At 67.3% G+C, this 56651-nt stretch carries 50 protein-coding genes (1 of these 50 running past the window's edge); 41 read left to right on the top strand and 9 right to left on the bottom strand.

Annotated features, from left to right (window positions below):
- From AC1DW0_RS05710 to rodA, 5 genes are all read left to right on the top strand, one after another.
- Nucleotides 1–698 carry the 3' portion of a rod shape-determining protein gene (locus tag AC1DW0_RS05710; RefSeq protein WP_056191483.1) on the top strand. The gene continues 346 nt to the left of window position 1, outside the view, so the window shows 698 of its 1044 coding nt (coding positions 347–1044); its start codon lies beyond the left edge, outside the window; it ends in the stop codon at nt 696–698.
- A gap of 149 nt (nt 699–847) precedes the next feature.
- On the top strand, nt 848–1840 hold the full coding sequence (gene mreC / locus AC1DW0_RS05705; protein WP_457321242.1) for a rod shape-determining protein MreC: 993 nt from the start codon (nt 848–850) through the stop codon (nt 1838–1840).
- On the top strand, nt 1837–2358 hold the full coding sequence (gene mreD, locus AC1DW0_RS05700) for a rod shape-determining protein MreD (RefSeq protein WP_056191481.1): 522 nt from the start codon (nt 1837–1839) through the stop codon (nt 2356–2358). Before mreC ends, mreD begins: the two co-directional genes overlap by 4 nt.
- A 6-nt stretch (nt 2359–2364) precedes the next feature.
- The gene (mrdA, locus tag AC1DW0_RS05695) at nt 2365–4389 is read left to right on the top strand and encodes a penicillin-binding protein 2 (RefSeq protein ID WP_457388911.1); all 2025 of its coding nucleotides are present in this window, start codon (nt 2365–2367) and stop codon (nt 4387–4389) included.
- Nucleotides 4386–5540: a rod shape-determining protein RodA gene (gene rodA, locus AC1DW0_RS05690; protein WP_056191477.1), complete on the top strand. Its 1155-nt coding sequence runs from the start codon at nt 4386–4388 to the stop codon at nt 5538–5540. The genes mrdA and rodA overlap by 4 nt, the downstream gene beginning before the upstream one ends.
- Here rodA and AC1DW0_RS05685 read toward each other — a convergent pair.
- Both AC1DW0_RS05685 and AC1DW0_RS05680 read right to left on the bottom strand, forming a co-directional pair.
- Nucleotides 5518–6957 (bottom strand): sensor histidine kinase, encoded by a 1440-nt coding sequence (locus AC1DW0_RS05685; RefSeq protein WP_457354908.1) that lies wholly within the window; start codon nt 6955–6957, stop codon nt 5518–5520. The genes rodA and AC1DW0_RS05685 overlap by 23 nt on opposite strands.
- A gap of 99 nt (nt 6958–7056) precedes the next feature.
- Entirely contained in the window at nt 7057–7728 is a 672-nt protein-coding gene (locus AC1DW0_RS05680) for a response regulator (RefSeq protein ID WP_056191475.1), read from the bottom strand.
- Nucleotides 7729–7904: 176 nt separating this feature from the next.
- On the opposite strand from AC1DW0_RS05680, the gene recA reads away from it, so the two are divergent.
- The 20 genes from recA (at nt 7905) to AC1DW0_RS05580 (ending at nt 28461) form a co-directional block, all read left to right on the top strand.
- Complete coding sequence (recA, locus tag AC1DW0_RS05675) at nt 7905–8942, top strand: recombinase RecA (RefSeq protein ID WP_056191472.1); 1038 nt, start codon at nt 7905–7907, stop codon at nt 8940–8942.
- A gap of 16 nt (nt 8943–8958) precedes the next feature.
- Entirely contained in the window at nt 8959–9489 is a 531-nt protein-coding gene (locus AC1DW0_RS05670) for a regulatory protein RecX (RefSeq protein WP_477945146.1), read from the top strand.
- Between the two features lie 177 nt (nt 9490–9666).
- On the top strand, nt 9667–10320 hold the full coding sequence (locus AC1DW0_RS05665; RefSeq protein ID WP_457321236.1) for a DUF2889 domain-containing protein: 654 nt from the start codon (nt 9667–9669) through the stop codon (nt 10318–10320).
- Between the two features lie 25 nt (nt 10321–10345).
- Nucleotides 10346–11506, top strand: coding sequence for an ADP-forming succinate--CoA ligase subunit beta (gene sucC, locus AC1DW0_RS05660; protein WP_457321234.1), 1161 nt, complete (start codon nt 10346–10348; stop codon nt 11504–11506).
- A gap of 21 nt (nt 11507–11527) precedes the next feature.
- Nucleotides 11528–12421, top strand: a complete 894-nt coding sequence (sucD, locus tag AC1DW0_RS05655; protein ID WP_056191464.1) for a succinate--CoA ligase subunit alpha — start codon at nt 11528–11530, stop codon at nt 12419–12421.
- Between the two features lie 129 nt (nt 12422–12550).
- Nucleotides 12551–13246, top strand: coding sequence for a TerC family protein (locus tag AC1DW0_RS05650; RefSeq protein ID WP_056191462.1), 696 nt, complete (start codon nt 12551–12553; stop codon nt 13244–13246).
- 10 nt (nt 13247–13256) lie between these two features.
- Nucleotides 13257–14396, top strand: a complete 1140-nt coding sequence (locus tag AC1DW0_RS05645; RefSeq protein WP_457321232.1) for a serine/threonine-protein kinase — start codon at nt 13257–13259, stop codon at nt 14394–14396.
- Nucleotides 14393–15190 carry a Stp1/IreP family PP2C-type Ser/Thr phosphatase gene (locus AC1DW0_RS05640; protein WP_056191460.1) on the top strand — a complete coding sequence of 266 codons (798 nt, stop codon included), beginning with the start codon at nt 14393–14395 and terminating at the stop codon, nt 15188–15190. The genes AC1DW0_RS05645 and AC1DW0_RS05640 overlap by 4 nt, the downstream gene beginning before the upstream one ends.
- A 52-nt stretch (nt 15191–15242) precedes the next feature.
- A complete protein-coding gene (locus AC1DW0_RS05635) occupies nt 15243–15893 on the top strand; it encodes an FHA domain-containing protein (protein WP_457354848.1) in 651 nt (216 codons plus the stop codon).
- Between the two features lie 165 nt (nt 15894–16058).
- Nucleotides 16059–16844 (top strand): MBL fold metallo-hydrolase, encoded by a 786-nt coding sequence (locus AC1DW0_RS05630; RefSeq protein ID WP_056191456.1) that lies wholly within the window; start codon nt 16059–16061, stop codon nt 16842–16844.
- Nucleotides 16845–17085: 241 nt separating this feature from the next.
- Nucleotides 17086–17529, top strand: coding sequence for a pilin (locus AC1DW0_RS05625; RefSeq protein ID WP_056191454.1), 444 nt, complete (start codon nt 17086–17088; stop codon nt 17527–17529).
- 244 nt (nt 17530–17773) lie between these two features.
- Nucleotides 17774–19657, top strand: a complete 1884-nt coding sequence (locus AC1DW0_RS05620; protein WP_477945145.1) for a hypothetical protein — start codon at nt 17774–17776, stop codon at nt 19655–19657.
- Between the two features lies 1 nt (nt 19658).
- On the top strand, nt 19659–20069 hold the full coding sequence (locus AC1DW0_RS05615) for a GtrA family protein (protein WP_457354854.1): 411 nt from the start codon (nt 19659–19661) through the stop codon (nt 20067–20069).
- On the top strand, nt 20066–21634 hold the full coding sequence (locus tag AC1DW0_RS05610; RefSeq protein WP_056191448.1) for an NAD(P)/FAD-dependent oxidoreductase: 1569 nt from the start codon (nt 20066–20068) through the stop codon (nt 21632–21634). The genes AC1DW0_RS05615 and AC1DW0_RS05610 overlap by 4 nt, the downstream gene beginning before the upstream one ends.
- Nucleotides 21635–21661: 27 nt before the next feature.
- Entirely contained in the window at nt 21662–23368 is a 1707-nt protein-coding gene (locus tag AC1DW0_RS05605) for a PglL family O-oligosaccharyltransferase (RefSeq protein ID WP_056191446.1), read from the top strand.
- A 14-nt stretch (nt 23369–23382) separates the two neighbouring features.
- Nucleotides 23383–25029: a hypothetical protein gene (locus AC1DW0_RS05600; protein ID WP_157281017.1), complete on the top strand. Its 1647-nt coding sequence runs from the start codon at nt 23383–23385 to the stop codon at nt 25027–25029.
- Nucleotides 25030–25126: 97 nt separating this feature from the next.
- Nucleotides 25127–25759, top strand: a complete 633-nt coding sequence (locus AC1DW0_RS05595; protein WP_162247723.1) for a class I SAM-dependent methyltransferase — start codon at nt 25127–25129, stop codon at nt 25757–25759.
- Nucleotides 25752–26159, top strand: coding sequence for a GtrA family protein (locus AC1DW0_RS05590; RefSeq protein WP_056191441.1), 408 nt, complete (start codon nt 25752–25754; stop codon nt 26157–26159). Before AC1DW0_RS05595 ends, AC1DW0_RS05590 begins: the two co-directional genes overlap by 8 nt.
- Nucleotides 26159–27292 carry a glycosyltransferase family 4 protein gene (locus AC1DW0_RS05585; protein WP_477945144.1) on the top strand — a complete coding sequence of 378 codons (1134 nt, stop codon included), beginning with the start codon at nt 26159–26161 and terminating at the stop codon, nt 27290–27292. Before AC1DW0_RS05590 ends, AC1DW0_RS05585 begins: the two co-directional genes overlap by 1 nt.
- A complete protein-coding gene (locus AC1DW0_RS05580) occupies nt 27289–28461 on the top strand; it encodes a glycosyltransferase family 2 protein (protein WP_056191437.1) in 1173 nt (390 codons plus the stop codon). The genes AC1DW0_RS05585 and AC1DW0_RS05580 overlap by 4 nt, the downstream gene beginning before the upstream one ends.
- Here AC1DW0_RS05580 and moaC read toward each other — a convergent pair.
- Nucleotides 28452–28931 carry a cyclic pyranopterin monophosphate synthase MoaC gene (gene moaC / locus AC1DW0_RS05575; RefSeq protein WP_056191435.1) on the bottom strand — a complete coding sequence of 160 codons (480 nt, stop codon included), beginning with the start codon at nt 28929–28931 and terminating at the stop codon, nt 28452–28454. The genes AC1DW0_RS05580 and moaC overlap by 10 nt on opposite strands.
- 74 nt (nt 28932–29005) lie before the next feature.
- Between moaC and AC1DW0_RS05570 the strand changes: the two genes are divergently transcribed.
- Nucleotides 29006–30598: a M48 family metalloprotease gene (locus AC1DW0_RS05570; RefSeq protein ID WP_457388899.1), complete on the top strand. Its 1593-nt coding sequence runs from the start codon at nt 29006–29008 to the stop codon at nt 30596–30598.
- Here the strand turns inward: AC1DW0_RS05570 and AC1DW0_RS05565 are convergent.
- Nucleotides 30595–31227, bottom strand: coding sequence for a glutathione binding-like protein (locus tag AC1DW0_RS05565; RefSeq protein ID WP_477945143.1), 633 nt, complete (start codon nt 31225–31227; stop codon nt 30595–30597). The two genes, AC1DW0_RS05570 and AC1DW0_RS05565, sit on opposite strands and share 4 nt — an antisense overlap.
- Nucleotides 31228–31296: 69 nt before the next feature.
- On the opposite strand from AC1DW0_RS05565, the gene AC1DW0_RS05560 reads away from it, so the two are divergent.
- Nucleotides 31297–31926: a TetR/AcrR family transcriptional regulator gene (locus AC1DW0_RS05560; RefSeq protein ID WP_477945142.1), complete on the top strand. Its 630-nt coding sequence runs from the start codon at nt 31297–31299 to the stop codon at nt 31924–31926.
- Between the two features lie 235 nt (nt 31927–32161).
- Here the strand turns inward: AC1DW0_RS05560 and AC1DW0_RS05555 are convergent, their stop codons facing one another.
- A complete protein-coding gene (locus AC1DW0_RS05555) occupies nt 32162–32518 on the bottom strand; it encodes a phage holin family protein (protein ID WP_235531772.1) in 357 nt (118 codons plus the stop codon).
- Between the two features lie 127 nt (nt 32519–32645).
- On the opposite strand from AC1DW0_RS05555, the gene AC1DW0_RS05550 reads away from it, so the two are divergent.
- From AC1DW0_RS05550 to AC1DW0_RS05520, 7 genes are all read left to right on the top strand, one after another.
- Nucleotides 32646–33419, top strand: coding sequence for an energy transducer TonB (locus tag AC1DW0_RS05550; RefSeq protein WP_477945141.1), 774 nt, complete (start codon nt 32646–32648; stop codon nt 33417–33419).
- Between the two features lie 97 nt (nt 33420–33516).
- Nucleotides 33517–35826, top strand: a complete 2310-nt coding sequence (locus tag AC1DW0_RS05545) for a TonB-dependent receptor (RefSeq protein ID WP_477945140.1) — start codon at nt 33517–33519, stop codon at nt 35824–35826.
- A 28-nt stretch (nt 35827–35854) separates the two neighbouring features.
- Nucleotides 35855–36550: a Fe2+-dependent dioxygenase gene (locus tag AC1DW0_RS05540; protein WP_457445212.1), complete on the top strand. Its 696-nt coding sequence runs from the start codon at nt 35855–35857 to the stop codon at nt 36548–36550.
- Nucleotides 36547–37665 carry an alpha-hydroxy acid oxidase gene (locus AC1DW0_RS05535; RefSeq protein WP_477945139.1) on the top strand — a complete coding sequence of 373 codons (1119 nt, stop codon included), beginning with the start codon at nt 36547–36549 and terminating at the stop codon, nt 37663–37665. The genes AC1DW0_RS05540 and AC1DW0_RS05535 overlap by 4 nt, the downstream gene beginning before the upstream one ends.
- A 10-nt stretch (nt 37666–37675) precedes the next feature.
- The gene (locus AC1DW0_RS05530) at nt 37676–37960 is read left to right on the top strand and encodes a PepSY domain-containing protein (RefSeq protein ID WP_056191418.1); all 285 of its coding nucleotides are present in this window, start codon (nt 37676–37678) and stop codon (nt 37958–37960) included.
- 6 nt (nt 37961–37966) lie between these two features.
- The gene (locus tag AC1DW0_RS05525; protein WP_477945138.1) at nt 37967–38512 is read left to right on the top strand and encodes a cytochrome b/b6 domain-containing protein; all 546 of its coding nucleotides are present in this window, start codon (nt 37967–37969) and stop codon (nt 38510–38512) included.
- 221 nt (nt 38513–38733) lie between these two features.
- On the top strand, nt 38734–39171 hold the full coding sequence (locus tag AC1DW0_RS05520) for an SWIB/MDM2 domain-containing protein (RefSeq protein WP_056191416.1): 438 nt from the start codon (nt 38734–38736) through the stop codon (nt 39169–39171).
- Nucleotides 39172–39288: 117 nt separating this feature from the next.
- Here AC1DW0_RS05520 and AC1DW0_RS05515 read toward each other — a convergent pair whose 3' ends face one another.
- Nucleotides 39289–39678 carry a response regulator gene (locus AC1DW0_RS05515; protein WP_457354869.1) on the bottom strand — a complete coding sequence of 130 codons (390 nt, stop codon included), beginning with the start codon at nt 39676–39678 and terminating at the stop codon, nt 39289–39291.
- A gap of 221 nt (nt 39679–39899) precedes the next feature.
- On the opposite strand from AC1DW0_RS05515, the gene AC1DW0_RS05510 reads away from it, so the two are divergent.
- On the top strand, nt 39900–40712 hold the full coding sequence (locus AC1DW0_RS05510) for an MHFG family PEP-CTERM protein (RefSeq protein WP_056191411.1): 813 nt from the start codon (nt 39900–39902) through the stop codon (nt 40710–40712).
- Here the strand turns inward: AC1DW0_RS05510 and uvrA are convergent, their stop codons facing one another.
- A complete protein-coding gene (gene uvrA / locus AC1DW0_RS05505) occupies nt 40713–43616 on the bottom strand; it encodes an excinuclease ABC subunit UvrA (RefSeq protein WP_477945137.1) in 2904 nt (967 codons plus the stop codon).
- A 71-nt stretch (nt 43617–43687) separates the two neighbouring features.
- Between uvrA and AC1DW0_RS05500 the strand changes: the two genes are divergently transcribed.
- From AC1DW0_RS05500 to AC1DW0_RS05480, 5 genes are all read left to right on the top strand, one after another.
- Entirely contained in the window at nt 43688–45673 is a 1986-nt protein-coding gene (locus AC1DW0_RS05500) for an alpha/beta hydrolase family protein (protein ID WP_056191407.1), read from the top strand.
- Nucleotides 45674–45810: 137 nt separating this feature from the next.
- Nucleotides 45811–46035 carry a hypothetical protein gene (locus AC1DW0_RS05495; RefSeq protein WP_056191405.1) on the top strand — a complete coding sequence of 75 codons (225 nt, stop codon included), beginning with the start codon at nt 45811–45813 and terminating at the stop codon, nt 46033–46035.
- Nucleotides 46036–46186: 151 nt separating this feature from the next.
- A complete protein-coding gene (locus AC1DW0_RS05490) occupies nt 46187–47437 on the top strand; it encodes a hypothetical protein (RefSeq protein ID WP_056191403.1) in 1251 nt (416 codons plus the stop codon).
- 96 nt (nt 47438–47533) lie between these two features.
- Nucleotides 47534–50494: an ATP-binding protein gene (locus AC1DW0_RS05485; RefSeq protein WP_162247721.1), complete on the top strand. Its 2961-nt coding sequence runs from the start codon at nt 47534–47536 to the stop codon at nt 50492–50494.
- Nucleotides 50495–50775: 281 nt separating this feature from the next.
- A complete protein-coding gene (locus tag AC1DW0_RS05480) occupies nt 50776–52194 on the top strand; it encodes a pectate lyase family protein (protein ID WP_082532331.1) in 1419 nt (472 codons plus the stop codon).
- A 53-nt stretch (nt 52195–52247) separates the two neighbouring features.
- Here AC1DW0_RS05480 and AC1DW0_RS05475 read toward each other — a convergent pair whose 3' ends face one another.
- Together AC1DW0_RS05475 and AC1DW0_RS05470 are read right to left on the bottom strand one after the other, a co-directional pair.
- On the bottom strand, nt 52248–52592 hold the full coding sequence (locus AC1DW0_RS05475) for a hypothetical protein (protein WP_056191399.1): 345 nt from the start codon (nt 52590–52592) through the stop codon (nt 52248–52250).
- Nucleotides 52567–56127 carry a Dyp-type peroxidase gene (locus AC1DW0_RS05470; RefSeq protein ID WP_056191397.1) on the bottom strand — a complete coding sequence of 1187 codons (3561 nt, stop codon included), beginning with the start codon at nt 56125–56127 and terminating at the stop codon, nt 52567–52569. The genes AC1DW0_RS05475 and AC1DW0_RS05470 overlap by 26 nt, the downstream gene beginning before the upstream one ends.
- 206 nt (nt 56128–56333) lie before the next feature.
- On the opposite strand from AC1DW0_RS05470, the gene AC1DW0_RS05465 reads away from it, so the two are divergent.
- The gene (locus AC1DW0_RS05465; protein WP_056191395.1) at nt 56334–56615 is read left to right on the top strand and encodes a hypothetical protein; all 282 of its coding nucleotides are present in this window, start codon (nt 56334–56336) and stop codon (nt 56613–56615) included.
- Nucleotides 56616–56651: the final 36 nt, after the last annotated feature.

Genomic DNA, 56651 nt, shown 5'->3' with positions numbered 1-56651 from the left:
CCTGCGGTTCCACCCAGGTGGAGCGCCGTGCGATCCGCGAGAGCGCCCTGGGCGCCGGCGCCAGCGAGGTCTACCTGATTGAGGAACCCATGGCCGCCGCGATCGGCGCCGGGCTGCCGGTGGCCGAGGCCTCGGGCTCGATGGTCGTCGACATCGGCGGCGGCACCACCGAAGTCGGTGTCATCTCGCTGGGCGGCATGGTCTACAAAGGCAGCGTGCGTGTCGGCGGCGACAAGTTCGACGAGGCCATCATCAACTACATCCGCCGCAATTACGGCATGCTGATCGGCGAGCCCACGGCCGAGGCGATCAAGAAGAACATCGGCAGCGCCTTCCCCGGCTCCGAGGTCAAGGAGATGGAGGTCAAGGGCCGCAACCTCTCCGAGGGCGTGCCGCGCAGCTTCACGATCTCGTCCAACGAGATCCTGGAAGCCCTGACCGACCCGCTGAACCAGATCGTCTCCGCCGTGAAGAACGCGCTGGAACAGACGCCGCCCGAGCTGGGCGCCGACATCGCCGAGCGCGGCATGATGCTGACCGGCGGCGGCGCACTGCTGCGCGACCTGGACCGCCTGCTGGGCGAGGAAACCGGCCTGCCGGTGCTGGTGGCCGAAGACCCGCTGACCTGCGTCGTGCGCGGTTGCGGCATGGCGCTCGAACGCATGGAGCGCCTGGGCTCGATCTTCACGTCGGAGTGAACCGGCCTTCTTCCCACGCTGAAGCAATGCAACCACAGAGGCACAGAGGCACGGAGAACAGACCGGCTCCGCATTTCCTCTGTGCCTCTGTGCCTCGGTCGTTGCGTTTATCGTCGCAACCGCCACTGTCTGCCTGACCTCGCGGCGCCATGCCCCTCGGCACACTAGACCGCACCCCACCGCCGTTCTTCCGCCAGGGTCCGTCGGCGCTGACCAAGCTCGCGCTGTGTTCGGCGCTCGCGCTGCTGCTGATGGTGGCGGACGCGCGTTTCAAGCTCATGCAGCCGGTGCGCGGCGCCTATGCGCTGGTGCTGCACCCGGTGCAGCGCCTGCTGCTGACGCCGGTGGACGCCTGGGAGACGGCTGGCGACTACCTGCGCGGCACCAAGCGCGCCATGGAGGCCGAGGACCAGGCCAGGCGGCAGCTCAGCGCCCAGGCCGAGCGCCTGTCGCGCGCCCAGGCGCTGGAGGCCGAGAACGACCATCTGCGCAAGCTGCTGGGCCTCAAGCCCTCGCTGATTGCGCCCTCGATGCCTGCCGAGGTGCTGTTCGAAGCACCCGACCCCTTTTCACGCCGTGTCGTCATCGACCGGGGTGCCACGCTGGGCGTGGTGGCTGGTTCGCCGGTCATCAATGAGGCCGGCGTGCTGGGGCAGGTAACGCGCGTCTACCCGCTGTCGGCCGAGGTCACGCTGCTGACCGACAAGGAGGCAGCCATCCCGCTGTTGAACGCCCGCACGCAGATGCGCAATGCCGCCGCCGGCCGCGCTGACGGATCGGGCATGGAATTGCGCTTCCTGGCGGCGAACGCCGACATCAAGGTCGGCGACCTGATGACGACCTCCGGCCTGGACGGCGTCTACCCGCCGGGCCTGCCGGTCGCCAAGGTCAGCGTCGTCGAGCGGCGCGGCGATTCCAGCTTCGCCCAGGTGCTGCTGGCACCCATTGCCCAGCCCGACAGCGCCCGCCACGTCCTCATCTTGCTGCCGCAGGACCGTCATCTGCCTGCCAAGAAGGAAGCGGAAGCGGCCGCCGCCGATGAAGCCGCCTCCGCCGCGGCCACCAAGGCCGCCGTGCGCGCCGCCAAGAAGGCCGAGCGTGCTGAAAGAGCCGCCGCCAAGGCTTCGGGAGCCTCCCAATGATCATGCCGCGCGCCGCCGACCAGCTGCTGCTGCCGGCCAACCCCTGGTTCATCGGCTTCACGCTGATCGTCGCGCTGATGATCGACATGGTGCCGGCCGGCCGGCTGGCGGCCTCGCCTGACGTGCTGGCCGTCGTGCTCGTGTTCTGGGGCGTGCACCAGCCCCGGCGCGTCGGCGTGTTGTGGGCCTTCATCTTCGGCCTGGCCATGGACGTGCACGACGGCGCCCTGCTCGGGCAGCATGCGCTGGCCTACAGCGGCCTGAGCTTCGGCGCCATCACGCTGCACCGCCGCCTGACCTGGTTCCCGCTGGGCGCCCAGGCCGTGCAGGTGCTGCCGCTGTTCTTCGGCGCCCATGCGCTGGCCTTGATCGTGCGGATGATCATCGGTGGCATGTGGCCGGGCTGGGGCGTGCTGCTGGCGCCGGTCTTCGAGGCGGCGCTGTGGCCCGTGGCCAGCTTCCTGCTGCTGGCACCGCAGCGCCGTGCGCCGGATCGCGACGCCCACCGGCCGCTGTAGACGTCCGTGGTCGTCCTCAAGAACCTCCACCAGGAGCTGTCGCGCTTCCGGCTGCGCGTGCTGGCCGCGGGCGCCTTCGTGCTGTTCTGCTTCGGCCTGCTGGTCGCGCGCCTGCTGTGGTTGCAGGTGGTGCAGTACGACAGCTTCGCCGAACGCGCCGAGTCCAACCGCATCGCCGTCGTGCCCATCGTGCCCAATCGCGGCCTCATCAAGGACCGCAACGGCGTCGTGCTGGCGAGCAACTACTCGGCCTACACGCTGGAAATCAACCCCGAGAAGGTCGTCGATCTGGACGCCACCATCGAGGCCCTGGGTCAGGTCATCGAGGTTCAGGCCCGCGACAAGCGCCGCTTCAAGCGCTTGCTGGAAGAAACCAAGCACACCGACTCCCTGCCCATCCGCACCAAGCTGACGGACGAAGAGGTCGCCCGCTTCACGGCCCAACGCTTTCGCTTTCCCGGCGTGGAGATCAAGGCGCGGCTGTTCCGCTCCTATCCCCTGGGCGAGGTTGGCGCCCACCTGATCGGCTATATCGGCCGCATCAACCAGGCCGAGAAGAAGGCCATGGACGATTGGGAAGAAGAAGACCTCGCCAACTACCGCGGCACCGAGTACATCGGCAAGCTGGGCCTGGAACAGGCCTATGAAAAGGAGCTGCACGGCGCGACCGGTTTCGAGCAGGTGGAGACGAGCGCAGGCGGCCGCGCCGTGCGGCGCCTTGCCCACAAGCCGCCGACGCCCGGCAACACGCTGAACCTGTCCATCGACATCAAGCTGCAGGCGCTGGTGGAGCGGCTTTTCGGCGAGCGCCGCGGCGCGCTGGTCGCCATCGATCCGCGCAACGGCGAGGTACTGGCCTTCGTCTCCAAGCCGACCTTCGACCCCAACCTCTTCGTCGACGGCATCGACGCCGACTCCTGGCGCGACCTCAACGAGGACATCGACAAGCCACTGCTGAACCGGGCCCTGCGCGGCACCTACCCGCCGGGTTCGACGTTCAAGCCGCTGATGGCCATGGCGGCGCTGAACAGTGGCAAGCGCTCGCCCAGCACGGTCATCATCGACAACCTGACCTACAGCTTCGGCGGCCGCACCTTCGGCAGCCCCGAGACCGATCGCGCCGGCCCCAAGGACATGCGCCTGGCCATCGTCAGCTCGTCCAACGTCTACTTCTACAGCCTGGCCAACGAGATGGGCGTGGACCTGATCCACGACCAACTGGAGCCCTTCGGCCTGGGCCGCAAGACCGAGATCGACGTGCAGGGCGAGGTCACCGGGGTCCTGCCGTCGCAGGAATGGAAGCGCCGCTACTTCGCCAGGAGCCCGGCGAATCAGAAGTGGTTCCCCGGCGAGACCATCTCGCTGGGCATCGGCCAGGGCTACAACAGCTTCACCATGCTGCAGATGGCCACGGCCTACTCGACCATCGCTTCCGGCGGCCAGCGCTACAAGCCGCGCCTGGTGCGCGAGATCGAGGACGTGGTGAAGCACGAGCAGCGCCGCATCGCCAGCGATGCGCTGCCCGCGCTGCCGCTGAAGCCCGCCGACGTCGCCGTCATCCAGAACGCGATGAACGGCGTGACGCTCGAGGGCACGTCGCGCCAGGTTTTCCTGGGCGCGGGCTACCAGAGCGGCGGCAAGACCGGCACGGCCCAGGCCGTCGGGTTGAAGGCCGGCGAGAAGTACAGCAGCATCAAGGCAGACGAGCGCAAGCGCGACCATTCGCTCTACGTCGCCTTCGCGCCGGTGGACAACCCGACGGTGGCCCTGGCCGTCATCGTCGAGAACGCCGGCTGGGGATCTTCTTCCGCTGCGCCGATTGCGCGCCGCGTATTCGACTATCTACTGCTGGGCCAGTACCCCAGCGAGGAAGACATCGCCAAGACGCAGCTGGGCCAGACCTTCGCCCCCACCGGCACACCGCGCAAGGTGGCGGACGTGCCACTGTCAGGCTGGCAGCCGATAGCGCCCTCGGTCTCGGCCTCCGCAGCTTCGGCGCCCCCCGCACCCGCCTCGGGAGCCTCGCGATGACCGTCATCGAACGCCCGCCCCTGTGGCAACGCCTCAAGCCCTGGCTCAGCGGCTTCGACATCCCGCTGCTGCTCGCCGTGCTGTGGATGTGCGGCTGGGGCCTGCTGTGCATGTACTCGGCCGGCTACGACCACGGCACGCGCTTTGCCGACCATGCCCGCAACATGGTGCTGGCACTGGGGCTGATGTTCATCGTCGCCCAGGTGCCGCCGCAAAAGCTGATGGCGCTGGCCATCCCGCTGTACACGATCGGCGTGATGCTGCTGATCGCGACTGCCCTGTTCGGTGTCACGAAGAAGGGGGCCACGCGCTGGCTCAGCATCGGCGTCACGCAGATCCAGCCGTCCGAGCTGCTCAAGCTGGCGACGCCGCTGATGCTGGCCTGGTGGTTCCAGAAACGCGAGGGCCTGCTGCGCTGGCCGGACTTCATCGCCGCGTTCGCGCTGCTGCTCGTGCCCTTTTTGCTGATCGCCAAGCAGCCCGACCTGGGCACCGGCATCCTGGTGCTGGCGGCCGGCCTTTACGTGATCTTCTTCGCCGGCCTGCCGTGGAAGCTCATCGTGCCGGCCCTGGTGCTGGGCGCCGCCGGCGCGACCGCCCTGGTGCTCAGCGAGGACGCCATCTGCCAGCCCGACCTGAAATGGCCGGTGCTCAAGGAGTACCAGAAACACCGCATCTGCACGCTGCTGGACCCGTCAAAGGACCCGCTGGGCAAGGGCTTTCACATCATCCAGGGCGAGATCGCCATCGGCTCCGGCGGCATGACCGGCAAAGGCTTCATGCAGGGCACCCAGACTCACCTGGAATTCATTCCCGAACGCACCACCGACTTCATCTTTGCGGCCTTCGGCGAGGAGTTCGGCCTGATGGGGGCGCTGGCCCTGCTGGCCGGATTCACGGCGCTGATCCTGCGCGGGCTGATGATCGCCTCCGACGCGCCGACCCTGTTCACCCGCCTGATGGCCGGCGCGGTGACGCTGTCCTTCTTCACCTATGTCTTCGTCAACATGGGCATGGTCAGCGGCATCCTGCCGGTCGTGGGCGTGCCCCTGCCTTTCGTCAGCTATGGCGGTACGGCGATGGTGACGCTGGGGCTCAGCCTGGGCCTGCTGCTGTCGATCGCCCGCGTCAAGAAGCTGGTGAAGACGTAGCCGGAAACCTGATCGTGAACCGCGCCCCCGGCCCCTGGCCGTCGGGCGTCTCGCCCCCCACGGCGCGCCGCACGCGCGCGTCATCCAGGGTCAGCTCGGCCTCGTGGTGCTGCACGATCTCCTGCACGATGGCCAGCCCCAGGCCCGAGCCTTCCACACCGCTGCCGAGCGAGCGATAGAAGGGCTGGAACACCTTGTCGCGCTCGGCGGGCGCGATGCCCGGCCCGGTGTCCTCGACCTGCAGCACGACAACTTGGCCAAAGGGGTCCTCCACCACGCGCACCGTCACCAGGCCGCCGGCCGGCGTGTAGAGCAGCGCGTTGTCGACGAGGTTGCGGATCAGCTCCCCGATCAACACTGGCTGGCCATGCACACGCAGCCGGCTTTCATCCGGCACCACGCCGTCGTAGCCCAGGTCAATGCGGCGCTCCAGCGCGCGCGGCACGAAATCGCGCACCGTGTCGATGGCGATCTCGGCCAGGCTGACGGGTTCACGCCGCATGGCCTGTTCGGCGTCTTCTGCGCGAGCCATGGACAGCAGCTGGTTGACCATGTGGGCCGCTCGCTCGCTGGCGCGGGCAATCTGGGCCAGCGAACGTTTCAATTCATCGGGGTTGGAGCGGCCAGCATCGATCTCGCGCTGCATGAACTCGGCCTGGGTACGCAGGCCAGCCAGCGGCGTCTTGAGCTGATGGGCAGCGTCGGCCAGGAAGTGCTTCTGCCGGCTCATCGATGAGTCCAGCCGCGCGAGCAGGTCGTTGATGGCCTGCACCAGCGGCGCGACCTCATCGGGCACGCGCTGCTCGTCAATGGGCGACAGGTCTGAACTCTCGCGCGAACGGATGCGCCGCTGCAATTCATTCAGCGGCGAGATGCCACGCGCCAGCGCCAGCCAGACCAGCAGCACCGCCAGCGGCAGGATGACGAACTGCGGCAGGATGACGCCCTTGATGATCTCGTTGGTCAGCCGGGCGCGCTTGCCCAGCGTCTCGGCGACCTGCACCAGCATGGTCTTGGCCGACCCGGCCTGCCCCTCGGGCGCCACCCAGAGATAGGCCACGCGCACGGCGTCGGTGCCGACCTCGTCGTCGCGGAAATGCAGCTCCCAGGGCACGACGGGGGCATCCTCGGTCGGCACCGCCAACGTCGCATCGCCACTGAGCAGTTCGCCACGCAGGCCCAGCACCTGGTAGAAGACCGTGTCCGACGCGTCCGCCCGTAACAACGCCGCGGCCTCGGGCGCCAGCGCATAACGGTCCTTGCCCTTGACAGGCGCCGCCTCGGCCGCCACCTGCAGCCCGAGGCTGCGCGCCATCTCGCCCAGCTCGCGGTCATAGGGCCGGCTGGCAATGCCCTGCGCCACCAGCCAGGTCAGCGCGACGCTGATCGGCCAGATCAGCAGCAGCGGCGCGAGCATCCAGTCGAGGATCTCGCCGAACAGCGAACCCTGCGCAGCAGGGGCGCCCGCCCGAACCAGCGTGCCCTGTTCGGGGCTGGCGCCGTCCTTGTTGGGCATTTAGGAGTTGATCTTCTCTAGGCAGTAGCCGAGGCCGCGCACCGTCGCGATGCGAATCGGCCCCTGCTCGATCTTCTTGCGCAGCCGGTGGATGTAGACCTCGATGGCGTTGTTCGAAACCTCCTCGCCCCACTCGCACAGGCGCTCGACGAGCTGGTCCTTGCTGACCAGCCGCCCGGCGCGCTGCAACAGCACCTCCAGCAGCGACAGCTCGCGGGCTGACAGCTCCAGCATCTGCTCGTTGATGTAGGCCACGCGGCCCGTCGCATCGAAGGTCAGCGGCCCGTGCTTGATGAGGCTGCTGGCGGTGCCCAGGCCACGGCGGGTCAGCGCGCGCACGCGCGCCTCAAGCTCCTGCAATGAGAAGGGCTTGGCCATGTAGTCATCAGCGCCCAGGTCCAGCCCCTTGACGCGCTGCTCGACGCTGTCCGCCGCCGTCAGGATCAGCACCGGCATCGTCGAGCCCCGTGCGCGCAGCTTGCGCAGCACCTCCAGCCCATGCAGGCGCGGCAGACCAAGGTCGAGGATGACGAGGTCGAACTCATGCGTCGCCAACGCCGAATCGGCCTCGGTGCCAGAACTGACCCTGTCGACAGCGTAGCCAGAGGCCCGCAAGGCCCGCAGCAAGCCATCGGCCAGCACTTGGTCGTCTTCGGCAATCAGGATGCGCATAGGTTTTGTCTCCGCCGCCGATGTTAGGCGGTGGCACGCTGGCTCATGCCATGAGCCACCCCACACCTAGGATGCTCCTCAATCCTGATCCGCTAGCTGCCGTGGATCGGGGGACAAACCACTGTACAAACCCACAGCTTGCCCCATAATTCAGCCCATTCCCCACGGAGATTCGCATGGACGCCCCCGTCAAAGCCCTGAACACCGAAAAAGCCAAGGCCCTGCAGGCCGCCCTCGCCCAGATCGAAAAGCAGTTCGGCAAGGGCTCCATCATGCGGCTCGGTGAAGGCGAGGTCATCGAAGACATCCAGGTCGTCTCCACCGGCTCCCTGGGCCTGGACATCGCACTGGGCGTCGGCGGCCTGCCACGCGGCCGCGTCGTCGAGATCTACGGCCCCGAGTCCTCCGGCAAGACGACGCTGACCCTGCAGGTCATCGCCGAGATGCAAAAGCTCGCCGGCACTTGCGCCTTCATCGACGCCGAGCACGCGCTGGATATCCAGTACGCCCAGAAGCTCGGCGTCAACCTGCAGGAACTGCTGATCAGCCAGCCCGACACCGGCGAACAGGCCCTCGAGATCGTCGATGCGCTGGTGCGCTCCGGCTCGGTGGACCTGATCGTCATCGACTCGGTCGCAGCGCTGACGCCCAAGGCCGAACTCGAAGGCGAGATGGGCGACAGCCTCCCCGGCCTGCAGGCCCGCCTGATGAGCCAGGCCCTGCGCAAGCTGACCGCCACGATCAAGAAGACCAATTGCATGGTCATCTTCATCAACCAGATCCGCATGAAGATCGGCGTCATGTTCGGCTCGCCCGAGACGACCACCGGCGGCAATGCGCTGAAGTTCTACGCCTCCGTGCGCCTGGACATCCGCCGCATCGGCTCGATCAAGAAGGGCGAGGAAGTCATCGGCTCCGAGACCAAGGTCAAGGTCGTCAAGAACAAGGTCAGCCCCCCGTTCAAGACTGCCGAGTTCGACATCCTCTATGGCGAGGGCATCAGCCGCGAGGGCGAGATCGTCGACATGGGCGTGGTCGCCAAGGTCGTCGAGAAGTCCGGCTCCTGGTACGCCTACCAGGGCGAGAAGATCGGCCAGGGCAAGGACAACGCTCGCGAGTTCCTGCGCGAGAACGTCGACGTGGCCCGCGAGATCGAGAACAAGATCCGTGAATCCCTGGGGGTCGCTCCGCTGACCACGGCGGCCGAGGAGTAAGCCGCCAGCCCTCCCCATGGCGACCCGGGCGCCGCTGTCGTTGAAAGCCCGCGCCATCGGCCTGCTGGCCCAGCGCGAGCACAGCCGTGCCGAGTTGCGGCGCAAGCTGTTGCGGATCGAGCAGCAACGGCGGCAGCGTGCGAGCCTGGCCGCGGCGCAGGCCGCCGGCGAGCGCGAACCGTCGGCGGCTGTCGAAGAGGAAGATGGCGCTGAGGACGTTGCGGTCGCGGTCGATGCCTTGCTCGACGCCCTCGCGGCCGCCGGTTACCTGGACGAAACCCGTTTCGTCGAGTCCCGCCTGCATCTGCGCGCCAACCGCTTTGGCGCCCAGCGCATCCAGCAGGAGCTGGCCCAGCACGGGCTCAAGCTGGGTGCCGAACAGCAGGCAGCCCTGCGCGAAACGGAGATGGAACGCGCCCGTGAAGTCTGGCGCAGGCGCTTCGGCGACGATCCTTCGCGCGACGCCGCCGAACGAGCGCGTCAAAGCCGGTTCCTGCTGGCACGCGGTTTTGCCCCCGAAGTGGTGCGCCGCTTGCTGAGGGCCTAAGGGCCGCTTGACCGAGCGCGCAGGGGGAGTTTTCACCCTCCGTGCTACATTGCCGCCTGCCCCAAAAACGAGGGTTCACCCGGTTACAAGCCCCTTTGCCCCTCTGGCAGAGCGGTGCAAAGACCGGGCCGACCCCGTCCCGGCATCGGCCGGGGTGATTCGCCATTCCCCCGTTTCATGCCTGTCGCCCACCCGTCCGTCCCGCGCCGCCCGCTGCATCGCCGCGCCCTCGATGTGCAGGTGTTCGCGCGTGATGACGGCTTGTTCGACGTCGAAGCCAGCCTGACAGACACCAAGACGCATGACGTGCCACTGGCGGGCGTGCCGCGCAAGGCCGGCCAGCCTATCCACGAGATGCACCTGCATCTGACCGTGGACGCGACGCTCACCATCACCGCAGCCCGTTCCGAGACGCTGTGGATGCCGTATCCCGGCGCCTGCGACCACCATGGCAATGCCTATGCCCGCCTCATCGGCCTGAACCTGATGAAGGGCTTCCGGCAGGCCGTCGGTGAACGCCTCGGCGGCACGCGCGGCTGCACCCACGTCACCGAGCTGTGCCAGATCTTGCCGACGGCCGTCATCCAGGCCATGGCTGGCTCCGTCATCGATACACGTGAGAGCCCCCACGCGCCTTCGGCGCTGCCCCCCGAGGGGGCTGAGACGCCTAGGGGCGGCCCGTCGCCGTCTCGCGAAGGCGACGCCGCCGGCAATCCGCCCTTCCAGCTCGACCGTTGCCACGCACTGCGCCGCGACAGCGTGACCGTCGCCAAGTTCTATCCCCGCTGGCATCAACAAACCGCTGCCCAGCCGGCCACTTCCGAATCCTGACTTCCCCGACCCGAGAGACCCAGCCATGAAAATCCACGAATACCAGGGCAAAGAGATCCTGCGCCAGTTCGGCGTGCCGGTGCCGCGCGGCATCCCGGCCTTCACCGTGCAGGAAGCCGTCGAGGCCGCCCAGAAGCTGGGTGGCCCGGTCTGGGTGGTCAAGGCCCAGATCCACGCCGGCGGCCGCGGCAAGGGTGGCGGCGTCAAGGTCGCCAAGACACAGGACGATGTCAAGGCGCTGGCCGAGAAGATCCTCGGCATGCAGCTGATCACGCACCAGACCGGCCCTGAAGGCCAGAAGGTCCGTCGCCTGTATATCGAAGACGGCGCTGACATCAAGAAGGAGCTCTACGTCTCGCTGGTCACCGACCGCGGCACGCAGAAGGTCGCCTTCATCGCGTCGAGCGAAGGCGGCATGGACATCGAGGAAGTGGCCCACTCCACGCCCGAGAAGATCATCACCGAGATGATCGACCCGCTGACGGGCCTGAGCGAAGCGCAGTCGCGCAAGATCGCCGCGGCCATCGGCCTGACTGGCGCCTCCATCGACCAGGCCGTCGACATCTTCGCCAAGCTCTACAAGTGCTACATGGACACGGACGCGTCGCTGGTTGAAATCAACCCGCTGAATTGCGACAGCAAGGGCAACCTGATGGCCCTGGACGCCAAGTTCAATTTCGACGCCAACGCGCTGTTCCGCCACCCTGAGATCGTCGCCTACCGCGACCTGGACGAAGAAGATCCCGCTGAAGTCGAAGCCAGCAAGTTCGACCTGGCCTACATCAGCCTGGACGGCAACATCGGCTGCCTGGTGAACGGCGCCGGCCTGGCCATGGCCACGATGGACACCATCAAGCTGTTCGGCGGCGAGCCCGCCAACTTCCTGGACGTCGGCGGCGGCGCCACGGCCGAGAAGGTGACCGAGGCCTTCAAGATCATGCTCAAGAACAAGAGCGTGAAGGGCATTCTGGTCAACATCTTCGGCGGCATCATGAAGTGCGACACCATCGCCGAGGGCGTCATCACCGCCTGCAAGGCCGTGAACCTGTCCGTGCCGCTGGTTGTGCGCATGAAGGGCACCAACGAAGAACTGGGCAAGAAGATGCTGGCCGAATCCGGCCTGCCCATCATCGCGGCCGACACGATGGCCGAAGCGGCCACCAAAATCGTCGCCGCAGTCGCCTAAGCCCGCCCATAGGAATCAGACATGTCCATCTACATCAACAAAGACACCAAGGTCATCACCCAGGGCATCACCGGCAAGACCGGCCAGTTCCATACCCTGGGCTGCCAGGCCTATGCCAACGGCAAGAACGCCTTCGTCGCGGGCGTGAACCCGAAGAAGGCCGGCGAGAAGTTCAGCGAGATCCCCATCTACGCGACCGTCAAGGAAGCCGCTGGCCAGACTGGCGCGACCGTCTCCGTCATCTACGTGCCGCCCGCCGGTGCCGCCGCCGCGATCTGGGAAGCCGTCGAAGCCGACCTGGACCTGGCGATCTGCATCACCGAAGGCATCCCCGTCCGGGACATGCTGGAAGTGCGCAACAAGATGAAGGCCAAGGAAGCCGCTGGCGGCAAGCGCACGCTGCTGCTGGGCCCCAACTGCCCCGGCCTGATCACGCCGGAAGAAATCAAGATCGGCATCATGCCCGGCCACATCCACCGCAAGGGCCGCATCGGCGTCGTATCACGCTCCGGCACGCTGACCTATGAAGCCGTGGCGCAGCTGACCGAGATCGGCCTGGGCCAGTCGTCGGCCGTCGGCATCGGTGGCGACCCGATCAACGGCCTGAAGCACATCGACGTGATGAAGGCCTTCAACGACGACCCGGACACCGACGCCGTCATCATGATCGGCGAGATCGGCGGCCCGGACGAGGCGGAAGCCGCGCGCTGGTGCAAGGCCAACATGAAGAAGCCCATCGTCGGCTTCATCGCCGGCGTCACGGCGCCCCCCGGCAAGCGCATGGGCCACGCCGGCGCGCTGATCTCCGGCGGCGCCGACACGGCCGATGCCAAGCTCGCCATCATGGAAGAGTGTGGCTTCACGGTCACGCGCAACCCGTCGGAAATGGCCAAGCTGCTCAAGGCCCTGCTCTGAGCCTGCTCCTCGTGAGCAATTCGAGGGCCGTTCACTGAACGGCCCTTTTCCTTTGCTGCCTGCGTAGTTGCACGCAGACGCAGCCCGCCCGGGCGGACCGACACTCGGGCGACCAACACCGAGCCTGCCATGGACCTGCTGAACGCCGCCTTCTTCATCGCGCTGCTGAAGATCATCTGGGTCAATATCCTGCTGTCCGGCGACAACGCCGTCGTCATTGCGCTGGCCTCGCGCAATCTGCCGCACAGCCAGCAGAAGAAGGCCATCGTCTTCGGCAGCGGCGCTGCCATCCTGCTGCGTGTCGTGCTGACGCTGTTCGCCGTGCAGTTGCTGCAGCTGCCCTGGCTGAAGCTGATCGGCGCCGTGCTGCTGCTGTGGATCGGCATCCAGCTGCTGGCCGACAGCGAAGACGACGCCGACGTGCACGCCAGCGGCAATCTGTGGACGGCCGTGCGCACCATCCTGATCGCCGACCTCGTCATGAGCCTGGACAACGTCATCGCCGTCGCGGCCGCCGCCAACAGCGCGCCCGAGGGCGCCCGCCTGATGCTGCTCATCATCGGCCTGGGCCTGTCCATCCCACTCATCATCTTCGGCAGCACGCTGCTGTTGAAGCTGATGGAGCGCTTCCCGGTCATCATCACGCTGGGGGCCGCCCTGCTGGGCTTCGTCGCCGGCGAGATGGCGACGACCGATGCGGCCGTGCACGAGTGGTTCGAGGCGCATATGCATGGCCTGGACTACGCCGTCAGCATCAGCTGCGCGGTCCTGGTCGTCGTCGTTGGCATGGCGCTGGCCCGCCGCAGCAAGCGCGAGGCCGCCTAAGATCGACCGCATGGCAAGCGGCGGCAAATCCGGCAAGGCAGGCAGCTTTTGGCAGCGCCTCATCGGTCGGGTGCCCGATCCTGCTGGCTCACCGTACGGCGATCCGTCGGCCCTGCCGACCGTGCAGCAGACTCAAGGCCCCGGCGCGTCCACGCCGCAGGTCAGGGCCGCACAGCCGCCCCCCGACCTGCGCGATTTCGAACTCGGTGCCGAGATCGGCCGCGGCGCGATGGCCGTGGTCTACAAGGCCACGCAACGCTCAACGGGCCGCCAGGTCGCCATCAAGCGCCTCGCGCTGAGCCGCGAATTCTCGGCCGAAGACCTGGCGGACGTGCGCGAGCGCTTCATGCGCGAGGCGCGTGCAGCCGGCCAGCTGGAACATCCAGACATCCTGCAGGTCGTCGATGCCGGCCAGGACGGTGCTGACGCCTGGATCGCCCTCGAATACGTGCTCGGCCGCGACCTGAGCAGCTTCACCAAGGCCGGCCAGCTGCTGCCCGCTCGCGAAGTCGTGCAGATCGGCGCGCGGCTGGCGCGGGCCCTGGCCTATGCCCACAGCCAAGGCGTGGTGCACCGCGACATCAAGCCTGCCAATGTCATGCTGGACCGCATCAACGGCAGCCTGAAGCTGATGGACTTCGGCATTGCCCGCGTTGGCGACGGCAGCCGCACCCGCACCGGCCTCGTGCTGGGCACGCCGTCCTTCATGTCTCCAGAGCAACTTGCCGGCCTGACGGTGGACGGCCGCAGCGACCTCTATTCCCTGGGCGTGCTGCTCTACCAATTGCTCAGCGGCGCACTGCCCCACCAGAGCGAGTCCATGGCGCGGCTGATGCAACAAATTGCGACCGAGCCTGCACCCGATATCCGCATCCACCGCCCCAGCCTGCCCGAGGCCCTCGCCCTGGTGCTGGCCCTGGCGCTGGAGAAGCGCCCCGAGCTGCGCTACGCCGACGGCGAGCAGATGGCTCGTGATCTCGAAGCCGTGCTCGTGCTCGGCCTTCAGGCCGAACCCGCTGCGCCCGAAACGGCTGCAGCGGCTTCCCCCCAGGATGCGGCCTTCGCACAAACACTGCGCTTGGCGCCTGAGGAAGCAGGGCAGAATCCTTGCTCCTCTGCCGAGCCCCACGAGCCACCGCAAGCCTCATGACCCTGGAGTTCTTCAGCGCCACCGACGTGGGACGTGCGCGTGACAACAATGAGGATTCGGTCGCCCTGGACGAGGCCGCAGGCCTGACCGTGCTGGCCGACGGCATGGGCGGCTACAACGCCGGCGAAGTGGCCAGCCAGATGCTGACCAGCTTCGTCAGTTCCGAGCTGGGCCGCTGGCTCAAGGACGCCGGCCGCGAGGCCCGGGCCGGCGAGGTCAAGCGCGCCATGGACATCTGCGTGGACAACGCCAACCGCGCCATCTTCAACGCCGCCAACACCAACCCGCGCTATGCCGGCATGGGCACGACGCTGGTGCTGGGCGTCTTCCGCCCCGAAGGCCTGCTGCTCGGCCATGTCGGCGACTCGCGCGCCTACCGGCTGCGCGCCGGCCGCCTGACGCAGATCACGCGCGACCACTCGCTGCTGCAGGAGCAGATCGACGCCGGTCTGCTGACCGTCGAAGAAGCCGCGTTTTCCAGCAACAAGAACCTCGTCACGCGCGCTGTCGGCGTCGAGGACACGGTGCTGATGGAGCTGCATCTGCACGAGGTCCAGCCGGGCGACACCTACCTGTTGTGCTCCGACGGCCTGTCCGACATGCTCGACGATGACAGCCTCGCCAACCTGCTCAACGGCAATCCGGCCTTGCCCGAAGCTGCACGCGCACTGATCAACGCAGCCAATGACAGCGGCGGTCGCGATAACATCGCGCTCATCCTGGCCCGCGCAGAAGGACGCCAACGTACCGAAGGACGGGGCTGGTGGCCCTTCGGTCGACGCGGCGGCAACTGACTTGCTACCCCATGCAAAGTCAGGGCACGTACAACAGAACTTGAGGTCATAAATGGGCAAACTGGTGGTTTCGCTCGACGGCGTCGTGATCAAGGAGGTGCAGATCACCAAGGACAAGACCACCCTCGGTCGACGTCCCTACAACGACATCGTCATCGACAATCTCGCGGTCAGCGGCGAACACGCCGTGCTGCAGATGGTCGGCGCCGACGTCTTCATTGAAGACCTCAATTCCACCAACGGCACGTACATCAACGGCAAGGCGATCAAGAAGCAGCTGCTGGCCGACAACGACACCGTCGAAATCGGCAAGTACAAGATCAAGTTCCTGCTGAACGACGGCGGCGACTACGAGAAAACCATGATCCTCAAGCCCGGTTCCGGCGCACCGCCGAACCTGGGCCTGGGCTCCTCCTTCGGCTCACTGGGTGCCGCCGCCATCGGCCCGGCCTCCATCAAGGTGCTGACCGGCGCCGCCGCCGGCCGCGAGGTCGCGCTGACCAAGGTCGTCACCACGCTGGGCAAGCCCGGCGTGCAGGTCGCCTCCATCACCAAGCGCCCCACCGGTTATGTCTTCGCCCACGTCGAAGGTAACCAGCGCCCCAGCGTCAACGGCATCCCGCTGACGGGCGAATCGATTGCACTGCGCACCGGCGACCTGATCGAGCTGGCCGGCACGCAGATGCAGTTCATCCAGGGTTGATCGCCCGAAGTCCAGGCCGGCCGCGGCCTTCGCGGCTGCTGTGACTTCCTCACGATAGCGACACCCCCAACTCGGTAATCCGACCGTCCGACCCGCGGGGCGGGTGCGTACATTCTTGGCTCGGCCTCGCCTGATGCGAGCCACCCATTCCGAGCCACGCACCGCATGAACATCCGCGTCCTGGGCTGCTCCGGCGCCATTGCCGCCGGCTACAAGACCACTGCCTTCCTGCTGGACGACGATGTCCTCATCGACGCCGGCACCGGCGTGGGTGACCTGCCGCTGGATGCCCTGGCCGCGGTCGACCACATCCTGCTCAGCCACTCCCATCTGGATCATGTGCTCGGCATCCCGTTGCTGGCTGATGCGGTGCTGCGCCTGCGCGCCGCGGCGGGCCGTCCGCCCATCCAGGTCCACGGCCTGCCCGAGACGCTGGCCGCCCTGCGCCAGCACATCTTCAATGGCGTGATCTGGCCCGATTTCACCGTCCTGCCCAGCCGCGAGGCGCCGGTGCTGAGCCTGCACCCCTTCCAGATCGGCGACCGCGTCGACCTGGGAGGCCGCCTCATCGAAGTGCTGCCGGCAGCCCACACCGTGCCGGCCGTCGGTTTCGCCGTCGATGCCGGCACCGCGAGCGGCCACGCGCACTGGGTTTTCACCGGCGATACCGGCCCCAACCCGGCCCTGTGGCGGCGCCTGGCCGACCTGCGCCTGTCCCATCTCGTCATCGAGACGGCCTTCAGCGACGACGAGGCCGAGGTGGCCCACGTCAGCCAGCATCTTCATCCGGCGGAGCTGGGCCGCGAATTGACCCATCTGGCCGGCAGCGTCGACGTGCGCATCACCCACATCAAGCCCGGCGAGGTCGAAGCCGTCATGCAAGGCGTGCAGGCCTTGAACAGTCCCCATCGGATCAGCGCGCTGCAGGCCGGCCAGGAAATGGAACTTTGAGCCCGCCTTGCGATCGAGTCTGGCGCCCTGCGGCGCCATTTTTTCGCCTGACGTTTCTCGGCCCGCCACGCTGCAATGACAGAACGCGTCAGCTCGAAGTGACGTTTTTTGCCAGATCTGGCGACTCAACCACCTCAGCCGTGCGCTTTCGCACAGTTTGAGGGCCTGAAAAAGCTGGCACGGCCCCTGCATTCAGGGGGTGTGCCCTCCTCCCACCACTCACACTCGCTGGAGTACTGACATGAACCTGAAAGCACGCGCCCAACAAGGCTTCACCCTGATCGAACTGATGATCGTCGTGGCCATCATCGGCATCCTGGCTGCTGTGGCGATTCCGCAGTACAAGGACTACACGTCCAAGTCCAAAGCAGCGTCTGCCTTGACCAGCCTGGACAGCTACAAGACTGGCGTGGCCCTTTGCGCACAGGAAGCCGGTGGCGTGTTGACCACCTGCGATCTTGGCGCAAACGGCGTTCCTCCGACCATGGCCACTGCGCTGGTTTCCTCCGTCGCTGTCGCGGATGGCGTCATCACCGCCAACGTTCCCGCCAGCGCGATGGGCAACAGTTCGGCAGGCACCATCGTGCTCACGCCGACGGTGAACGAGGCGAACATTTCCTGGGCGATTACGTCCACGAACATGCCCGCCGCCGTGACCGCAGCCCTGATTAAGAACAACAGCTGATTTCCGAACCGCTGATATTGACAGGGGCTGCGGCCCCTGTTTTCGCTTTTACGCCGGATTCGCGATGCGCTTTTGAACAGTTGGCCCGCCACTTCCATTCGACTTTTCGAATGAGTGCGCCACAAGAGACTATTAAGCGTATCTGGCCCTTGAGCACAAACCAGCAGCGCGCATCTCGTGCGTCGCCCAGCCTGCTCTCGCAACCAGGATGCATTCGCACCTATCCTTGCCTTAAGAACTGGTAATGCTCACGCAGAGTCGTCTGTATTTGCTGTCTGCGGTGTTTTCCATTTTCGCCTGGACGCTTCTGGCGCATCCGTATCAAGGCCTGTGGCACGACGGCGTCTTGTATTTTGGGCAGGCGCTTTTGCACTCCCGCGCACCTCAGCTTGGCCACGACGTCTTTTTCGCTGCTGGCTCGCAGGACCAATACTCCATCTACGCCCATGTGATGGCGCCGCTCTATGTGCACCTGGGGCAGGCGGCCTCCCACATCAGCGTGCTGCTCACCAGCTGGCTGCTCATGGCTGGCGCAGTATGGATGCTGTTGAAGCGATTTGACGCCACCAAGGCCTGTCGCCTCTGGGGCCTGCTCGCGTTTTCAGTGATGTCGCCCATCTATGGCGGCGGCTGGGTATTCAGCTACGGCGAGCCATTTGTCACCGCGCGCAGCTTTGCCGAACCCTTGCTGCTCTGGAGTTTGGTGGCATTGCTGGCGAATCAAAAAGGCGCTGCCTTGGCATTGCAAATGTTGGCAGTGGTGTTTCATCCACTGATGACATTGCCCATCCTGGCGTTGAGCTGGTGCTATCTCGCCGCGGCCGACCGCCGCTGGTTGTGGCTTCTCTGTGCGATTCCCATCGTCCCCATACTGAGCGTGGCAGGCGTCTCTCCGTGGAATGGATTGCTGAAGGCTTATGACCCGTACTGGTGGTCGTTGGTAGACACAGGCAACAGTGAGGTGGCTCTCGGCAACTGGACGCTCGCCGATGGTTTTACCGTTGTGCTGGATCTCGGCGTCCTCGTCTCTTCAGCCCGGCTTCGCCCTTCCGATGCCTGGACACGACTGCTTTTTGCAGTCGTCATCACGACTGTGGGATTGCTGAGCCTCGCAGCGTTCGGGGTGGATGCCTGGCATTCGGTGCTTCTTACACAGTTGCAGGTCTGGCGTGCACATTGGATTGCCCACCTGATGGCCATGGCGCTGGCGCCGTGGTTGATTGCCAGACTTTGGCAACTTGGGGGGCTTTGGAAAGCAAGTTCCTGCGCCCTCGCACTTGCATTGCTCAACTCGCATATCGGAACCTCTCACGGTGGCGCAACGCTGCTGCTTTGGGCGCTAACCTCGGCGGCGGCATGGCGCTTGCGCCACGTCTCGCGCACCACGATTGTTCTGTCATGCTCAACCATCCTGCTTTGCACCATAGGCCTGTCCGTCTACCAACTGGACGACTTGCTGCAACAACAGGCTTGGCAGTTTCCCGATGCCGGCTGGGGCGATCGATTCATCAAGTTTGCGGCCTTCCCAACGGTGGTCGCGCCGTGCTTTGCAGCCTTGCTGTTCGTGGCAAGCAGGCGGCAGTCAGGAGCACTGCTCGCGGCAAGCGCCAGCGCTTTGCTGGTACTCGCATCGTTGATGAGCTGGGATCAAAGGCCCGACCTCGTGAGGGCCGTTGAATCACCTCCGACGTCCGTCCATCCCTTCAACGCGCACATCCCCATACAAGCAACCGTCTACTGGCCAAACCAACTGGTTCCGGTGTGGGGACTGCTTGAGCGATCCAGCCATTACTCCCAGCAGCAAGGGGCGGGCGTGCTATTCAACCGAGATACCGCGTTGATATACGGACCTCGCCGGGAGGCATATCGTTTGATCGACGAGGATCGCAAGAAATGCAGGACTGGTGCCGTGCTAGGCAGGGATCGTGTCGCTCTCTCTTACTGCGACATGCCCACGGAACAACGACTGGTGACCCTGTGCCTTCAACCAGACGCACCCGATTTTCTTGTCCTCATGAATCGACTCACGCCGCAGCCTCTTGCCACTTGGCAACCGCCAGCTCAACGGGACCTGCCGCAAACCTACGTGCTCTACACCTGCTCTCAGCTGACTGCTCACCAAGCCTGACATGCCCCCGACATTGCGAGAGCTTCTGATCTATTCAGTGGCCAGTGCTGCGGCGCTGGTGCTGGACACCTCGGTGTTCACATTGAGCTTGCACGCGGGCATCAATGTGCCCATCTCCGCGTGCCTGGGGTTCAGTCTGGGCCTCATGTTGGTCTACACCCTCAGTACACGGCATGCATTTACCCAGCATCGCCTTAGCAACCGCAGCAACGAGTTCTGGTTGTTTGCAATGATCGGCATGGCAGGCCTGCTGCTGACCGAAGTGCTGCTGTGGTTCCTGGTCCAGCGGCTCGGACTTTTTCCGTTGCCGGCGAAGCTCGCCACGGCTTGCGTCGTCTTCTTGTTCAACTTCGTAACGCGCAAGGCATTGTTGTTCACGGCCCGCGGTGCGGCATTCAGCGCGCCGCAATGACACAGCCTCGCACCCTCATCATCGGCGCCGGCCCCGCGGGCCTCACCGCAGGCCTGGAGCTGCTGCGCGCTGGCTACCCCCAGGTCACCATCCTCGAAGCCACCGACGCCATCGGCGGAATTTCCAAGACGGTCAACTACAAGGGCAACCGCATCGACATCGGCGGGCACCGCTTCTTCTCCAAGTCCGACTGGGTGATGGATTGGTGGCGCGACGTGCTGCCGGTGGCCAGGCCTGAAAACGGCGGCGATGCACTGCTGGCCTACCAGGGCCAGCAGCGCCTGCTGGGCAGCCACCAGGCCACGGCTAGCGAAGCGGACGAAACGGTGATGCTGATCCGCAGCCGCCAGTCGCGCATCTATTTCGGCGGCAAGTTCTTCGACTACCCGCTCAAGCCCGGCATGGGGCTGGTGCGCAACATGGGCCTGGCGCGCTGCCTGCAGTTCGCCGGCAGCTACATGGCCGCCGCAGCCCGCCCGATCCGGCCTGAAAAGACGCTGGAAGACTTCTTCATCAACCGCTTCGGGCGTCAGCTCTATCTGCAGTTCTTCAAGGACTACACCGAGAAGGTCTGGGGCGTGCCCTGCCGCGACATCAGCGCCGACTGGGGTGCACAGCGCATCAAGAGCCTGTCCATCGGCAGCGCCGCCAAGCAGGCGCTCAAGAAGATCGTCACCGGCACCACCGACACCCAGCACACCTCGCTGATCGAGAGCTTCCTCTACCCCAAGTACGGCCCCGGCCAGATGTGGGAAACGGCTGCGGCCGAGTTCGAGCGCTGCGGTGGCCGGCTGCTGCGCGGCTGGACGGTCGACGAGATTCACCGCCAGGACAGCAAGGTCGAGCGTGTCGTCGCCCGCGACGCAGCCGGCGAACATCAAAGCTTCGACGCCAGTGCGGTCGTCTCGACCATGCCCATCCGCGAACTCGCCCAGGCCCTGCGCCCTGCGCCCGATGCGCCGGCCCTGGCCATCGCTTCTGGCCTCGAGTACCGCGACTTCATCACCGTCGGCTTGCTCTACCGCCGCATGAGCCCCAAGGTAGCAGGCAAGGCACGCCATGTGAGCGACAACTGGATCTATATCCAAGAGCCTGGCGTCAAGGTCGGCCGCGTGCAGGTCTTCAACAACTGGAGCCCCTATATGGTGGCCGACCCGGAAACCGTCTGGCTCGGCCTGGAGTTCTTCGCCCGCGATGACGATTCGCTGTGGGCCATGAGCGAGGAGGCCCTCAAGGCGCTGGCCGTGCGCGAGATGCAGCTACTGGGCCTGGCCGACGAGGCCGAACTGCTGGACGCCACCGTGCTGCGCCAGCCGAAGGCCTATCCAGGCTATTTCGGCGCCGCCTTCCAGCGCTTCGATGAACTGCGTGGCTGGCTGGACGGGCTGGACAACCTCTACCTGTGCGGCCGCAACGGCATGCACCGCTACAACAACCAGGACCACTCCATGCTGTCCGCGCGCCTGGCCGCGCAGGCCATCCTCAACGGCGGCGCCTGCCGCGATGCGATCTGGGCCGTCAACATCGACGACGACTATCACGAGGAAGCGCCGACGAAGAACTGAGGCTGGCCCATGCCATCATCCGCGCCCATGTCGTCCCAGAGCACCCCCTTCGCTGAGGCCCCCGCCACGCCACTCGGCCTCGTTCTCGCCGCCGCCCTGCCACCGCTGCTGGCCTTCAACCAGACGCCCGCAGCCACGCTTTACAACCAGTTGCTGGCGCTTGCCGGCTGGGGTCTGGTCCTGGTGCTGTGGGCTCCTGCCACGCCAGGCTGGCGCGCCGGGCTGAAAAGCCCCGCTGCCATGGCGCTGGCGCTGCTGCTGGCCGCGCCGATGAGCTCCGTCGTGTGGCGTGCCCTGCCGCTGTCGCTGGGCCTGGGCGCCACGGCCATCATCGGTGCCGGCCTGGCCGTACTGCTGGTGGCGCAAGGGCTGTCGACCCAGTCCCGCCAACTCGCCGCCGAAGCCTTCTGCTGGGGACTGCTGATCACGGGTCTGTTGACGGTCGCAGTCTGCATCGTGCAGGTCTTCCTCCCGGCGGGCGCCGACGGCAACTTCATCGCTCGTTCAGGCGTGGTGGGCAGCGCGGTAGGCAATCTGCGCCAGCCCAACCACCTGGCCAGCCTGATGATGTGGTCGTCCATCGCTGCCGTCTTCATCACGGAAAAGCGCGGCTGGCGGCCGGCGCTGGCGCCACTGCTGTTTGCCTTTGTCTTCACCATCGTGCTCAGCGCCTCTCGCACCGGCTATGTCGGCATCGCGCTGCTGGCCTTATGGGGCGTGGTGGATCGCAGCCTTTCGCGCAGCGCAAGGCTGTGTCTGCTGGCCACGCCGTTGATGCTGGGCGTCAGCTGGTGGGGCATGTCGTTGTGGTCGGCCGAAAGCGGCCATGCCTTCCGCGCCGCTTCGCGGCTGTCGGAGGGTGCCGGCTCGCCGTCGCGGCTGGCCATCCTGCGCGACGCCTGGGCGCTGACAACGGCCAACCCGCTGCTGGGTGTTGGCTGGGGGGAGTTCAACTTCGCATGGAGCCTGACGCCATTCCCGGACCGCCCCATCGCCTTCTTCGACCACACGCACAACATCGCGTCGCAGCTCGCCGTCGAGCTGGGCCTGCCCTGGGCCGGCGCGGTGCTGCTGCTGCTGGCCTGGGCGCTGTGGAAGGCGTGGCGCAGCCCCTCCGAGAAGGCAGAAGACACGCCGCTGCGCCGCATGGCACTGATGATCGTGCTGACCATCGCCTTGCACAGCCTGGTCGAGTACCCGCTCTGGTACGCCTATTTCCTGCTGCCGGCCTGCTTTGCACTTGGCCTCGCTCTCCCTGCCGAAGCGCCGGCCAAGCCGGCGGGCGCCACGCCCTGGCGGATGATCGGCGGCCTGCTGATCGCCGGCAGCGCCTTCGCGGTGTGGGACTACCAGCGCGTCGTCGCCATCTACATGCCCAGCGAGGATGCCATGCCGCTGGGCGCTCGCATCGCCGATGGCCAGCGCTCGCTGTTCTTCAGCCACCAGGCGGACTACGCGGCCGCCACCAGCCAACCCCCCGGGCCGTTCGCGCTGGAGGCTGCACGCCGCACGGCCTTCAACCTCATTGACGCACGACTGCTGATGCACTGGTCGCAGTCGCTGGAAAAGACCGGCGACGTGCAAGGCGCGCGCTTCCTTGCCGACCGCCTGCGTGAGTTCCGCAACCCGACCGGGGACAACTGGTTCGCCGCCTGCGAGAACACGGCCTCGGCACCCGCCATGTCGCAATGCCTGCCGGCTTCAGCCGTCATCGATTGGCGGACACTGCGTTGAGAGACAAGGGGCCCGTGACCTTTGCGTCAGGCGATCGCGCCATCCGTTGCTTGGTTGTCGCGACATTGACGCTGGCATGTGCCGCACCGGTCATTACCCGGCTGTCGCGCATGGAGGGCATGCCGTTCGAGAGCTATCCCATCTACGAGCGGCTGTTTGCCTTCAATGACGTCTGGCAGTCACTGGCGATGCTCGCTGCACTGGCGGTGGCGCTGGCCTCGCAGCCGCTGCGCGAGATGGCATCGCGTTTGGCGGCGTGGATGAGTGAACGCCCGGTGCGGACCTCGCTGCTGTGTTTTCTTGGTCTGGCCTTGGGCGCCCAGTTGGTCTATCGAGCCCATCCGCTGTCGATGGACGAGTACGTGCCCTGGATGCAGGCCCACGCGCTGGCCAAAGGACAGGGTGCGCTGCACTACCCACCAGCGCTGCTTGATGCCATCGTGCCGCTGGAGTTCCAGGGTTCCTTCGTTCTCGTCGACCACGCCAGCGGCGCTGCCACATCGGTCTACTGGCCTGGTTTGGCTTTGCTGTTGACGCCGCTGGTGGCACTTGACCTCGGCTGGTGCCTGAATCCCGCCTTCGGCGCATTGACCCTGCTGCTGCTGCACCATCTCGCCCGTGATGCAGCCGGTGATGCACGAGCCGGTGGCTGGGCAATGTTGACAGCCTTGGCCTCGCCACAGTTCGTCGTGAACGCGATGTCCTGGTATGCGATGCCGGGCGAGCTGGCGCTGAATCTGCTTTTCCTGTGGTTGTTGTTGCAGCCACGACGTCGCGCCGCCTTCGCCGCAGGGTTCGTTGGCGGTTTGTGCCTGGTCATGCACAACCCCGTGCCGCATGCCTTGATGGCTGCACCCTGTCTTGTCTGGCTGGCTATGGACCGCAGCCGCTGGACGCGGCTGCTAGGGGTACTGGTGGGCTATTTGCCGCTGGGGGTAGGCCTGGGCCTGGGTTGGTGGCTGCTGAAGTCAGGCTTCGGCGACATCGTGACACACGCCGCAGCGCCCCACGGGCTGCTGGAAGTTTTCGGCCGCGTCCTCGTCTGGCCCGATTCGACGCTGCTAACAGCACGTTGGCAGGCCATCTGGAAGATGTGGATCTGGGCCAGTCCGGGCCTGCTGTTGCTGCCACTGATGCCACGGGCACGCCCGCTCGCGGAGCGCCTGCTACTCGTTGCCTTCGTGCTGACCTTCGCCTTCTATCTGTTCGTGCGCTTCGATCAGGGCCACGGCTGGGGCTTTCGCTACATGCATCCGGTCTGGGGTGCGCTGCCCGTTGCGGCCGGCCTATGGCTACTCGGCGCGCAGGGCTGGGCCCGGCAATGGGGGACGGCCACGCTCGCTGCCGGCCTTTTGGCGATGCCGGTCTTCCTGTGGCAGACCCAAGCCAGCATCGACCGGGCGCTGTCCTTTCGCATCGCGCCCGAAGGTCCCGGCGACTGGGTGGTGTTTGTTTCACAGACGACGGGCCGATACCGCGGCGACCTGGTGCAGAACGCCGACAGCCCCGCGCCGCGCCTGACGCTGATCAGCCGGGGCGAGCGTGCAGATCGCACGCTGATGGCACGACATTTCCCCGACGCAGTCGAAGTGATGCAAGACTCTCGCGGCTCGGCCTGGCGCCTGCCGGCAGGCCGGCTTTCGGGCGCTAACGCGCCCTAGCCTGTTCAGGGCCGAATGACGACTTCAATCTGTCTCAATCCGACGCTTTGCCACATGAACCCAGCGCAGGTGGTGCGCCATGCTGAGGACGCCATTCATGACTTCCAACTCCACGCATCCTTCTAACGCGAGAGGTCTGATTGACCGGCTCAGCACCAGCGCATACCGCCGCAGCATCCTGGACGGCATCACCGCAGCACTCAAGGATTCTTCACCGGTGAACCAGGCGCTCGACTTCGGGGCGGGCGACGGCTTCTTCGCTGCGAACCTGCCACAGCTGACCGCCATCGAGCAGGTGACGCCGATCGACGTGGTCGAGCGCATCTCCAGCTGGGTGAAGCCAATGCTCTACGACGGCGGCAGGCTGCCATTCGACGATCGCAGCTTCGATCTCTGCTACGCCATCGACGTGTTGCATCACTGCCCGGATCCGCTTGCCGCGCTGGCCGAGATGATGCGTTGCACGCGGCGCTACCTGCTCATCAAGGACCACAACCACAACGGGCCGCTGGGTCGGGTCGTGCTGGCCGTACTCGACGAGTTGGGCAACCGCCGGTTCGGCATCCCCTCTCCGCAGCACTATCAGCAGCGCTGGGCCTGGGTGGACTGGATAGAGTCCCAAGGCTTCGTGCGCCGGCACTGGTCTCACCCAATGGCCTGCCACCGCGGCGTGCTGGCGTCGACAAACTCGCTGCAGTTTCTCGGGCTATGGGCCCGCCAGCATGACTGAGCTCAGGCTGCACCCCAAGCTCGGCCGTCACGCAGTCGTCGGAGCGGGCTGCGCGCTTCTCAGCATTGGCCTCGTTCACATCGGCACTGCCGTGTTGCACTGGCAATACCTCGCGGCGGCGTGGCTGACTTGCTTCACCACGATTCCGATCAGCTACTTCCTGCACCGCCGCTACACCTTCAGCGTGGCCAATCGTGCCGGTTGGGCCGAGTTCGGCCGGTTTCTCGGCCAGCAGTTCCTGCAGTTTTGTGCGGGTCTGGTGCTGCTGGCGATCGGCGTCGAATGGCTCGATCTGAATCCGACACTGGCCATGGTCGCCGCGACTGCTGTCCTTTGGCTGTTTTCATTTCTTGTCCAATCGCGCTGGGTATTCCGCGCTGAGTTGCAGGCCAGACGCTGATGAGTGCCTTGCGCGTATTGCAGATCAGCGCGTTTTTTCCCGCGCATGGCGGTGGTATCGAGATAGTGGCCGGCGCACTCGCGACCAGGCTGCCCAACGCTGGTGTCGAAGTGCACTGGATGGCCGGTGGCCCGCGCGAGGAATGGCCCGACAGGTGGCCGGGTGCGACATTGGATTGCGAGCCGGCATGGGACCCGCTCGGGCGGCGTCTTGGCCTACCCTTCCCCATTTGGGGGGCCGCCAGTTTCGGGCGGCTGTGGCGGCGCGTCGGCCAACATGATGTCGTGCACGTGCACGACTTTCTCTACCTGCCGACGCTGGCCGCGATGCTGTTCGCGGCGCTGCGACGCAGGCCCGTCGTGTTGACCCAGCATATCGGCTCGATTCCCTACCGCTCGCGCTTTGCGCGCGGCCTGCTGACGCTGCTGAACCGCAGCCTTGGCGCCTTCGTGTTGCGCAGGGTGGCGCAAGTCGTGTTCGTTGGACTGCCGGTGCAGCACCACTTTGAGCGCTTCGTACACTTTCGTCGCGCACCACGCTTGATTCCAAACGGCGTGGACCATGCCCTCTTCTACCCTCGCCTGGCCGCGTCGGAAGGGCCGCTGCGCATGCTGTTCGTTGGCCGCTTCGTCGAGAAAAAGGGCCTGCCCTTGTTGCGACAATGCCTCGATCTGCCAGGCGCCTCGTGGACCTTTGTCGGCGATGGCCCACTGGCGCCGCAAGGCGGCCCCCGAGTACAGCTGACCGGCCGCCTGAATGCCGGCCAAGTGGCCCAACAGTTGCGTGAAGCCGACCTGCTGGTGTTGCCGAGCACCGGCGAAGGCTTCCCACTGGTCGTACAGGAGGCGCTGGCCAGCGGAACGCCGGTCCTCGTCAGCACCGAAGTGTTTGAGGCTTTTCCCGGCGTGGATGAAGGCTGCGTCTTCCACGTTGAGCTGCGCAACGGCGCGCCGGAGCGCGCATTGCGCGAGCGCCTGAGCCAACTGCTGGCGCAGCCCGAGCGCCTGAGGAAGGCCCGCGTTGCGGCGGTCGAGCTGTCGCGCCAGTGGGATTGGGACACCACCGTGCAGCGCTATGTCGACCTGTATCACGGCCTCGCCCGGCGCGCTGCGAAACCCACGACGTCTTCATGAGCGCTCCCCTCGAACTGACCATCCTCATGCCTTGCCTGAACGAGGCGCTGACCGTGGGCCAATGCGTACGACAGGCGCGCGCCTTCCTCGCGGCAAGTGGCATTCAGGGTGAGGTCGTGGTGGCAGACAACGGCTCCAGCGACGGCAGTCGCGAGTTGGCCGAGGCCGAGGGTGCGCGGGTCGTTGCCGTGCCTGAGCGCGGCTATGGCGCGGCGCTGCAGAGCGGCATCGCAGCCGCGCAAGGGCGCTTTGTCATCATGGGCGACTCAGACTGCAGCTACGACTTCTCGCGCCTGGACGCCTTCGTCGCCGCGCTGCGCAGTGGTCAGCAGCTGGTCATGGGCAACCGCTTTTCTGGTGGCATCGCGCCAGGCGCCATGCCCAGGCTGCACCGCTACCTTGGCAACCCGGTGCTCAGCTTCATCGGGCGCCTCTTCTTCAGAAGCCCGGTGCGCGATTTCCACTGCGGCCTGCGCGGCTTCGACCGCATTGCGATGTTGCGCCTCGGATTGCAGTCGCCCGGAATGGAATTCGCCAGCGAGATGGTCGTCAAGGCAACATTGCACGGACTGCACATTGCCGAAGTGCCGACAACGCTCTCCCCCGACGGCCGCGATCGGCCGCCTCACCTGCGAAGTTGGCGCGATGGCTGGCGCCATCTGCGTTTTCTGCTACTGCACGCGCCGGCGTGGCTCTTCATGTACCCCGGCCTCGCGCTATTCCTGCTGGGTACTGCGGCAAGCGTCGCACTTGGCATCGGCCCGGTGCCACTTGGCTTCGCAACCCTGGATGTGCACAGCATGCTGTATGCAGCGGCATTTGCGTGCCTCGGCCTGCAAATGCTGCTGTTTGCCGGGACCTGCTCATTGCATGCAGTGCGCATAGGCGTATTGCCCCAGTTGCCAAAGGGCCTCGGCTGGGTTCATCGAGTTCAGCTGGAGTCCGCCCTGCTGCTGGCACTGGCGCTATTTCTCGTCGGGCTCGGGTTTGCGTGCGCGAGCGTTTGGCTGTGGTGGCACCAATCGCGCTTCGGAGCTGCCAACCCGGCGCAGCTGATGCGCGCCGTCATCCCCGGCGCCACTTTCATTCTCGCCGCCGGCCAGATAGCGATGAGCGCCTTCATGTTCGAGTTCATCCGCATGGCGCCGCAGCGCCCGAGTCAAGGCTGAGCCCAGTCGCCGCTCTTGCCGCCCTGCTTCTGCAGCACCCGCACGTTGCCGATGACCATGCCGCGGTCCGCGGCCTTGCACATGTCGTAGATGGTCAGCAGGCCGACCTGCACGGCGCACAGCGCCTCCATCTCGACGCCGGTGCGGCCCAGCGTCTCGACCTGGGCGCGGCACAGCACGCGGCCGCCGGCTTCGTCCAGATCGAAGTCCACCGCAACGCGAGTGATCGGCAGCGGGTGACACAGTGGCACAAGGTCGGCGCAGCGCTTTGCGCCCTGGATCGCCGCGATGCGTGCCACGCCCAGCACATCGCCCTTCTTGGCCGTGCCGCTGGCGATCAATGCAAAGGTCGCCGGCTGCATGCGAATCTCGCCTGCGGCGACGGCGACACGGTGGGTCTCGGCCTTGGCCGACACGTCCACCATATGGGCCTGGCCCTGGGCGTCGAAGTGAGTCAGCGGGGTCGACATACCAAGAAACATTCAGGAAACCGAGTTGCAGGCATCATAGACAGCCGGCTCCCGCCGGCCGGAGTCTCTGTTCGATGAAGAAGTCACCCGCCTCCCGCGCCCTGCTGACCCTGCTTGCGGCCGCCTGCCTCATCACCACCAGCCCGATCCGGGCCCAGGTCAACCTGCCCGCCCTGGGTGACTCGGTCTCGCAGGATCTCGATGTCGTGGCCGAGCGGCAGCTCGGCGAGCGCTACATGCGCATGATCCGCATCGACCCCGCGTGCGTGCAGGACCCCATCCTGCAGGAGTACATGGCCGGCATCTTCGAACCGCTGGTGGCCGCGTCGCGCAAACTCGGCCATATCGGCGAAGACATCCAGACCCGCTTCGCCTGGGAAAGCTTCCTCGTCGAGGACAAGAGCGTCAACGCCTTTGCGCTGCCGGGCGGCTTCGTTGGTACCCACCTGGGGCTCATCGCGATGACGGTGTCACGCGACGAGCTGGCCTCGGTGCTGGCGCACGAGATCTCGCACGTGACGCAGCGCCACATCGCGCGACGCATTGCCGGTGACTCCAAGAACAGCATGGTCGCCATCGCGGGCCTGCTGCTGGGCGTGCTGGCCGCGTCGCGCGGCAACATCGACCTGGCCAATGCCGGCATCGTCGGCGGCCAGGCGGCGGCCACGCAGTTGTCGCTGAACTTCTCGCGCGACATGGAGCGCGAGGCCGACCGCGTCGGCTTCAACGTGCTTGTCGAGGCCGGTTTCGCGGGCAGCGGCATGGTCAGCATGTTCGAGCGCATGGAGCAGGCCTATCACCTGATGGACAACGGCGCCTTCCCGTACCTGCGCTCCCATCCGCTGACGAGTGAGCGCATCGGCGACGCACGCACGCGCCTGGCCCTCGAACCGTTCGCGCGCCCACGGGGCCTCGCCGAGCATGCGCTGATGGCAGCGCGTTCGCGTGTGCTGATGGACCCCCGCGTCGAGGCCTGGAAGGTACTGGAGAACTACGACGCCGGCGCCCGCAACATCCGCGAGAGCGGCGGCTACGAACAGCTCGGGGCGCGCTATGCCGCGGCGCTGGCGTCCATCAAGCTGCGCAACTTCGACCGCGCAGAGGCCACGCTGCGCAGTGCGGAGGTGACGTTGCAGCTCGTCAACCCCAGCCCCGCCGAGACGGTGGCCGCCAGGCGGCAACTGACCTATCTGCGTGCCGAGCTCGCGCAGGCCCGCGGCCGCCCGATGGAGGGCACCGCCGCGCTGGACACGCTGTCAGGCGAGAAATCCCGCCCCATGCTGATGCAGCGCGTGGGCCTGGCGCTGGCGGCCGGCCCGGGGTCGCCGACCCTGCGCGAGGCCGCGGATGCACTGCAGACCCATGTCAGCCTGGAGCCGCGGGACTCCCTGGCCTGGGCCCAGCTCGCACTGATCTGGCAGAAGCTGGGCCAGCCGCTGCGGGCCGTGCGGGCCCAGGCCGAGGTGCATGCCGCCGCCGGCGACTTGAACGGTGCCATCGACCGCATGCGCTCAGGCCTGCGCCAGTCACGCGGGCCGGATGCCGACCAGGTCGAAGCCTCCGTCATCGACGCCCGGCTGCGCGCCCTGGTCTATGAGCGCCAGTCGCTCCTGGGCGAGATGTACCGCGGCCGCTACATCCCGCCGGACGTCGAACTGCCAAATTAAGAGGCCTGCAAACGCTGCTCTTCCTGGTACAGCGCGAACTCCTCGCGCAGCGCCCGTGCCACCGCCTCGCGCTGGCCGATGCGGCGGTGATAGGCCTTGACCGCGGGCCATCCGCCCAAGTCCACGCCGGCATAGGGCGCCCAGTTCAATACGACGGCGAGGTAGATGTCGGCGATGCCATAGCTGCCCTCCAGATATTCGTGCTGCTGCAGATGCGCTTGCAGGACGCCCAGGCGCAGCGCCGCCTTGTCCATCGAATAGGCCTTCACGTCGGCGCTGGCCTTGGGATCGAGCAGCGGCACGAAGACGGCCTTGTGCAGTTCGGTGCCGATGAAGCCCAGCCATTGCCGCACACGGGCGCGCGCATCGGCTTCGGCGGGCAGCAGGCCGGCCGCCGGGAAGGCCTCGGCCAGATATTGCAGCACCGCGGCGTTCTCGTTCAGCAGCCAGCCCTCGGGGGTGCGCAGCGCCGGCACCTGCCCCATCGGGTTGACCTGCCAGTAGTCGCGGCCGTCCAGCGTGCGCTTGGCCTTGCCGTCCACCTGCGTGAAGCGCGCATCGGCACCTACTTCATACAGCACGGTGCGGCTCGCCAGCGAACAGGCCATGGGGGAAAAGAACAGCTCCATCAAGATCTCCAACAGTGTTTTTGTACTGTATTGAATAGAATTCACTGTCGTCAATGAATTTCATGCGCCGTGGTACAAAAATCTGAAGATGAGGCCAAGCCAACCCCGCGCCCTCGCGGGCGGCCACGCAGCTTCGACACCGAGGCCACGCTCGCGCAGGCCACGCTGGCCTTCTGGCAGCGCGGCTATGCAGCGACGTCGTTGGATGACCTGAGCCATGCCACGGGCCTGAACCGGCCCAGCCTGTATGGCGCCTTCGGCGACAAGCACGCCCTCTATCTGCTGGCGCTGCGCCTGTATACCGAGCAATCCAATGCCGCCATCGCCGCGGCGTTGGCGGACCGTTCGCTACGCGATGGCCTGCTGCACGTCTACGAGTTGGCGCTGCAGCTCTACTACCCGCCCGACGAGGCCGCGCGGGGTTGCCTGCTGATTGGCACGGCGGCCACCGAGGCGCCGCGGGACGAAGCCATTCGCCAGCAGCTCGGCGATTCGCTGCGCGGTTTCAACACCGCTTTCGAGGCGCGGCTGCAGCGGGCAGTCAACGAGGGCGAGCTGCCGCGCGGCACCGATGTCGCGATGCGCGCCCAGCTCGCATCGGCGGTGCTGCATTCGATGGCACTGCGCGCCCGCGCTGGCGATGCGCGCGAGGAACTGGCCGCCTTCGCGGCCGCGAGCCTGGACTTCGTCTGCCGCTGAGTTTTCAGTTTGCGGGCCGAGCGCCGGGCCGCTCCCGAGCCGGCCTGCTGTGGCGATGTGCTTGCGGCTCAATGCTGCAAGCATCGCCGTCCCCTAGGGGGCTGAGGCCGGACACATGGCGCCCGGTGGGCGGCATGTGCCTGCCGAAGAGCTGCGGCACTGCCGCGGCGCGGTCTGCAAGACCGATCAGGCCCGCCCGCGTTCAGCGGGGCGTGCCTGGGCGAGGGGCCCCGTCTCAGTCGCCAGGGAAGACGCGCTCGACGACAACGTCGATGACCATGCCGCACAGGCTGTAGATCAGCGAGCCGATGAGCGCGGCGGCAAAGCCCGTCACGGCCAGGCCATCCAGCACCGTGGCGGCCATCCAGAACATCAGCGCGTTGATGATGAAGAGGAAGAGGCCCAGGCTGAGCACCGTCACCGGCAGCGTCAGCAGCACGAGGATGGGCCGCAGCAGCGTGTTCAACAAGCCCAGTACGAAGGCCGCAATCAATGCAGACGTGAAGCTCTTGACGATGACGCCGGGGTAGAGGTGAGCCACCAGCAGCAGGGCGCCAGCGAGCAGCAGCCAACGAACGAGGATCTTGGTCATGGCCGCGAGCATATCGGGCCACCGCCAGAGCGGTGTCGCATGACTGCAGCATCGCGACGCCGCATCAAATAGGAATCGTTCGCATTCGTGTTAAGATTTTTTCATCGAACACGGTCCTGTCTCGCTCGTGAAGCCCGCCCTCGCCTTTGTTGCCTCCAATTCGGCCCTTCCCGCGCCGGTCGCCGTCCCATCGCGACCGGCGGTGGTGCTGCCGTTGCGAGTGCCGGAACTGCGGCTCAGCTTTGCCGAGATGGGGCGCCCGTCGCGCAGCCGGCGCCTGTTGCTGGTGGGCATCGCGGCGCTGCATCTGCTGGGGCTGTGGGGCCTGAGCCAGGTGCAGGATGTGCACCGCACGGTGGCACGCCTGGCACCCGTCGTCGTGCGCCTGGTGGCACCGGCCGAACCGCCCAAGCCGCTGCCACCGCCCCCGGTGGCGATGCCGGAGCTGAAGGCGCCGGCGCTGACGATGGTGGATCCACCGCTGATCGCCGTCGCGGCGGCGCCCGCGCCCTCTCCCGTCGTTGCGGCTCTGCCGCCGCCGCCACCGACGGTCGTTCCGGTGCAGGCGGCGCCGACACCTGTCATTGCGATCACGCCGCCACCCGCACCGCAGATCAAGCAGATCCCCGCCAGTGCGGTGCGCTATCTGAAGGAGCCGCGCATGACGGTGCCGCTGATGTCCAAGCGGCTGCACGAGTCCGGCGTCGTGCACCTGCGCGTCATCGTCGACGTGCGCGGCCAGCCGCGTGAGATCACCCTGGCGAAGTCCTCGGGCTTCGCCCGCCTGGACGAGCAGGCGCTGCAGGACATGCGCAGTGCCCGCTTCGCGCCATACACCGAGAACGGGCAGCCCGTCGAGTGGGAGGTCATCGCGCCGATGTCCTACGAAGTCGACCGCTGACCCCACCTCCTTTCCCTGAGTAGCCATGCCGTGGGCGGCGCCTTGCGCCGCCGTGGGCAAAGCCATGCCCATTCAACACGATCCCTCGGAGAAATCCATGTCCCGCAAGAACAAATCGAACAAGTCGAAGACGCAGGCGCTGCTACCCCTGGGCGCGCTGGCCGCCGGCTTCGGCCTGGCCACGGCCACCCTGGCCCAGACCGCGCCCACACAGAAAGCGCCCGCCAAGGAAGAAAGCGTGCTGCCCACCGTGCGCGCCAAGGCCACTGCCGAGCCGCAAGGCAAGGACGGCTACCAGGCCACCGAGACGCGCATCGGCAAGGGCAAGCAGGACATCCGCGACATCCCGCAGTCCCTGACCATCGTCACCGAGAAGCTCATCGACGACCGCAACCTCGACAACGTCAAGGAAGTGCTGAAGAACACCGCCGGCATCACCTTCCAGGCGGCCGAAGGCGGCGAGGAAGACATCAAGATCCACGGCATCTCGCTGCAGAGCACCGGTGACATCTTCATCGACGGCATGCGCGACCCGGCCTTCTACGACCGCGACACCTTCTTCCTCGACAAGGTCGAGCTGCTGCGCGGCTCCGGTGCGCTGATGTTCGGCCGCGGCTCCAGCGGCGGCGCGGTCAACCAGGTCACCAAGCAGGCTGTGCTGGCCGACCAGAACGAGATCAACGTCGGCGCCTACAGCCACGGCGGCCTGCGCGTCACCGGCGACTTCAACAAGCGCAGCGGCGAGACGACGGCCTGGCGCATCGGCACCATGGTCAACCGCGCCGACAACGACGGCTCGGGCAACATGATCAACAAGGCCGGGCTGGCCGGCTCGGTGCGCACGGGCATTGGCGAAGACGACGAGTTCGCCCTCACGCTGTACGCCCTGGACAACAACAACGGCATGAACTACGGCATGCCGTGGATCAAGCCCACGCCCACCGCTCCGAGCAGCGCCACGACGCTGCTGCCGCTGGCACCGACCGCCTACTTCGGGCTGGCCAGCGACCGCAACAAGGGCACGGCCAACTACGTGATGGGCTCGCACACCCACCGCTTCAGCCCCAACGTCGAGCTGGTCACCAAGGCCCGCTATGCGTCCTACACGCGTGACCAGCGCGCCGGCACGGTGCGCTTCGCAGCTGCAGCCCTGCAGCCGGGCGGCATTGCCGCGTCACTGGCGACCTTCGGCCCCAACACCGTGCTGGCTCGCGGCACCCAGCTGAAGATCCAGGATCTGCAGACCATCACCGTGCAGAGCGACCTGAGCGCCAGGTTCAAGGCCGCCGGCATGGAGCACCATGTCATGACCGGCGTGGACTTCGCGCAGGAGAAGAAGCAGGTCTACAACGACAGCCCCGGCTTGACGGCCGCTCAGCGTGCGGCCTTCTACGCGGCGCTGGGCCTCACCAAGCCGAGCACGCTGGCCGGCACGCCCGACGATGGTGCCGGCATCGACGAGTCGCGCCGCCAGCCTCTGAAGGCGAGCGAGTACACCTCCCGCTCTGCCGGCGCCTACGTGCAGGACATGGTGTCACTCACGCCGCACTGGAAGCTGCTCGCCGGCCTGCGCTACGACAAGCTCAAGGGCGACTACGACAACTTCAACTACAGCTACAACGCCACCGGCACGCCGGGCTACGACAAGATCGTCCGCTCAACGACCGACAGCTACCAGATGAACGTGTCGGAGTGGAGCAAGCGCGCCGCCGTGCTGTTCCAGCCGAGCGCCCAGCTGTCCTTCCACCTGATGGGCGCAACGTCCTTCAACACCTCGGGCGACACCTATTCCCTGAGCGCCGCCAACGCCAACATTCCGCCCGAGAAGTCGGTCAACATCGAGCTGGGCGGCCAGTACGACAGCGCCGACGGCAGGCTGACGACGCGTTTCGGCATCTTCCGCGCCACCAAGCTGCACGAGCGCAATACCGACCCGCTGAGCAATCTGGTCGTGCTGTCCGGCAAGCGCCACGCCCAGGGCATCGACGTCGACATCACCGGCCGCATCACGCCGGAATGGGAAGTCTTCGGCACCTTCACCTGGATGCCGACGGCCATCATCGACATCGGTGCCGAAGGCGCGGAAGGCGAGGGCACGCGTCCGTCGCTGACGCCGCGCTACTCCGGCAGCTTGTGGACGACCTACAAGATCACGCCGCAATGGCGCGTTGGCGGCGGCTTCAACGCTCGCAGCGGCCAGCAGCCCAACCGCAACCCCGGCTTCTACGCGCCCAAGTTCATCATCGGCAACCTGATGGCCGAATACACCGTCATCGAAGACGAGCTGCTGTTCCGCCTCAACGTCGACAATGTGACCAACAAGCGCTACGCCGACACCCTCTACACGGGCCACTACATCCCGGGCAAGGGCCGCGTCGTCGCGCTGACGGGCACCTACAAGTTCTAACCTCCTCCCAAAAGGCCCGCGCCACGCCATGCTGCTGAAGATCCCCCAGATCCTCGACGCTGCCGGCGTGGCCCGGGCCCGCGAACTGCTGGCCATCGCTCCGTGGGCCGATGGCCGCAGCACTGCCGGCCGCCAGGCCGCGCAGGTCAAGAACAACGAGCAGCTGCAGCCCCTGAGCGAGAAAGATCGCGGACAGCACCGCGAGCTGCAGGCGCTGGTACTGCAGGCACTGGAAAAGCACCCGCTGTTCTTCTCCGCCACGCTCCCGAAGCGCGTGCTGCCGCCGCTGTTCAACCGCTATGCCGGTGCCAGCAATGCTTACGGCAGCCATGTCGACCAGGCCGTGCGCTATCTGCCCGGTGGCGCGCAGCGCGTGCGCACCGACATCTCCTGCACCCTGTTCCTGAGCGAGGTCACCGACTACGACGGCGGCGAACTCGTCATCGCCGACACCTTCGGCGAGCAGCGCGTCAAGCTCGCCGCCGGCGACCTCGTCGTCTATCCCGGCAGCAGCGTGCACCGCGTCGAACCCGTCACGCGCGGCGAGCGGCTGGCCAGCTTTTTCTGGATCGAGAGCATGGTGCGCTCGGACGATCAGCGCCGCCTGCTTTACGAGATGGACATGAGCCTGATGAAGCTGCGCGGTGAACTGGGCGAGACGGACGAGCTGGTGCAGCTGACCGGCACTTATCACAACCTCTTACGCATGTGGGCGGACACGTGACAGCGCCCCGCATCGAATCGCTGCCGGATGGCCTGGCCAATCTGGCCGACTTCGAAGCGCCCGCCCAGACCCGCGTCGATGCCAAGGCCTGGGCCTATCTGAACGGCGGCGCGGCCGACGAGATCACGCTGCGCGCCAACCGCGCGGCCTGGGACGCCATCAAGCTGCAGCCCCGCGTGCTGCGCGACCTCTCCGGCGGCCACACGCGCGTGACGCTGCTCGGCCGCGAGCTGCGCCACCCCATCCTGCTGGCGCCCATCGCCTACCAGCGCCTTTTTCATGCCGACGGCGAGCTGGCCATCGCCCATGCCGCCGCCGCCCAGCAGGCCGGCCTCATCCTCAGCGCCCAGGCCAGCGTGACGATGGAAGAGGTCGCCGCACCGATGCTGGCCGACCCGAGTGCCGGCCCGCTGTGGTTCCAGCTCTACTGGCGTGACGACCGCGACTTCATGCGTGCGCTGCTCCAGCGCATCGAAGCCACCGGCTACCAGGCCCTGGTGCTCACCGTTGATGCACCCGTGCACGGCGCGCGCGACCGTGAGCGCCGCATCGGCTTCAAGCTGCCCGATGACATCCGCGCGGTGAACCTCGGCGGCGTCAAGAAGCCGCTGAACCTGCAGCCCGGCCAGAGCGCGCTCTTCGACGGCCTGATGCCGCGCGCCGCCACCTGGCGTGAGATCGACTGGCTGCGCGCCGAGAGCCGGCTGCCGCTGCTGCTCAAGGGCGTCACGCACACCGACGATGCGCGTGAAGCCCTGGCCCGCGGCGTGACCGGCTTCATCGTCTCCAACCACGGCGGCCGCACGCTGGACACGCTGCCGCCCACCGCCGAACTGCTGCCACCGCTGCGGGTCGCCCTCGGGCCCGACGTGCCGCTGCTCGTCGACGGCGGCATCCGCCGCGGCACCGATGTGCTCAAGGCCATGGCCCTGGGTGCCAACGCCGTGCTGCTCGGCCGCCCCTACGTTCATGCCCTCGCCGCCAGCGGTGCGCTGGGCGTGGCGCATGCGCTGCGCCTGCTGCGCGACGAACTCGAGATCGCCATGGCGCTCTCCGGCTGCAAGACTCTCGCCGACGCCGGCCCGGCGCTGCTCTGGCCAGGCAACTCCCGTTGAAAGGCTCACCATGAAATTCCTCGCCTCCCTTCTCCTCGCTTTCACCGCCTCCGCCGCCTTCGCCCACGGCAACGTCTCCTGCCCCGCCGTGCCCAAGGAAGAGAAGAAGCCGCAGATGGAACTCCAGAAAAAACTCGAAGGCGAAGGCTGGAAGGTCCGCAAGGTCCAGAACTACAACGGCTGCTACGAGGTTTACGGCTTCGATGGCGCCGGCAAGAAGGCCGAGGCCTTCTTCAATCCCAAGACCTTCGAGCGCGTCTATCCGGAAGGCGAGCAGCCCGCCGAGAAGAAGTAGATCAGCATGCGCGTGCACGTCTGGGACGGCCTTGTGCGCCTGCTGCACTGGACGCTGGCGGCCGCCGTCGCGACCGCGTGGATCAGCGGGCACTGGCCGCCCAGCCACTTCGACGCCTGGCACCACACTGCCGGCTATGTCGCGGGCGCGGCCGTGATGCTGCGGCTGGTCTGGGGCTTCGTTGGCCATGGCTACGCGCGCCTCGCCCAGTTCGTGCGCCGGCCGCGCACGGTGCTGGCCTATGCCCGCGCGATGCGCGCCGGGCGCGAGCGGCGCTACGTCGGCCATAACCCGCTGGGCGGATGGATGGTGCTGGCGCTGTGGTCCACGGCCGCCTTGCTGACGCTCAGTGGCTGGCTCTACACGACCGACTGGCTGTGGGGCTATGAATGGCTGTCGGACCTGCACGCGGCGCTCGCCTGGCTCGTCGCGACCCTCGTGGTCGGCCATCTCGGCGGCGTCCTTTTGACGAGTTGGCGGCATCGCGAGAACCTCGTTGGCGCCATGTTCAGCGGCATGAAGCGCGCGCCCGGCAGCGACGACATCGCCTGACTGCAAGGCCCGTGAAGGCCCAAGTGATGCGGCCTAGCGACAAGCAGGGCCTCAAAGGCCCGATTTCATGGGCCTTTGCGGGTCATCCCCTCTATGAAAGCCTTCTCTTCCCCTAGGGAGCGCAGTACCATCGCCGCCGCAGGGTGCTAGAGAGTATTGAAGGCTTACGCGGCCTTCACCCGGACCCGGCACATCAACAACCTTTGATGGAGTGAATCGACATGGCAACTGCGAAGAAGGCCGCGCCCGCGAAGAAGGCGGCGGCACCGGCTAAGAAGGCCGCACCGGCGAAGAAGGCAGCAGCGCCCGCAAAGGCGCCTGCAGCAAAGAAGGCAGCTCCGGCCAAAAAAGCCGCGGCACCTGCGAAGAAGGCAGCTCCGGCCAAAAAAGCCGCAGCACCCGCCAAGAAGCGCACGCCCAACGCCGCCTTCATGAAGGCCCTCACCCCCAGCGCCGCTCTTGCGGCCATCGTCGGCGCAGCTCCCCTGCCGCGCACCGATGTGACCAAGAAGGTCTGGGAATACATCAAGAAGAACAAGCTGCAGGATGAGCTGCAGAAGCGTGTCATCAACGCCGACGCCAAGCTGAAGGAAATCTTCGGCAAGGCCAAGGCCGACATGTTCGAGATGACCAAGCTGATCAACAGCCACCTGAAGTGAAGCGGCGCCGCGCAAGCGGCCTCGTCAACACAAGCCCGGTTCTGCCGGGCTTTTTTTCGTCCATATCAGCCGACCGTGGCACAGCGGGTTCACTGCTATTACAGCGGCGGGCCGACCCTAGCCCAGCAGCTTGTGCAAGCCGGCCTGAAGGATCGGCACGTCGATGGGTTTGAGCCAGTAGTCGTCGAAGCCCGCCGCGCGGGCGGCGCGTACGAGGGCACCCGGGTTGTCGGCCGAGAGCGCAACCCAGCGCGCGCTCAAAGCTGTGGCCAGGCTGGCGTCCGCGGCCACGCGTTCGCGCAACTCCAGGCCGGTCATGTCGGGCAGGTTCATGTCGACCAACACCAGCGCCGGCTGGCATTCGGCCAGGGCCGCCAGGGCCTCGGCGCCTGTCTCGACCATGCGCAGCTCCCAGCCCTGCAGCAGCCGGAACACCTCCTCCATCAGGATCAGGTGGATGCGGTCGTCTTCGACGTAGAGCACCAGCGGCGCGGCGCGATCGGGCATGGAGGGTTCGGGGGGACTGCGGGAGGCGGTCGGCACGATAGCAGCAATGGCGGGCCGGACCAGCAAGCGATGACGGGCAATCGTTTTCAGCCTTTTGCGTGATTTATCTCACCCGATGGCCACCCCCTCTTTGCGGGTCTTCAACGCGGATAAACCCTAACCTTCCCTAATACTAGGGACATGCGCCCTGGTTCGGGCGCTTCCCTTTTGCGGGCCTTCCGATGTCCTTGATCGCCACCCTCGCCCTCGCCGTTTCCGCCGGCTCCACGCTGCCCCAGTGCAGTTGGGACCGCCCCGGCGCCAATCCATTCATGGGCGACGTGGTCGCGGCCGTCGATCGCTACCAGGACATCCCCACCGCGACGCGCGAGAAGCTCAAGGCCCGCATGAAGGCGCGCAGCTATGACGACATTGCCGTCATCGGGCGCGATGCCATCACAGGCAAGGCGAGCTACGCACCCGAGATTCGCGACATGCATTTCGGCCCCGGCGCCGTCTGCCGCACGGTGACGCGCAGCAAGTGGACGGCGACGACGCAGGAGCGCGGCCTCGTTTATTGCGAGGACGGCCAGTGCATCCTGGTACCCACCGTCTGCCGCAACGTCAGCCGCATCCGCCGCCTGGACAAGCCCAGCGCCGTGGCACCGGCCCACGCCAGCAACGTCGCCTCGTCGACTCGTGAGGGCGAAGAAACCGCGCCACTGGAATTCGAGGCCCCGGGCGCCGGCCCCGCAGCCGCAGCGCCGGACAGCTTTGCCACCGCATCCGGCGTGTCAGCGCTGTCGAGTTCGCCCGCTCAGGGCGGCAGCCTGCTGGCTGGCGGCGGCGCCAGCGGCCCTGCCAACGCCGGCGGTGGTGGGGCTCCCGGCCTCGTCAACCTCGGCATGCCCGCCCTGCCGCCCGGCACGATTCGCCCGGCCGACGGCCCCATTGATCTGCCCCACACGCCGGCCGTGCCCGAACCCGGCACCTGGGCCATGATTGCCCTGGGCCTGCTCGTCATCATCTTCCGCGCGCGCCAAAGGCGCCGTTGATCAGCGCCTGAGCAGCGGCGCCAGATAGCGCCCGGTGTGGCTGGCCTCACAGGCCGCCACGTCCTCGGGCGTGCCCGCCACCAGGAGCGTGCCGCCGCCGGCGCCGCCTTCCGGCCCCATGTCGATGAGCCAGTCGGCCGTCTTGATGACGTCCAGGTTGTGCTCGATGACGACGATGGTGTTGCCCGCGTCGCGCAGCTGGTGCAGCACCTTCATCAGCAGCGCGATGTCGGCGAAGTGCAGGCCGGTGGTCGGCTCGTCCAGGATGTAGAGAGTGCGCCCCGTGTCGCGCTTGGAGAGCTCCAGCGCCAGCTTGACGCGCTGGGCCTCGCCACCGGACAGCGTCGTCGCACTCTGGCCCAGCTTCACATAGCCCAGGCCCACGTCCAGCAGCGTCTGCAGCTTGCGCGCCAGCGCCGGCACGGCGTTGAACAGCTCGTAGGCGTCCTCCACCGTCATGTTCAGCACCTGGGTGATGTTCTTGCCCTTGTAGAGCACCTCCAGCGTCTCGCGGTTGTAGCGCCGGCCCTGGCAGACGTCGCAGGGCACGTACACATCCGGCAGGAAGTGCATCTCCACCTTCAGCACGCCGTCGCCCTGGCAGGCCTCGCAGCGGCCGCCGGCCACGTTGAAGCTGAAGCGCCCCGGGCCGTAGCCGCGTTCGCGCGCGGTGTTCATCTCGGCGAACAGCTCGCGGATGGGCGTGAACAGGCCGGTGTAGGTGGCGGGGTTGGAGCGCGGCGTGCGGCCGATGGGTGACTGGTCGACGTTGATGACCTTGTCAAAGGCGTCCAGGCCCTCGATCTCGTCATAGGGCGCCGGGTCGGCGTGGCTGCTGTAGAGTTTCTTGGCGACGGCCGCGTACAGCGTGTCGTTGACCAGCGTGCTCTTGCCTGAACCCGACACACCGGTCACACAGGTGAACAGGCCCACCGGGATCTCGACCGTCACGCCCTTGAGGTTGTTGCCACGCGCATTGACGATGCGCAACCGGGACTCCTGCACGGGCTTGTGCCGCTCGGCGGGCACCTCGATGCGTGCCACGCCGCTGAGGTACTGGCCCGTCAAGGAATTCGGGTTGGCCGCCACCTGATCAGGCGTGCCCTGGGCCATGACCTGGCCGCCATGCACGCCGGCGCCGGGGCCGAGGTCCAACACCCAGTCGGCGGCGCGGATGGCGTCCTCGTCGTGCTCCACCACCAGCACCGAATTGCCCAGGTCGCGCAGCCGCCGCAGCGTCGCGATCAGCCTGTCGTTGTCGCGCTGATGCAGGCCGATGCTGGGCTCGTCCAGCACATACATGACGCCGGTCAGGCCCGAGCCGATCTGGCTGGCCAGGCGGATGCGCTGGGCCTCGCCGCCGGACAGCGTCTCGGCGCTGCGGTCCAGGCTCAGGTAGTTCAGGCCGACGTCGTTGAGGAAACGCAGCCGCGACGCGATCTCGCGAATGACCTTGTCGCCGATCTCGGCCTTGTTGCCCTTGAGCTTGAGCGTCTCGAAATAGTCCAGGCACTCGCGCAGCGTCGAATGCTCGACCTCGAAGATTGGCCGGCCGCGCACGCCCGCCGGCGCATCGGCTGGCTGCAGCACGACATGCCGTGCTTCACGGCGCAGCCGCGAACCCTCGCAGGCCGTGCAGGGCTTGGCGGCCATGTAGCGGGCCAGGTCCTCGCGCACGGCGGCTGAATCGGTCTCCTTGTAGCGCCGCTGCAGGTTGGGCAGGATGCCCTCGAAGGGATGCTGGCGCTTGACCGAGCGCTTCTTGCCCGCGGCCGTCTCGGCCTGGTAGACGAAGCTGATGTCCTCGGTACCCGAGCCGCGCAGCAGCACCTCCTGGGCGGTGGCCGGCAGGCTGTCCCACGGGGCCTCGACGTCGAACTTGTAGTGCGCCGCCACCGACTCCAGCAGCGAGAAGGTGTAGGGGTTGCGCCGGTCCCAGCCCTTCACCGCGCCACTGGCCAGCGACAACGTCGGGAAGGCGACGACCCGGTCGGCGTCGAACACCGTCACCTGGCCCAGGCCCTCGCAGCTCGGGCAGGCGCCCACCGGCGAGTTGAAGGAGAACAGGCGCGGCTCCAGCTCGGGCAGCGAATAGGAGCAGACCGGGCAGGCGAACTTGCTGGAGAACAGCGTCGTCTGCTCGCTGTCCATGTTCATCACCAGGGCCCGCCCGTCGGCCAGGCGCAGCGCCGCCTCGAAGCTCTCGGCCAGGCGCTGGCGCAGGCTGTCCGCCGAGTCATGGCGCAGCTTGATGCGGTCGATGACGACGTCGATGTCGTGCTTCTCGGCCTTCTTCAGCGCCGGAATGTCGGGTGCCTCCACCGTGGCGCCGTCGACGCGAAAGCGCACATAACCCTGGGCCTGCAGGTCGGCGAACAGCTCGACGAACTCGCCCTTGCGGTCGCGCACCACCGGCGCCAGCAGCATCAGCTTGGCCTCGTCCGGCATGGCCAGCACGGCGTCCACCATCTGGCTGACCGACTGCGCCTCCAGCGGCAGGTCGTGGTCGGGGCAGAAGGGCGTGCCGGCGCGGGCATAGAGCAGGCGCAGATAGTCGTGGATCTCGGTGACCGTGCCGACGGTCGAGCGCGGGTTGTGCGACGTTGCCTTCTGTTCGATGGAGATCGCGGGGGACAGGCCCTCGATGATGTCCACGTCGGGCTTGTCCATGAGCTGCAGGAACTGCCGCGCGTAGCTGGACAGGCTCTCCACATAACGCCGCTGGCCCTCGGCATACAGGGTGTCGAAGGCGAGCGACGACTTGCCCGACCCGGACAGCCCCGTGATGACCACCAGCGCATGGCGCGGCAGGTCGACGTCGATGTTCTTCAGGTTGTGCGTGCGCGCACCGCGCACGCGGATGAATCGGGATTCAGGAGGCGCGGGCAAATCCGGGAGGGCCATGGCAGTTTTCACAAGCGAACCGGACATGATAGGCCGCCACAATCTGGCGCGTCCAAACCACGCTACCGCACATGAAGTACCGCCTCGCCGCTGCCCTGCTTGCAGCCGCCACCGCGCTGGGTGCCAGCACGGGCGTCAGTGCCGCAGAGCCGCCGCCCGCCGCCGCCTTCTTCAAACGCGCGGCGGTGCGCGCGCCCAAGCTCAGCCCCAGCGGCCGCTTTCTCGCCATCCAGGCCGCCGGCAAGGGTGACCGCATCTGGCTGGCCGTGCTGGACCTGCAGACCATGCAGCCGCCCAAATTCATCGCCGGCTTCAATGACGCTGACATCTCGACCCACCATTGGATCAGCGAGGACAGGCTGGTGTTCGACGTGTCCGACTCTCCGGACGGCACCACGCGCGTCAACGGCCAGGGCCTGTGGGCGGTCGACCGGGAAGGCGCCAACCTCCGCCAGCTGATCAAGACCGACAAGCCCTTCGTCACCACGGCGACGCTGATCAACGATCGGCGGCTGGACTTCAACTGGGTGCTGCACAGCGTGCCGCCGGGGCTGGACGGCGGCGAGGTCATCGTCCTGCGCCGGCCTTGGTCGAACGAACGCGAGGCCACGGGCGTGCAACTGGCGCGGCTGGACACCCGCACCGGGCTCACGCGCACGCTCAGCGCGGGCATGCCCGACCACACCAGGAATTGGCTGCTCGACTGGCGCGGCGAACCCCGCGTCATCGACACCGAGCACCAGGGCCGCAGCCAGCTGTTCAGCCGCGACGATGCGGGCCGCTGGCAGCCCTGGTACGACGACGACCCCCACGCGCGCAAGCACCCGTGGCCGATCTGGGCCGGGCCGGACGGCCTGATGCTGGGCGAACGCGGCTACGGCGGCTATGACGCCGTCTTCCGCGTCGACCCCAAGACCGGCAACGCGGACGGGGAACCGCTGATCTCCACGCCCGGCTACGACTTCGAAGGCCGCCTCGTCACCGAGCCCGGTACCGGCCGGCTGCTGGGCGTGCGCTTTGAAACCGACGCGCCCGGCACCGTGTGGCTGGACAAGACGATGAAGGCCGCCCAAGCCGACATCGACGCTCGCCTGCCTGGCAGCGTCAACCTGATCGAATGCCTGCGCTGCGTGCAAGCCAGCCACTTCATCGTCACCTCGCTGTCCGACGTGCGCCCGCCGCTGTACTACCTGTACGAGACGGCCGAGAAGCAGCTGCAGTCGCTGGCCGGCACCCGCACCGACCTGCCGGCCGCCGCCATGGGACAGCGCGACTACCACCGCATCAAGGCCCGCGACGGCCTGGAGCTGCCGGTGCTGGTCACGCAGCCGGCCGGCGGCGTCAAGGGCGCCACGCCTACCGTCGTGCTGGTGCATGGCGGGCCTTATGTCCGCGGCACCCACTGGTCATGGTCACCCTATGCCCAGTTCCTCGCCAGCCGCGGCTACCTCGTGCTGGAACCGGAATTCCGCGGCAGCACCGGCTACGGCTTCAAGCACTTCAAGGCCGGCTGGAAGCAATGGGGCCTGGCCATGCAGGACGACCTCGCCGACACCCTGGCCTGGGCCGTGAAACAGGGCTGGGCCGACCCCAAGCGCGCCTGCATCATGGGCGCCAGCTATGGCGGCTACGCCGCCATGATGGCCGCCGTCACGCAGCAGGACCTGTTCAAGTGCGCCGTCAACTGGGTGGGCGTGACCGACATCGGCCTGCTGAGCAGCATCAGCTGGAGCGACATGTCCGACGAGTGGAAGGATTACGGCATGAAGCGCCTCGTGGCCGACCCGGACAGCGACGCCGAGCAGATGCGCAAGACCTCGCCGCTGGCGCGCGCCAGCGAGATCCGCATGCCGCTGCTGATGGCCTACGGCGGCGAGGACCGGCGCGTGCCGCTGAAGCACGGCACCGAGATGAAGGCCGCGCTGCGCGCCGACCAGCCGCTGGAATGGGTGGTCTACCCCGACGAAGGCCACGGCTGGTTCAACCTGAAGACCAACGAAGACTTCTGGGGGCGCGTCGAGCGCTTCCTGGCCAAGAACCTGGCGGCGAAGAACTAGCGGTTTGTCGCGGCCGCATGCAGCTCGCGGCCCGCGTCTGGCGATTCATCGCAGCGCCATGGCGGCGCCCGTGTCCAGTGACGAAACTGCTTCCATCGACACAGCAAACCCGCTGAACGAAACCCCAAGGAAGCATCATGAAAGCCACCGTCCTGATCCAAGCCGCCGCCGTCGCCGCCTTCGTGTTCACCGCCTTCGCCGCCAGCGCCGCCCCCCAAGAAGTCACCAAGCTGCCCCGCGTCGTCATCACCGGCAAGGCCACGCAGGAAGTCGCCCAACTGCCGCGCGTCGTCATCACCGGCTACGCCGTGCGTGAAGTCGCCCAGCTGCCGCGCGTGACCATCACCGGACACCGCGTCTGAGTCCCACATGAGGATTCAAATGACCCAGGAACACCGAGCCGAGTCGCCGGTGCAGCAGGCCGGCGGCCCAGGCTGTGCCGACGACTCGGCTTGGCGTGAAAAAATCACGCGTCTGTGAAAGACAATCCAGGCTTCTGATTGGAGCCTGCTTGTGAAAGAAGAGCTGCGCAAACGCCGGTCCTGGCTGGATGGCTTCATGGCTTATCCAGCACCGGCCGGCCTGAGCGAAACCGCACTGCGCGAGAACATCATCCTGCTCGACCAGGCGCTCTACACGCTGTGGGGCCTGGGCGACAACCTGATCTACGCCTGGACACCCGAGCCGCGCGGCCTGCGCGTGCTGGTCGCGCCGCACCAGATGCTGACCGAGTACACGCTGGGTGACGGCACCTCGCCGCTGACCGAGGTGACGCGGCGCACGCGGCTGCTGGACAACCTGCTGTCCAACCAGGAGCACCTCGAAAAGCAGGCCTTCGACAGCGTGGCCGCCGCGCTGAGTGTGGTGCCCAAGCTCATCGAGCTGCCCTTCAACCCCGAGCGGGGCCTGGGCCTGCCGCTGATCGCGGCCATCGCGGCGCGCTACGGCATCCGCCTCGTCGAGGACCGCGCCGTCATCCTGTTCGACGCGGTCGGCTTCTCGCTGCTGACGCCGCTGCAGCAGGTGGTGCAGCTCAACAGCCTGTCCTGCTCGGTCAACGCGGCCTACGCCAAGTTGCTGGACCGCGAGATCAACATCAACTTCGCCCGCACAACGACCGGCGACGGTTTCTACATCTGGAACCGCATGCGTGGCGTCGAGGCCAATGTCGAGCTGTACCAGCTGATGCAGTTCATCCTCGCCGACAACGCGCTGGCGCTCGAGCGCGCGACGCGCCCCGAGTCGGTGCCCAAGCTGCGCGCGTGCTTTCACGTCGGCTCGCACTACGAGTTCTACCAATCCGAAGGCCTCAACCCCACGTCCTTCAGCTATTTGGTCGGCCAGGTCACGATCGAGCTCGCCCGCATGATCGAGCGCGCCGAACCGGGCCAGATCCTGGTCGGCAAATTCAACACGCTGATGCACGACGAGGTCAACGGCGAGGACGTGCACATCGACAGCCTGGACTTCGTCGAGCGCACGCGGGCGCCGCTGCGCAGCCTCAATGGCCTGAAGCTCGCCGGCTCCGAGGTCGACGAGATCGCCTGCTACCTGACCGGCCGGCGCGACTCGACCGGGCTTTGGGGCATCAGCGAATACCACATGGCCGACAAGCACGGCTTGATCCACCGCGTCTACAACGCCAAGATCAACATCCATCGCCGCAACGGCGAGCCCATCTATCTCGGCCTGCGCGAGGAAGACCTGCCTCCCGACGCGCCGCGCACCGTGGCGGACACGGATTTCGTGCCGCTGCAAGGTTGACGACGGTCAACAGGCGACAAGAGCTAGAGCAGAGCCCCCAGAACGGCCTGTTCATGCGGTCAGCTCCGAAGCGCAACGGCTAGGATGACCAGCGCCGTGACCGAGTCCTCCGCGCCCTTCGCTGCCCCCCCTGCGCCTGTCGGCCAGCGCCGACTGCTAACCCTGCTGTTCGCCGACCTCAGCGGCTCCACTGCCATGGCCGAGTGGATGGAGGCCGAGCACTATGCGGCGATGCTCGGGGGCTTGCGCGCGCTGTACGAGCGCATCGTGCCCCACCACGGCGGCGTCATCGCCCGCATCCAGGGCGATGGCATGCTGGCCGTCTTCGGCCACCCCGACGTGCGCGAGGACGACGGCCGCCGCGCCACCGAGGCCGCGCTGGAACTGCACGCCGCCGTGCGCGAGCTGCTGCCGCCCGGCCCCCGCCCCGCCGACTTCCCCGGCCTGGCCCTGCACAGCGGCATCCACGCCGGCATCGTCCTCGTCAACGATGGCGACCAGATGCGTGGCCGCTTCGAGCTGCTCGGCAACGCACCCAATATCGCGGCCCGCCTGTCCGAGGCCGCCAAGCGTGACGAGATCATCGCCAGCGAAGAGAGCCTGGGCCTGCAGAGCCAGTTTTTCGACACCGGCCCGCGCTTCTCGCTGCAGCTGAGGGGCCGTGCGACGCCGCTGGCCGCCTACCGTGTGTTCGGCCGCGCACCGGTGGGCCGGCGCTTCGAGGCCAGCATGCGCCGCGGCCTCGCCCCCTTCGTCGGCCGCGGTGGCGAGCTGGCAACCCTGGAGGCCACGCTCGCTCGCGCGCTGCAGGGCGGCACGCTTTGGCTGGGCATCCGCGCCGGCGCGGGCGTGGGCAAGACCCGGCTCACCGAGGAATTCCTGCGCCACGCCCAGGACCAGGCCGTCCAGATCCACCGCGGCTATTGCGAGAGCTACCTCAGCGCCGAGCCGCTGCAGCCCTTTTTGCAGATGCTGCGCGCCATGGACATGCATGACGGCGGCCTGCACGACGCACCGCCCGAACTCTTCGCCGCCCAGCACAGCCAGCCCGGCCAGCGTGCCGACGCCCTGCTGACCCTGCTGCTCGCGTTGGCGCGGCGCATGCCCCAGCTCGTCTTCATCGACGACCTGCAATGGGCCGACGACGCCTCACTGCGCCTGCTGCATCGGCTGCGCGCCGCTGCCGATCGTGAGCGCCTGCCGCTGCTGCTGCTGACCGCCAGCCGGCCGCAGCCCGCCTTGCCGGGGGCCAACGACGGCGATGCCGACCTCATCGAGTTGCCGCCGCTGACCGAGACCGAGGCCGCCCGCGCCGTGCAGCAGCTGCTGCCGCAGATCGACCCCTTCATCGCCGCCGAGGTGCAGCGCCACGCCGGCGGCAATCCCCTCTTCATCGAGGAGCTCTGCCACGCCGCGGCCGACACGGGTGAAGGCCTGGTCGCCGGGCCGAGCAGCTCGGCCTGGCTGGCCGCCCTCGTCGAATCCCGCGTCGGCCGCCTGCCGCCCGAGCAGGCCCAGCTGGTGCGCGTGGCGGCCGTCATCGGCAATGTCATCCCGTCCTGGCTGCTGCAGGCGTTGTCCGGCTGCGGGGAGCAGCACCCCGCCGTGCAGGCTTTGGCGGCCCAGGACTTCATCTTCCCGGACCAACGCCCCGGCCATCTGCGCTTCAAGCACGGCATCACGCGCGACGTCGTCTACGAGGCCACCGGCCTGCACCAACGCCAGGCCCTGCACCGGCGCATCAGCGTCGAACTGGCAGAACACGGTGGCCAGGACCTGCACGAACAGCTGGCCTATCACGACGCCGCCGCCAACGACTGGCCGGCCGCCGCCCACCACGCCGAAGCGGCCGGTGACCAGGCCCTGGCCGCCTCGGCACTGGACCGGGCCAAGAAGCAGTTCCGCGCCGCCCTGGCCGCGCTGGAGTTCCTTCCCGACGATGCGGAGCGCCGGCGCCGCTGGGTTGGCATCGCCCAGCGCCTGGGCATGGCCTGCGTCTTCGACGCCTCCCAGGACGACCTGCGCGTGCTCCGCCATGCCGCCACCCTGGCCAAGGCCGAAGCCGAGCCCGGCCTCATCGCCCGCACCGAATACTGGCTTTCCTATGTCGGCTACGCCCTGGGTGAGACGCGCGACAGCCTGCGCCATGCGCGCGCTGCCGTCGAGACGGCCCAGGACTGCGGCGACCATGCGCTGCTCGCCCAGCTGCCCGGCACCGTCGGCCAGCTGCAGGCCGCCGCGGCCGACTACGCCAACGCCCTGCCCATGCTGGACCTGGCCATCGCCCGCCAGCGGGCGCGCGCCCGCAAGAGCGCGGTCAACCAGATCGGCCTGTCCTTCTCGCTGTGCTGCCGCGCCTATGTGCTGGCCGACCAGGGCCATTTCGACCAGGCCCACGAGATCTTTGCCGAGGCCCTGACGCCCTTCGATGGCAGCGGCCATGCGGTCGAAGCCAGCATCCAGGGCTGGCGCGCCGCCGTGCTGCTGTGGCAGGGCCGCTGGGCCGAGGCGCGCGAGGCCGCCCTCGTTGCCCACCGCGTCGGCGCCCAGGTGCGCAGCATGTTCACCTGCGCCATGGGCCACGCGGCCGGCGCGTATGGCGCCTGGATGCAGGAGGCCGACCCGACCGCGCGCCAGCACATCCTGGACGCCACCGCCTGGCTGGCGCCGCGCGGCGGCGGCCTGTACAGCAGCTTCCAGCACGGCTGGCTGGCCGACATCCTGGCCACCCAGGGCGACGCCGGCGCGGCCCGCCACCACGTCGCGCTGGCCCTCAAGCGCGGCCGCCAGCATGACTGGATTGGCGGCGCCATGGCCTACCGCGCCGCCGCCCGGCTGGCAGCGCGCATGGGGGACAGCGAGCGCGCCAAACGCTATCTCGGCCTGGCCCGCGGCGCTGGCGAGCAGCGCAACTCGGCGCATGAAGCCGCCGTCACGGCGCTGCTGGAAGCCGAGCTGCGGCTGGACGACCGCTGGCAGACCGCACGGGACCGCGCCGGGCGGGAGTTCGAGCGCCTGGGCATGAGCGGCTTCCTGGAGCGGGCCCTCCAGCTCTGAGCGCAGCAAAGTCGCACTCATCGGCTACGTGAAACCACGTATCCATAAAAACAGAACGCTGTTTCATAGTTGCCTCGCGATGCGCGGCGATGCCGCACCGACCTGACGTCGCCGCGCCCCAGCGCGCGGATCGACCGGTAGTGACCTGACGTCGGCACCGGTTTTCTTCTCCCTTGCCCCGACAGCCTTCGTGGCGGCCGCTCCTCGGCCCCGACGACGGCCCGCTGCGCGCATCCGGACGGAAACCGCGCGCCCACACAACGACCGGAGACAAACAAACCATGATCACGAAGAAGCTCACACCCCCGCCCCTGCCCGTCATCCGCACCGCCGGCACGGCCCTGTCGCTGCTGCTGGCCGCCTCGGCCGCCCACGCGGTGGACTGGCCCTCGGGCTATTCCAAATGCGCCGACGAAGGCGAGACCTGCAAGGTCGGCACCAGCACGCGTGCCGTGTCCTATGGCATCAAGGACAAATGGGTCATCAAGAACCTCAGCGGCAACATCGCCTGCACGACGGCCACCTTCGGCTCCGACCCCAACCCCGGCATCACAAAGAAATGCGCCATCGGCCCGGTGGCGTCGCCGGCGCCAACACCTGCTCCAACCCCCGCACCAACACCGGCGCCTACACCTGCTCCCACGCCGGCCCCTTCACCCGCTCCGACGCCAGCACCCGCTCCGGCCGGCAGCAGTGACGGCTATGCCGGCACCGTGACCGGAGGTGGAACCAAGACGGCGGTGACGGTCAGCACCGCCGCGGCGATGCAGGCCGCCCTCAATGCCTATGACGGCAGCTCCGGCCTGGTGCTGCGCTACACCGGCACGTTCGACTTCGGCGCCATCCCTGACGCCTGCACGCAGTGGCAAAAGCCCGCCGGCGCCATCGTCGAGATCAAGAACAAGAACAACGTGACCATCGAAGGCGCCAACGGCTCGGCCGCCAACTTCGGCCTGGCCATCAAGGCCGCGGCGCAGAACATCATCATCCGCAACATGACCATCGGCCTGCTGCCGGGCTCCATCGACGCCATCGGCATCGAAGGCCAGAGCGGCGGCATCCCGGGCTACATCTGGATCGACCACAACACCCTGTTCAGCAGCCTGAAGGAATGCAGCGGCGCCGGCGACCTGGAGTTCGACGGCCTCGTCGACAACAAGGCCGGCGCCCACCACATCACCTACTCGTACAACCACATCCATGACCACCACAAGGTCGGCCTGATCGGCTCCAGCGACAGCGACGCCAGCGACCGCTTCATCACCTTCCACCACAACTACTACAAGGATGTGGGCTCGCGCCTGCCGCTGCAGCGCGCCGGCTATACCCATCTGTACAACAACCTGTACAGCGGCCTGCTGACCTCGGGCGCCAACATCCGCATGGGCGGCTACTCGCTGATCGAGGGCAACTGGTTCGAGAACTCGCAGAACCCGGTGACCTCGCGCGACAGCCCGTCCATCGGCTACTGGCAGCTGCGCGGCAACAACATCACCAGCCCGGCCGACTTCGCAACCTATGGCATCACCTGGGTGGCCAGCGGCTCGTCACCGTCGCGCGATGCGACGGACTGGGCCAGCACCGCGACCTTCCCGCTCGGCATTCCCTACGGCTACACGCTGCAGGCGCCGTCGTGCGTGAAGCAGAAGCTGCCGGCGGCGGCGGGGGCGGGGACGGGGTTGGCGAAGGTCAGCTGCTGATGGCGTGGCCGGTCGGCGCCCCACAAAGCGAGCCGACCGGCCACCCGCTACCGTCATCCCCAGGTCATGCTCCACTCGACTCGGACATGGGGCCTGAGCTGCAGCTCGCAGAACTTGATGCGCTCATCGTTGAACGCCACGCGCAGAACTTCCCTGCCTCCAGCCGATTCGATGTGCCAGGTATGGGCCATCACCGAACTGAACCGCAGCCGCAGCAAATCGCCCTGCCACCATTCGACAGCGAACTCCATGTCATCCGGTGCAACGGTAGCGACGACCCGGTCGTCCCCGCGCAGCGTCGCGAATCTGGCACCGTAGTACCAACCTTCGGCGTGAGTCCACTCGGGCTCCGTCTCGAAGAACACCACATAGTCAAGAAGCTCGAGCCGATCGGTCATCCATTCTCTCCACCCCCATCGCCACCACCGTCGGCGCTCCCGTAAACCGCAGCACCCCCGCATCCAGCACCGCCGCGATCACCCCCAGCATGACGCCCATGCCCATGCCATAACCCGAGCAGGCATGCGGCGAGCGGCCCTGGGGGTCGGCGCAATCGCCACCGAAGGCGACGTGGTGGCGCAGCGGGTCTTGCTGGGTGGCCGAGCCCAGGCCGACGACGACGACGCGGCCGAGATCAATGTGCACCGTGCCCAGCTGGTGCGCCATCTTTGCCTTGCGCCAGACCTGGAAGGGCGTGGGGCGCCGGGTCAGCGTCGCGACCATCGTCGGGCGCAGCCGGGCCACGGCCTCGGCGTAGGGGCGCATCTGGGTCTGCGGATCGGGCACGACTTCGTGCCACAGCGGCTGCAGCTCCCACAGCTTGCGCGTCTGCACCCAGGCGGCCAGCACGGTGATCAGGTTGGCATGCGTGGTGGGCGGAAAGCCCAGCATGATGCCGGCCAGCGTGCATGCGGGCAGGTCGGGCGTGGCGTCGGGCAGGGCTCTGGCGGCGGCGACGATCTTCTGCGCCAAAGGCGGCAGCACGGTGCCCGGCTCGGCCAGCCAGGCCTCGACGGCGGCCGTGAAGCGGCGGCCGGCGGCGCGGCCCTCGGCCTGCACCGCCTCGGTCGGGTAGGGGCCGAAGACATGGCGCGAGACCTTGAAGAGATCGCGCGGGCAACGCGCGGCCGCTCCTTGAGCCGGCGCCTCGGCATGGAACTCGGTGCCCCAGATGTGGCGCCCGTCGGGCTGGCCGAACCAGAGCTGGCAGAGCTTGGCCAGCACGCCCTCGCTCAAGCGCTCGAAGTCCAGCGGCGTGTCGGTGGGCAGGTCCTTGGGTTTCTGCGAAGCCGGAAAAGCGTTCAGCAGCCCATGGGCCTCTTCCTTCAGCTTCGCCAGGCCGGCCTTGGCGACCTGGTAGGCGGTGGCATAGCAATCAGCCTCGCTGAAGGCCTCGATGGCCGCATTGATGATGGGCGCCAGTGCTCGATGACCGCTGCTTTCGTCCTGACCCAGAAAGCCCAGGCCGATGGAGTCGTGCATGCGCTCGCCGTAGCCGCTGACGGAGTAGCGGTCGGGGGCGTTCCTCAGCACCTCGCAGACGCGCTCGGGCGCGCCCACCAGCACGCCATAGGCCGTGTCGACGACGCCACCAGGCTGGGCGCGCACCCAGGCCCAGGCGGCATCGCGGGTGTTGGTGTCTTCCAGCCAGAGTTGCATGGCCGCCTTGTCCTGCAGGTCGGGCACGCGCTCGGGCACCGGCGTGGGAGGCGGCAGCGGCAGAGGCAGCTCGGTCAGGCAAGGCAGGGATTTCAGCGCGGCGATGGAGGGCACGAAAAAGTACGCGCCCCATTGCAGCGTGACGAAGGGCTCGGGGCCGAGGTCGATCTCGTAGGGCTTGCCGGCGTGCTCGAAGGGGAAGAGGCGCGGGCCGCCGCTGCCGTCGACGACGCCCAGCAGCGGGTCGCTCTGCGCCGCATAGCCGCCGCTCGCGTTGCCGCCGGCCACCCAGCGCTGCACCACTTCAAACTGCTCGGCCAGATGGGCGTTGTAGGCCATGAAGACCAGGCCGCGGTCCTCGTCGTCCGGGGCATCGGCATGCACCGGCGCGCCATAGCTCATGCCGCGGCGCAGGATGCGCGGCATGCGGTTCCTGGAGAAGGCCGTGCCGGCCAGGTCGCGCGGGTTGGTGCGGCGGATGTGGGCGTGGAAGGGGCAGGCCGAGCCTTGCGCGTCCTTGGCGAAGTTGAAGTCGTTGCTGCTGCCGGATGCCTCGGGCGCCGCGAGCGGCCGGCCGTCCTGCCAGCGGCCCATCAGCTTGGCAAGCACCAGCTCGTGGTCCAGGCCGATCTTCCTGGCCTCCTGGTAGGTGCGCTTGGCAAAGCGGCCGGTGTACTGGCGCAGCTTGCGCACGACCAGGAAGCTGCCGCGGTCCAGCAGCGCATCGGGCTGCTCGGGCACGGTGTAGCCCTTGTCGCGCTCGGTGGGGAAGCCTTGCAACACCTCGCCGTACTTGACCTTGTCGTCCCAGGCCAGGCCCGTGGGCGGTGCGTCGTCCGGCGTCGGCACAGGCTGGCTGATGCCGTCCTTGAAGCCGAAGTGCTCCTTGTCGGCGGCGTTGCTGCGCATGGGCTCGATGGCCATCAGCGCCAGGCCCGTGTTGACGGTCAGCGCTTCAGCCAGTTCATGCAGGCGCTTGTCGTCAGCGGCCGTGAAGTTCTCGCCCGGCTCGGCGGCCGCAAAGCGCAGCTGCACGAGGACATGGGCGTTGGCGGGGTCAATGCGGTCGATCTTGTTGACATGAGGCGCCAGCACCCAGTGCGAAGGGTGGTTGTGGCGCACGTCGCCCAGCAGGCCGGCGCGCGCGGCCATGCCTTCCTTGAAGGCCTGCGGGAAGCGTTCCAGGCGCGAAGCCGGGACGCCCAGCGCCCTCAGGCCTGACAGGGTCAGCGCCACCTGGCGCCAGACGGCGAGCTGGGCGCCGTCTTCGTTGTCACGCTGCACCGACGCCGTGCTGAGCCAGGCGACAGCCTGGGCCGGCTGGGCCACGCGCAGCAGCACCAGGCCGCCGCGGTTGCCGGGCGGTTTGCTCAGCAGGCAGCACTGCAGGTCGCCCGGCAGCAGCGACAGCTCGCGCGCCCGGACTGAGGGCTCGGGCAGCGGCTGCTCGAACCAGGCCAGCATCTCGTGATGGCGCTGGCGCAGCTGGCCGCCGGCGGTCTTGCCGCCGTCCTTGGGAAACTGTTCAGCCGTGCCCAGCTCGCGCAGCTCGAACAGCACATCGTGGGTGGCGCGCAGCAGGCAGTCGCGGTCGGGCGCCCCGGCGCCGAAGTAGCGCTGCAGCGTGTACAGGCCCGCCAGCGGCAGCAGGCCGCGCGCCGCCATCGCGAAGCGCTCCTTGTCGCCAGCGGGCAGCGGCGGCGTCTCGCCGGAGGCCGGCGCGCGCAGGCGGTTGAATTCCAGCTCGTTGGCACGGCCGCGCTGGGCGGCCTCCAGCCGGGCGAGGTATTCGCCATCGCCGACGCTGCGGCCGGAGGCGATGAACAGGAAGTCGGCCGAGATCTCGTGCTCGCGCACCCAGCGCGCATAGGTCTCGAAGCTGCAGTCACGCGACAGCGTGTAGGCCTCGGTGTGGCAGAGCATCAGATCCAGCGTGGAGCCGAGCTGGTCCCAGATCACCCGCATATAGGGCTCCCAGCCGCCGTCGAAGCAGACGTTGAGCAGCAGCCGGTCGGGCGCTCCGTCCTTGCCGTCGACGATGCTCCAGCGGAAGGAATGGACGATGCGCCAACGGGCGACGATGTCGGTATAGGGCGAGGCCGGCGCGCTGGACTCGCGCGAGCCCAGGCGCAGGCCGTTGAGCGTCTTCAGCACCCTGCGCAGGCGGTCCACATAGGTGACGACCTCGAGCGCGTCGACAAAGCCGCGCTTGATGTCAGCCAGCAAGTTGAGGTCGGTGATGCCGCCGAGCTGAACGTCGTTGCCCCGTGCCATGACTCTTCTCCCTAGCTTTTAGGGGAGAAGTATCCCGGCACCGCATGACGCCGGGGACAGGGTCGGCCCTCAGGTTTAAGGAGGGATTCCGTTGATCCCTGCCGGACGCATTTCATCCGCGAAAAGCCGCAACCTATCGCAAACCCTTAGATCGGATGACCCCTCAAGAACACACTGGCGGCACACCAGAGAGAAAGAAGTCCGCCATGAACCGCATCAGCACCACCACCGCCGCCGCCCGCACCCGCCTGCAAGCCGTCAGCGCCGCCATCCTCGTCGCCCTGGTCGCCCTGACCGGCGCTACCTGGATGACGCTCACCGTGCCGGCCGAAGCGCCCGAAGTCGTCAAGCTGGACCGCGTGGTCATCAGTGGCGTGAGCACCCCGGAGCCGACGATTGCCCAGCTGCCCCGCGTCGTCATCGAAGGCCGCCGCACGCCGGATGCGACGCAAGTTGCCAGCGCCGAACTGACGGCCGCCGTCCGCTAAGCGGGCCGAGCGCCGGGCCGCTCCCTAGCCGGCCCG

The organism is Roseateles sp. P4_D2 (genome assembly GCF_056401875.1).
The sequence above is the reverse complement of the archived record's forward strand: the minus strand, read 5'-3'. Positions and strand labels throughout refer to the sequence as shown.

Coding starts and splice junctions, on each gene's coding strand:
- mreC (WP_457321242.1), top strand. CDS start 848: ATGCCCCTCGGCACACTAGACCGCACCCCACCGCCGTTCTTCCGCCAG.
- mreD (WP_056191481.1), top strand. CDS start 1,837: ATGATCATGCCGCGCGCCGCCGACCAGCTGCTGCTGCCGGCCAACCCC.
- rodA (WP_056191477.1), top strand. CDS start 4,386: ATGACCGTCATCGAACGCCCGCCCCTGTGGCAACGCCTCAAGCCCTGG.
- AC1DW0_RS05685 (WP_457354908.1), bottom strand. CDS start 6,957: ATGCTCGCGCCGCTGCTGCTGATCTGGCCGATCAGCGTCGCGCTGACC.
- AC1DW0_RS05680 (WP_056191475.1), bottom strand. CDS start 7,728: ATGCGCATCCTGATTGCCGAAGACGACCAAGTGCTGGCCGATGGCTTG.
- recA (WP_056191472.1), top strand. CDS start 7,905: ATGGACGCCCCCGTCAAAGCCCTGAACACCGAAAAAGCCAAGGCCCTG.
- AC1DW0_RS05670 (WP_477945146.1), top strand. CDS start 8,959: ATGGCGACCCGGGCGCCGCTGTCGTTGAAAGCCCGCGCCATCGGCCTG.
- AC1DW0_RS05665 (WP_457321236.1), top strand. CDS start 9,667: ATGCCTGTCGCCCACCCGTCCGTCCCGCGCCGCCCGCTGCATCGCCGC.
- sucC (WP_457321234.1), top strand. CDS start 10,346: ATGAAAATCCACGAATACCAGGGCAAAGAGATCCTGCGCCAGTTCGGC.
- sucD (WP_056191464.1), top strand. CDS start 11,528: ATGTCCATCTACATCAACAAAGACACCAAGGTCATCACCCAGGGCATC.
- AC1DW0_RS05650 (WP_056191462.1), top strand. CDS start 12,551: ATGGACCTGCTGAACGCCGCCTTCTTCATCGCGCTGCTGAAGATCATC.
- AC1DW0_RS05645 (WP_457321232.1), top strand. CDS start 13,257: ATGGCAAGCGGCGGCAAATCCGGCAAGGCAGGCAGCTTTTGGCAGCGC.
- AC1DW0_RS05640 (WP_056191460.1), top strand. CDS start 14,393: ATGACCCTGGAGTTCTTCAGCGCCACCGACGTGGGACGTGCGCGTGAC.
- AC1DW0_RS05635 (WP_457354848.1), top strand. CDS start 15,243: ATGGGCAAACTGGTGGTTTCGCTCGACGGCGTCGTGATCAAGGAGGTG.
- AC1DW0_RS05630 (WP_056191456.1), top strand. CDS start 16,059: ATGAACATCCGCGTCCTGGGCTGCTCCGGCGCCATTGCCGCCGGCTAC.
- AC1DW0_RS05625 (WP_056191454.1), top strand. CDS start 17,086: ATGAACCTGAAAGCACGCGCCCAACAAGGCTTCACCCTGATCGAACTG.
- AC1DW0_RS05620 (WP_477945145.1), top strand. CDS start 17,774: ATGCTCACGCAGAGTCGTCTGTATTTGCTGTCTGCGGTGTTTTCCATT.
- AC1DW0_RS05615 (WP_457354854.1), top strand. CDS start 19,659: ATGCCCCCGACATTGCGAGAGCTTCTGATCTATTCAGTGGCCAGTGCT.
- AC1DW0_RS05610 (WP_056191448.1), top strand. CDS start 20,066: ATGACACAGCCTCGCACCCTCATCATCGGCGCCGGCCCCGCGGGCCTC.
- AC1DW0_RS05605 (WP_056191446.1), top strand. CDS start 21,662: ATGTCGTCCCAGAGCACCCCCTTCGCTGAGGCCCCCGCCACGCCACTC.
- AC1DW0_RS05595 (WP_162247723.1), top strand. CDS start 25,127: ATGACTTCCAACTCCACGCATCCTTCTAACGCGAGAGGTCTGATTGAC.
- AC1DW0_RS05590 (WP_056191441.1), top strand. CDS start 25,752: ATGACTGAGCTCAGGCTGCACCCCAAGCTCGGCCGTCACGCAGTCGTC.
- AC1DW0_RS05585 (WP_477945144.1), top strand. CDS start 26,159: ATGAGTGCCTTGCGCGTATTGCAGATCAGCGCGTTTTTTCCCGCGCAT.
- AC1DW0_RS05580 (WP_056191437.1), top strand. CDS start 27,289: ATGAGCGCTCCCCTCGAACTGACCATCCTCATGCCTTGCCTGAACGAG.
- moaC (WP_056191435.1), bottom strand. CDS start 28,931: ATGTCGACCCCGCTGACTCACTTCGACGCCCAGGGCCAGGCCCATATG.
- AC1DW0_RS05570 (WP_457388899.1), top strand. CDS start 29,006: ATGAAGAAGTCACCCGCCTCCCGCGCCCTGCTGACCCTGCTTGCGGCC.
- AC1DW0_RS05565 (WP_477945143.1), bottom strand. CDS start 31,227: ATGGAGCTGTTCTTTTCCCCCATGGCCTGTTCGCTGGCGAGCCGCACC.
- AC1DW0_RS05555 (WP_235531772.1), bottom strand. CDS start 32,518: ATGACCAAGATCCTCGTTCGTTGGCTGCTGCTCGCTGGCGCCCTGCTG.
- AC1DW0_RS05545 (WP_477945140.1), top strand. CDS start 33,517: ATGTCCCGCAAGAACAAATCGAACAAGTCGAAGACGCAGGCGCTGCTA.
- AC1DW0_RS05540 (WP_457445212.1), top strand. CDS start 35,855: ATGCTGCTGAAGATCCCCCAGATCCTCGACGCTGCCGGCGTGGCCCGG.
- AC1DW0_RS05530 (WP_056191418.1), top strand. CDS start 37,676: ATGAAATTCCTCGCCTCCCTTCTCCTCGCTTTCACCGCCTCCGCCGCC.
- AC1DW0_RS05525 (WP_477945138.1), top strand. CDS start 37,967: ATGCGCGTGCACGTCTGGGACGGCCTTGTGCGCCTGCTGCACTGGACG.
- AC1DW0_RS05520 (WP_056191416.1), top strand. CDS start 38,734: ATGGCAACTGCGAAGAAGGCCGCGCCCGCGAAGAAGGCGGCGGCACCG.
- AC1DW0_RS05515 (WP_457354869.1), bottom strand. CDS start 39,678: ATGCCCGATCGCGCCGCGCCGCTGGTGCTCTACGTCGAAGACGACCGC.
- AC1DW0_RS05510 (WP_056191411.1), top strand. CDS start 39,900: ATGTCCTTGATCGCCACCCTCGCCCTCGCCGTTTCCGCCGGCTCCACG.
- uvrA (WP_477945137.1), bottom strand. CDS start 43,616: ATGGCCCTCCCGGATTTGCCCGCGCCTCCTGAATCCCGATTCATCCGC.
- AC1DW0_RS05500 (WP_056191407.1), top strand. CDS start 43,688: ATGAAGTACCGCCTCGCCGCTGCCCTGCTTGCAGCCGCCACCGCGCTG.
- AC1DW0_RS05495 (WP_056191405.1), top strand. CDS start 45,811: ATGAAAGCCACCGTCCTGATCCAAGCCGCCGCCGTCGCCGCCTTCGTG.
- AC1DW0_RS05480 (WP_082532331.1), top strand. CDS start 50,776: ATGATCACGAAGAAGCTCACACCCCCGCCCCTGCCCGTCATCCGCACC.
- AC1DW0_RS05475 (WP_056191399.1), bottom strand. CDS start 52,592: ATGACCGATCGGCTCGAGCTTCTTGACTATGTGGTGTTCTTCGAGACG.
- AC1DW0_RS05470 (WP_056191397.1), bottom strand. CDS start 56,127: ATGGCACGGGGCAACGACGTTCAGCTCGGCGGCATCACCGACCTCAAC.
- AC1DW0_RS05465 (WP_056191395.1), top strand. CDS start 56,334: ATGAACCGCATCAGCACCACCACCGCCGCCGCCCGCACCCGCCTGCAA.